Source organism: Pseudonocardia xinjiangensis (assembly GCF_050948425.1).
Lineage (GTDB): Bacteria > Actinomycetota > Actinomycetes > Mycobacteriales > Pseudonocardiaceae > Pseudonocardia > Pseudonocardia xinjiangensis.
In genome coordinates, this window is the sequence record NZ_CP192009.1 from 2,449,630 (window position 1) to 2,503,960 (window position 54,331).

56 protein-coding genes and 1 pseudogene (2 of these 57 running past the window's edge) are annotated in these 54,331 nt (G+C 72.7%); 23 read left to right on the top strand and 34 right to left on the bottom strand.

Annotated elements, in window-relative coordinates:
• The 4 genes in view from ACQPZA_RS11645 to ACQPZA_RS11660 are tightly spaced (at most 57 nt apart) and all read left to right on the top strand, a layout consistent with a single transcriptional unit that may run on beyond the window.
• A protein-coding gene (locus ACQPZA_RS11645; RefSeq protein ID WP_433280402.1) for an MFS transporter crosses the window boundary here: on the top strand, positions 1–1,115 show its 3' portion. It extends 193 nt beyond the left edge of the window; only the last 1,115 of its 1,308 coding nucleotides appear in the window; its start codon lies off the left edge, out of view; the stop codon is at positions 1,113–1,115.
• A gap of 57 nt (positions 1,116–1,172) precedes the next feature.
• Positions 1,173–1,958, top strand: a complete 786-nt coding sequence (locus tag ACQPZA_RS11650; protein ID WP_433280404.1) for an enoyl-CoA hydratase/isomerase family protein — start codon at positions 1,173–1,175, stop codon at positions 1,956–1,958.
• A 40-nt stretch (positions 1,959–1,998) separates the two neighbouring features.
• Positions 1,999–3,180 carry an acyl-CoA dehydrogenase family protein gene (locus ACQPZA_RS11655; RefSeq protein WP_433280406.1) on the top strand — a complete coding sequence of 394 codons (1,182 nt, stop codon included), beginning with the start codon at positions 1,999–2,001 and terminating at the stop codon, positions 3,178–3,180.
• A complete protein-coding gene (locus tag ACQPZA_RS11660; protein WP_433280408.1) occupies positions 3,177–4,610 on the top strand; it encodes a CoA-binding protein in 1,434 nt (477 codons plus the stop codon). Before ACQPZA_RS11655 ends, ACQPZA_RS11660 begins: the two co-directional genes overlap by 4 nt.
• Here the strand turns inward: ACQPZA_RS11660 and ACQPZA_RS11665 are convergent.
• Together ACQPZA_RS11665 and ACQPZA_RS11670 are read right to left on the bottom strand one after the other, a co-directional pair.
• On the bottom strand, positions 4,598–5,065 hold the full coding sequence (locus tag ACQPZA_RS11665) for a group II truncated hemoglobin (protein ID WP_433280409.1): 468 nt from the start codon (positions 5,063–5,065) through the stop codon (positions 4,598–4,600). The genes ACQPZA_RS11660 and ACQPZA_RS11665 overlap by 13 nt on opposite strands.
• A gap of 32 nt (positions 5,066–5,097) precedes the next feature.
• Positions 5,098–5,838 (bottom strand): HpcH/HpaI aldolase family protein, encoded by a 741-nt coding sequence (locus ACQPZA_RS11670; RefSeq protein ID WP_433280411.1) that lies wholly within the window; start codon positions 5,836–5,838, stop codon positions 5,098–5,100.
• A gap of 77 nt (positions 5,839–5,915) precedes the next feature.
• Here ACQPZA_RS11670 and ACQPZA_RS11675 point away from each other — a divergent pair, with 77 nt between their 5' ends.
• Together ACQPZA_RS11675 and ACQPZA_RS11680 are read left to right on the top strand one after the other, a co-directional pair.
• On the top strand, positions 5,916–6,872 hold the full coding sequence (locus ACQPZA_RS11675) for a ring-cleaving dioxygenase (protein WP_433280413.1): 957 nt from the start codon (positions 5,916–5,918) through the stop codon (positions 6,870–6,872).
• Positions 6,869–7,504 (top strand): alpha/beta hydrolase, encoded by a 636-nt coding sequence (locus ACQPZA_RS11680; RefSeq protein WP_433280415.1) that lies wholly within the window; start codon positions 6,869–6,871, stop codon positions 7,502–7,504. The genes ACQPZA_RS11675 and ACQPZA_RS11680 overlap by 4 nt, the downstream gene beginning before the upstream one ends.
• Positions 7,505–7,591: 87 nt before the next feature.
• Here ACQPZA_RS11680 and ACQPZA_RS11685 read toward each other — a convergent pair whose 3' ends face one another.
• Complete coding sequence (locus ACQPZA_RS11685; RefSeq protein ID WP_433280417.1) at positions 7,592–8,935, bottom strand: cation:dicarboxylate symporter family transporter; 1,344 nt, start codon at positions 8,933–8,935, stop codon at positions 7,592–7,594.
• Positions 8,936–8,992: 57 nt separating this feature from the next.
• Positions 8,993–10,162, bottom strand: coding sequence for a mandelate racemase/muconate lactonizing enzyme family protein (locus ACQPZA_RS11690; RefSeq protein WP_433280419.1), 1,170 nt, complete (start codon positions 10,160–10,162; stop codon positions 8,993–8,995).
• 94 nt (positions 10,163–10,256) lie between these two features.
• On the opposite strand from ACQPZA_RS11690, the gene ACQPZA_RS11695 reads away from it, so the two are divergent.
• On the top strand, positions 10,257–10,922 hold the full coding sequence (locus ACQPZA_RS11695; RefSeq protein WP_433280421.1) for a GntR family transcriptional regulator: 666 nt from the start codon (positions 10,257–10,259) through the stop codon (positions 10,920–10,922).
• A gap of 92 nt (positions 10,923–11,014) precedes the next feature.
• On the opposite strand, the gene ACQPZA_RS11700 is transcribed toward ACQPZA_RS11695, so the two are convergent.
• The 5 genes from ACQPZA_RS11700 to ACQPZA_RS11720 are packed head-to-tail and all read right to left on the bottom strand — an operon-like array spanning position 11,015 to position 15,953.
• The gene (locus tag ACQPZA_RS11700) at positions 11,015–12,346 is read right to left on the bottom strand and encodes an ABC transporter substrate-binding protein (protein WP_433280424.1); all 1,332 of its coding nucleotides are present in this window, start codon (positions 12,344–12,346) and stop codon (positions 11,015–11,017) included.
• Positions 12,343–13,491 carry a branched-chain amino acid ABC transporter permease gene (locus tag ACQPZA_RS11705; protein ID WP_433280426.1) on the bottom strand — a complete coding sequence of 383 codons (1,149 nt, stop codon included), beginning with the start codon at positions 13,489–13,491 and terminating at the stop codon, positions 12,343–12,345. The genes ACQPZA_RS11700 and ACQPZA_RS11705 overlap by 4 nt, the downstream gene beginning before the upstream one ends.
• Entirely contained in the window at positions 13,491–14,369 is an 879-nt protein-coding gene (locus tag ACQPZA_RS11710; RefSeq protein ID WP_169399654.1) for a branched-chain amino acid ABC transporter permease, read from the bottom strand. Before ACQPZA_RS11710 ends, ACQPZA_RS11705 begins: the two co-directional genes overlap by 1 nt.
• Before the next feature lie 16 nt (positions 14,370–14,385).
• The gene (locus tag ACQPZA_RS11715) at positions 14,386–15,144 is read right to left on the bottom strand and encodes an ABC transporter ATP-binding protein (RefSeq protein ID WP_433282769.1); all 759 of its coding nucleotides are present in this window, start codon (positions 15,142–15,144) and stop codon (positions 14,386–14,388) included.
• Positions 15,144–15,953, bottom strand: a complete 810-nt coding sequence (locus tag ACQPZA_RS11720; RefSeq protein WP_433282771.1) for an ABC transporter ATP-binding protein — start codon at positions 15,951–15,953, stop codon at positions 15,144–15,146. Before ACQPZA_RS11720 ends, ACQPZA_RS11715 begins: the two co-directional genes overlap by 1 nt.
• Positions 15,954–16,131: 178 nt before the next feature.
• Between ACQPZA_RS11720 and ACQPZA_RS11725 the strand changes: the two genes are divergently transcribed.
• Positions 16,132–17,394, top strand: coding sequence for a PucR family transcriptional regulator (locus ACQPZA_RS11725; protein WP_433280427.1), 1,263 nt, complete (start codon positions 16,132–16,134; stop codon positions 17,392–17,394).
• A 93-nt stretch (positions 17,395–17,487) separates the two neighbouring features.
• On the opposite strand, the gene ACQPZA_RS11730 is transcribed toward ACQPZA_RS11725, so the two are convergent.
• From ACQPZA_RS11730 to ACQPZA_RS11755, 6 genes are all read right to left on the bottom strand, one after another.
• A complete protein-coding gene (locus ACQPZA_RS11730) occupies positions 17,488–18,678 on the bottom strand; it encodes a winged helix DNA-binding domain-containing protein (protein ID WP_433280429.1) in 1,191 nt (396 codons plus the stop codon).
• Between the two features lie 62 nt (positions 18,679–18,740).
• A complete protein-coding gene (locus ACQPZA_RS11735; protein WP_169399659.1) occupies positions 18,741–19,307 on the bottom strand; it encodes a GTP-binding protein in 567 nt (188 codons plus the stop codon).
• A complete protein-coding gene (locus tag ACQPZA_RS11740) occupies positions 19,297–19,779 on the bottom strand; it encodes a DUF742 domain-containing protein (protein ID WP_433280431.1) in 483 nt (160 codons plus the stop codon). Before ACQPZA_RS11740 ends, ACQPZA_RS11735 begins: the two co-directional genes overlap by 11 nt.
• Positions 19,674–20,078 carry a roadblock/LC7 domain-containing protein gene (locus ACQPZA_RS11745; protein WP_433280433.1) on the bottom strand — a complete coding sequence of 135 codons (405 nt, stop codon included), beginning with the start codon at positions 20,076–20,078 and terminating at the stop codon, positions 19,674–19,676. Before ACQPZA_RS11745 ends, ACQPZA_RS11740 begins: the two co-directional genes overlap by 106 nt.
• On the bottom strand, positions 20,075–22,117 hold the full coding sequence (locus tag ACQPZA_RS11750) for an ATP-binding protein (RefSeq protein ID WP_433280435.1): 2,043 nt from the start codon (positions 22,115–22,117) through the stop codon (positions 20,075–20,077). Before ACQPZA_RS11750 ends, ACQPZA_RS11745 begins: the two co-directional genes overlap by 4 nt.
• A 211-nt stretch (positions 22,118–22,328) precedes the next feature.
• Positions 22,329–22,514: a hypothetical protein gene (locus ACQPZA_RS11755; protein WP_433280437.1), complete on the bottom strand. Its 186-nt coding sequence runs from the start codon at positions 22,512–22,514 to the stop codon at positions 22,329–22,331.
• A 45-nt stretch (positions 22,515–22,559) separates the two neighbouring features.
• Here ACQPZA_RS11755 and ACQPZA_RS11760 point away from each other — a divergent pair, with 45 nt between their 5' ends.
• Genes ACQPZA_RS11760 through ACQPZA_RS11770 form a run of 3 tightly spaced genes read left to right on the top strand, consistent with a single transcriptional unit; the run spans position 22,560 to position 24,137 of the window.
• Complete coding sequence (locus ACQPZA_RS11760; RefSeq protein ID WP_433280439.1) at positions 22,560–23,357, top strand: vWA domain-containing protein; 798 nt, start codon at positions 22,560–22,562, stop codon at positions 23,355–23,357.
• A 16-nt stretch (positions 23,358–23,373) separates the two neighbouring features.
• Positions 23,374–23,682 (top strand): hypothetical protein, encoded by a 309-nt coding sequence (locus ACQPZA_RS11765; RefSeq protein WP_433280441.1) that lies wholly within the window; start codon positions 23,374–23,376, stop codon positions 23,680–23,682.
• Positions 23,679–24,137, top strand: a complete 459-nt coding sequence (locus tag ACQPZA_RS11770) for a hypothetical protein (protein ID WP_433280443.1) — start codon at positions 23,679–23,681, stop codon at positions 24,135–24,137. Before ACQPZA_RS11765 ends, ACQPZA_RS11770 begins: the two co-directional genes overlap by 4 nt.
• Before the next feature lie 5 nt (positions 24,138–24,142).
• On the opposite strand, the gene ACQPZA_RS11775 is transcribed toward ACQPZA_RS11770, so the two are convergent.
• The gene (locus tag ACQPZA_RS11775; RefSeq protein ID WP_433280444.1) at positions 24,143–24,487 is read right to left on the bottom strand and encodes a hypothetical protein; all 345 of its coding nucleotides are present in this window, start codon (positions 24,485–24,487) and stop codon (positions 24,143–24,145) included.
• Positions 24,488–24,793: 306 nt separating this feature from the next.
• On the opposite strand from ACQPZA_RS11775, the gene ACQPZA_RS11780 reads away from it, so the two are divergent.
• Complete coding sequence (locus ACQPZA_RS11780; RefSeq protein ID WP_433280446.1) at positions 24,794–26,008, top strand: serine hydrolase domain-containing protein; 1,215 nt, start codon at positions 24,794–24,796, stop codon at positions 26,006–26,008.
• A gap of 41 nt (positions 26,009–26,049) precedes the next feature.
• Here ACQPZA_RS11780 and ACQPZA_RS11785 read toward each other — a convergent pair whose 3' ends face one another.
• The 3 genes from ACQPZA_RS11785 to ACQPZA_RS11795 form a co-directional block, all read right to left on the bottom strand.
• Entirely contained in the window at positions 26,050–27,525 is a 1,476-nt protein-coding gene (locus tag ACQPZA_RS11785) for a DUF222 domain-containing protein (protein WP_433280448.1), read from the bottom strand.
• A 331-nt stretch (positions 27,526–27,856) separates the two neighbouring features.
• Positions 27,857–28,333, bottom strand: coding sequence for a hypothetical protein (locus ACQPZA_RS11790; protein ID WP_433280450.1), 477 nt, complete (start codon positions 28,331–28,333; stop codon positions 27,857–27,859).
• 85 nt (positions 28,334–28,418) lie between these two features.
• Positions 28,419–29,756: an FAD-dependent oxidoreductase gene (locus ACQPZA_RS11795; RefSeq protein WP_433280452.1), complete on the bottom strand. Its 1,338-nt coding sequence runs from the start codon at positions 29,754–29,756 to the stop codon at positions 28,419–28,421.
• Between the two features lie 87 nt (positions 29,757–29,843).
• Here ACQPZA_RS11795 and ACQPZA_RS11800 point away from each other — a divergent pair, with 87 nt between their 5' ends.
• Complete coding sequence (locus ACQPZA_RS11800; RefSeq protein ID WP_433280454.1) at positions 29,844–30,452, top strand: PadR family transcriptional regulator; 609 nt, start codon at positions 29,844–29,846, stop codon at positions 30,450–30,452.
• Positions 30,453–30,536: 84 nt separating this feature from the next.
• On the opposite strand, the gene ACQPZA_RS11805 is transcribed toward ACQPZA_RS11800, so the two are convergent.
• The 5 genes from ACQPZA_RS11805 to ACQPZA_RS11825 are packed head-to-tail and all read right to left on the bottom strand — an operon-like array spanning position 30,537 to position 31,871.
• On the bottom strand, positions 30,537–30,902 hold the full coding sequence (locus ACQPZA_RS11805) for a hypothetical protein (protein WP_433280456.1): 366 nt from the start codon (positions 30,900–30,902) through the stop codon (positions 30,537–30,539).
• A gap of 2 nt (positions 30,903–30,904) precedes the next feature.
• Complete coding sequence (locus ACQPZA_RS11810; RefSeq protein ID WP_433280458.1) at positions 30,905–31,237, bottom strand: hypothetical protein; 333 nt, start codon at positions 31,235–31,237, stop codon at positions 30,905–30,907.
• Positions 31,203–31,487, bottom strand: a complete 285-nt coding sequence (locus tag ACQPZA_RS11815) for a hypothetical protein (protein ID WP_433280460.1) — start codon at positions 31,485–31,487, stop codon at positions 31,203–31,205. The genes ACQPZA_RS11810 and ACQPZA_RS11815 overlap by 35 nt, the downstream gene beginning before the upstream one ends.
• On the bottom strand, positions 31,487–31,729 hold the full coding sequence (locus tag ACQPZA_RS11820; protein WP_433280462.1) for a hypothetical protein: 243 nt from the start codon (positions 31,727–31,729) through the stop codon (positions 31,487–31,489). The genes ACQPZA_RS11815 and ACQPZA_RS11820 overlap by 1 nt, the downstream gene beginning before the upstream one ends.
• Before the next feature lie 13 nt (positions 31,730–31,742).
• Complete coding sequence (locus ACQPZA_RS11825; protein ID WP_433280464.1) at positions 31,743–31,871, bottom strand: hypothetical protein; 129 nt, start codon at positions 31,869–31,871, stop codon at positions 31,743–31,745.
• A gap of 666 nt (positions 31,872–32,537) precedes the next feature.
• Here ACQPZA_RS11825 and ACQPZA_RS11830 point away from each other — a divergent pair.
• Positions 32,538–33,229 (top strand): annotated as a pseudogene (locus ACQPZA_RS11830) (vWA domain-containing protein).
• Between the two features lie 15 nt (positions 33,230–33,244).
• Here the strand turns inward: ACQPZA_RS11830 and ACQPZA_RS11835 are convergent.
• Positions 33,245–34,207: an aldo/keto reductase gene (locus ACQPZA_RS11835; protein WP_433280466.1), complete on the bottom strand. Its 963-nt coding sequence runs from the start codon at positions 34,205–34,207 to the stop codon at positions 33,245–33,247.
• Between the two features lie 64 nt (positions 34,208–34,271).
• Here ACQPZA_RS11835 and dhaK point away from each other — a divergent pair, with 64 nt between their 5' ends.
• The 3 genes from dhaK to ptsP are packed head-to-tail and all read left to right on the top strand — an operon-like array spanning position 34,272 to position 38,539.
• Positions 34,272–35,273 carry a dihydroxyacetone kinase subunit DhaK gene (gene dhaK, locus ACQPZA_RS11840; RefSeq protein ID WP_169400220.1) on the top strand — a complete coding sequence of 334 codons (1,002 nt, stop codon included), beginning with the start codon at positions 34,272–34,274 and terminating at the stop codon, positions 35,271–35,273.
• A gap of 52 nt (positions 35,274–35,325) precedes the next feature.
• Positions 35,326–35,967, top strand: coding sequence for a dihydroxyacetone kinase subunit DhaL (gene dhaL, locus ACQPZA_RS11845; protein WP_433280469.1), 642 nt, complete (start codon positions 35,326–35,328; stop codon positions 35,965–35,967).
• A 31-nt stretch (positions 35,968–35,998) separates the two neighbouring features.
• Positions 35,999–38,539: a phosphoenolpyruvate--protein phosphotransferase gene (ptsP, locus tag ACQPZA_RS11850; RefSeq protein WP_433280472.1), complete on the top strand. Its 2,541-nt coding sequence runs from the start codon at positions 35,999–36,001 to the stop codon at positions 38,537–38,539.
• A 58-nt stretch (positions 38,540–38,597) separates the two neighbouring features.
• Here the strand turns inward: ptsP and ACQPZA_RS11855 are convergent, their stop codons facing one another.
• Positions 38,598–39,815 (bottom strand): FAD-dependent monooxygenase, encoded by a 1,218-nt coding sequence (locus tag ACQPZA_RS11855; protein ID WP_433280474.1) that lies wholly within the window; start codon positions 39,813–39,815, stop codon positions 38,598–38,600.
• A gap of 166 nt (positions 39,816–39,981) precedes the next feature.
• Between ACQPZA_RS11855 and ACQPZA_RS11860 the strand changes: the two genes are divergently transcribed.
• Positions 39,982–40,944: a TetR/AcrR family transcriptional regulator C-terminal domain-containing protein gene (locus tag ACQPZA_RS11860; RefSeq protein WP_433280477.1), complete on the top strand. Its 963-nt coding sequence runs from the start codon at positions 39,982–39,984 to the stop codon at positions 40,942–40,944.
• 26 nt (positions 40,945–40,970) lie between these two features.
• Here the strand turns inward: ACQPZA_RS11860 and ACQPZA_RS11865 are convergent, their stop codons facing one another.
• From ACQPZA_RS11865 to ACQPZA_RS11880, 4 genes are all read right to left on the bottom strand, one after another.
• Positions 40,971–42,395, bottom strand: coding sequence for a hypothetical protein (locus ACQPZA_RS11865; RefSeq protein ID WP_433280479.1), 1,425 nt, complete (start codon positions 42,393–42,395; stop codon positions 40,971–40,973).
• 285 nt (positions 42,396–42,680) lie between these two features.
• Complete coding sequence (locus ACQPZA_RS11870) at positions 42,681–43,232, bottom strand: NAD(P)H-dependent oxidoreductase (RefSeq protein ID WP_433280480.1); 552 nt, start codon at positions 43,230–43,232, stop codon at positions 42,681–42,683.
• Complete coding sequence (locus ACQPZA_RS11875) at positions 43,232–43,735, bottom strand: flavin reductase family protein (RefSeq protein WP_169396451.1); 504 nt, start codon at positions 43,733–43,735, stop codon at positions 43,232–43,234. Before ACQPZA_RS11875 ends, ACQPZA_RS11870 begins: the two co-directional genes overlap by 1 nt.
• Before the next feature lie 338 nt (positions 43,736–44,073).
• Positions 44,074–45,030, bottom strand: coding sequence for an isoaspartyl peptidase/L-asparaginase (locus tag ACQPZA_RS11880; protein ID WP_433280483.1), 957 nt, complete (start codon positions 45,028–45,030; stop codon positions 44,074–44,076).
• Positions 45,031–45,490: 460 nt separating this feature from the next.
• Between ACQPZA_RS11880 and ACQPZA_RS11885 the strand changes: the two genes are divergently transcribed.
• Positions 45,491–47,623, top strand: coding sequence for an amidase family protein (locus ACQPZA_RS11885; protein ID WP_433280485.1), 2,133 nt, complete (start codon positions 45,491–45,493; stop codon positions 47,621–47,623).
• A 68-nt stretch (positions 47,624–47,691) separates the two neighbouring features.
• Here ACQPZA_RS11885 and ACQPZA_RS11890 read toward each other — a convergent pair whose 3' ends face one another.
• Together ACQPZA_RS11890 and ACQPZA_RS11895 are read right to left on the bottom strand one after the other, a co-directional pair.
• Positions 47,692–48,747: a sigma-70 family RNA polymerase sigma factor gene (locus tag ACQPZA_RS11890; protein ID WP_433280487.1), complete on the bottom strand. Its 1,056-nt coding sequence runs from the start codon at positions 48,745–48,747 to the stop codon at positions 47,692–47,694.
• Between the two features lie 144 nt (positions 48,748–48,891).
• On the bottom strand, positions 48,892–50,154 hold the full coding sequence (locus ACQPZA_RS11895) for an alpha/beta fold hydrolase (protein WP_433280489.1): 1,263 nt from the start codon (positions 50,152–50,154) through the stop codon (positions 48,892–48,894).
• A gap of 251 nt (positions 50,155–50,405) precedes the next feature.
• Between ACQPZA_RS11895 and ACQPZA_RS11900 the strand changes: the two genes are divergently transcribed.
• Together ACQPZA_RS11900 and ACQPZA_RS11905 are read left to right on the top strand one after the other, a co-directional pair.
• Positions 50,406–50,858: a helix-turn-helix domain-containing protein gene (locus tag ACQPZA_RS11900; RefSeq protein WP_433280491.1), complete on the top strand. Its 453-nt coding sequence runs from the start codon at positions 50,406–50,408 to the stop codon at positions 50,856–50,858.
• A gap of 97 nt (positions 50,859–50,955) precedes the next feature.
• A complete protein-coding gene (locus ACQPZA_RS11905; protein ID WP_433280493.1) occupies positions 50,956–51,354 on the top strand; it encodes a hypothetical protein in 399 nt (132 codons plus the stop codon).
• A gap of 159 nt (positions 51,355–51,513) precedes the next feature.
• Here ACQPZA_RS11905 and dtd read toward each other — a convergent pair whose 3' ends face one another.
• Both dtd and ACQPZA_RS11915 read right to left on the bottom strand, forming a co-directional pair.
• Positions 51,514–51,939 carry a D-aminoacyl-tRNA deacylase gene (gene dtd, locus ACQPZA_RS11910; protein WP_169396446.1) on the bottom strand — a complete coding sequence of 142 codons (426 nt, stop codon included), beginning with the start codon at positions 51,937–51,939 and terminating at the stop codon, positions 51,514–51,516.
• Complete coding sequence (locus ACQPZA_RS11915; RefSeq protein WP_433280495.1) at positions 51,936–53,489, bottom strand: DUF7059 domain-containing protein; 1,554 nt, start codon at positions 53,487–53,489, stop codon at positions 51,936–51,938. Before ACQPZA_RS11915 ends, dtd begins: the two co-directional genes overlap by 4 nt.
• A gap of 57 nt (positions 53,490–53,546) precedes the next feature.
• Between ACQPZA_RS11915 and ACQPZA_RS11920 the strand changes: the two genes are divergently transcribed.
• Both ACQPZA_RS11920 and ACQPZA_RS11925 read left to right on the top strand, forming a co-directional pair.
• On the top strand, positions 53,547–54,146 hold the full coding sequence (locus ACQPZA_RS11920) for an HhH-GPD-type base excision DNA repair protein (protein ID WP_433280497.1): 600 nt from the start codon (positions 53,547–53,549) through the stop codon (positions 54,144–54,146).
• Between the two features lie 51 nt (positions 54,147–54,197).
• Positions 54,198–54,331: the start of an ArsR/SmtB family transcription factor gene (locus ACQPZA_RS11925; protein WP_433280498.1), read on the top strand. Its footprint extends 295 nt past the window's final position; the window shows 134 of its 429 coding nt (coding positions 1–134); its start codon is at positions 54,198–54,200; its stop codon lies off the right edge, out of view.

Genomic DNA, 54,331 nt, shown 5'->3' on the forward strand with positions numbered 1-54,331 from the left:
CCACGATGGAGTACCTGGTCGGGATCTTCGCGTTCGTGACGTTCGCGGCACCGGTACTGGCAGGACGGTTCATCGACCGGCTGGGCCGGCGCTGGAGCTTCCAGGTGTCGCTGCTGGGCACCGGCATCTTCGGCGGCCTGACCGCCGCGGTCGGCGGGGCCTGGCAGTTCGTCGTGGTCCGGTTGGTCGCGGCGACGTCGTACGGCCTCACGGAGCCGGTGGTCAACACGATGGTCGCCGAGGAGGCACCGGCCCATCGCCGCGGTCTGATCATGGGGTTCGTGCAGGCCGGCTACCCGCTCGGCGCCGCGATCGCCGGCACGCTCGCCGCGGTGCTCCTGCCGACGTCGGGCTGGCGGCCGCTGTTCCTCATCGCCTTCGCGCCGGTGATCGTCGTGCTGATCTCGGCCCGCTTCCTCCGGGAGTCCCGCAGCTTCACGGCGGTGCGGGCCGAGACCGAGCGGCGCCATCTCGAGTACCGCCCGGGGTGGCGCAGCCTGTTCACCCCGCAGCTGCGCAGGCAGACCATCGTCACCAGCCTGTTCGGGTTCTGCATCAACGGCGGCATCGGCCTGATCATCGGCGTGGTCACCACCTACCTGGTGCACGTCGACGGGATCTCCATCGGGGACGCCGCGTTCCTGTTCGGGCTGAGCAACTGGGTCGCGCTGGCCAGCCAGGTGTTCGTCGGGTTCCTCGCCGACCATCTGCCGGCCAAGTGGCTCATGACGGGCTACTCGGTGCTCGCGGCAGCCGCACTGGCCCTGCTCGTCGTGCCGCACCTGACCTACTCGCTGGCGTTGGTCAGCCTCGTCGCGTTCGGGTTCTTCGGCAACGGCACCTTCGGCTGCTACACCCGCTACACCGCCGAGTCCTTCCCCGCCGAGCTGCGGGGCACCGGCACCTCGTTCTCGCTCGGCTTCTCGTTCCTCACCCTGTCGTTCATGCCGATCATCGGCGGCGCGCTGATCGAGTCGAGCGTGCCCGCCGTGATCCCGGCGATCTCCGCGGTCCTGGTGCTGCTCGGCGCCGTCGTCATGGCCTGCGGGCGCAACCTGCCGCCCCGCCGCGAGCTCGACCAGCTCACGCCGTCGCGGCTGCTGGCCCCCGAGTGATCAGTACCGAGTGATCAGTTCCGAGTGATCAGTTCCGACCGAGAGGAGGGGTGTCGCATGGCGGACCTCGAGTACACCGTGGCCGACGGCATCGGCACGATCCTGCTGAACCGGCCCCACCGCAAGAACGCCTTCACCCTGGACATGATCGACGTCTGGGCGCAGGCGCTGCGCGACGCACGTACCGACCCGGACGTGCGGGTCGTGGTGCTGACCGGCGCGGGTGACGCGTTCTGCTCCGGTGTGGACCTCGACCGCAGCGACGCCGCCGGGCCGCCGACGCCGCTGCAGCGCAAGGAGCACCTCACCGAGCGGATCCACCGGATCGCCTATGCCATGGAGGATCTCGACAAGCCGGTGATCGCCGGGATCAACGGCGTGGCCGTCGGCGCGGGCATGGACATGGCCCTCATGTGCGACATGCGGATCATGGCCCGCTCGGCCCGGCTGTCCGAGGGCTACGTCCGGGTGGGGCTCGTCCCCGGTGACGGCGGCTGTTACTACCTGCCGCGACTGGTCGGCCCGGCGAAGGCCCTGGAGCTGCTGCTCACCGGCGACTTCATCGACGCCGAGGAGGCCGGCCGGCTGGGGATCGCCAACCACGTCGTCGACGACGCGGACTTCGCCGGCGCCGTCACGACGCTGGCCCGCAAGATCGCCGACGGCCCGCCGGTGGCGATCCGCACGATCAAGCGTGCGGTCTACCAGTCGGCTCGCAGCGACCTGCGCACCGCTCTCGACCTCATCTCCTCGCACATGGCGGTGGTCACCTCCACCGACGACTCGGCCGAGGCACTGGCCGCCTTCCGCGAGAAGCGCCCCGGCCGGTTCGTCGGGCACTGACCAACAGCGGGCCCTGCGAGGGCCCGGACAGGAGGCACGCATGACGTTCGCAGGATTCGACCTGCCCGATGACCTGCGGTTGCTCCGGGACACGGTCGCGGAGTTCGTGCGGGAGGAGATCGTGCCCGTCGAGGCGGGACTGCACGGCGACGCCCGCGGCCTGCCGGACGGCGAGCTCAGGGCGCTGCAGAAGAAGGCACGCGATGCCGGGTTCTGGTGCCTGGAGGCGCCGGAGGAGTACGGCGGCGGTGGTCTCGGGGTGTTCGAGGGAGTGGTGCTGGCCGAGCAGATGGCCAAGCACCGCTACAGCTTCCCGCGGCCGGGAGCGGGCGTCTTCGGCTCCGAGCCGCCCGTCGTGCTCTACAAGGGCAGCCCGCGCCAGATCGAGGAGTACGTGCGCCCGACGATCGAGAACGCCTGGACGGCGTTCAGTGCGATCAGCGAGCCGACCGGCGGCTCCGACCCGGCCAGGGCGATCCGCAGCACCGCCACCCGCGACGGCGACGGCTACCGGATCAACGGGCACAAGATGTGGACCAGCGGCGCGGACACCGCGCGGTACGGCATCGTCTACGCCCGCACCGACCGCGCCGCGGGACGGAGCGGGATCAGCGCGTTCATCGTCGACTCCGGCACGCCCGGCATGACGATCACCCCGGTGCCGGTGCTGCGCGACCACTGGACCACCGAGGTCGTCTTCACCGACGTCGTGGTGCCTGCCGGGAACCTGGTCGGCGAGGAAGGCCAGGGCTTCGGGCTGGCGCAGGAGTGGCTGGTCCGGGGCCGGCTGCGCTACGCAGCGCAGGCCGTCGGCGTCGCCGAGGAGGCGGTGCGCATCGCGCTCGACTGGGCGAAGACCCGGGAGACGTTCGGTGCGCTGCTCGCGACCCGGCAGGCCGTCCAGTTCCCGCTGGCCGACGCGCGGATGCAGATCGCGGCGGCGCGACACCTGACGTGGGAGGCCGCCTGGGAGGCCGACCAGGGCAAGGATGCGCGCACCAAGGCGTCGATCGCGAAGGTCTACGCGACGGAGGCCGGCTACGCCGTGGTCGACGCGATGATGCAGATCCTCGGGGGCATGGGGATGACCAGGGAGATGCCGCTCGAGCACTGGTTCCGCGGGCTGCGGGTGGCCCGGGTGGTGGAGGGCCCGAGCGAGATCCACCGTTTCCTGGTGGCCCGGGACATGCTGGGCGGCGCGGCGCTCGGGCGGGCGTCGTGACGACGAGGGCGGGCGGCCCGGCGGGACCGACGAGCCCGGTCGCCCGAGGCCCGCTCGACATCGAGCGGCTGCTGCGTCCGGCATCCGTCGCGATCATCGGTGCATCGGCCGACGAGGCGGTCATCAGCGGCATCCCGCAGCGTGTGCTCGCCCAGCACGGCTACTTCGGCGCGGTGTATCCGGTGAACCCGCGTTACGCCGAGATCGACGGGGTGACGTGCTACCCGGACATCACGGCCGTGCCCGGCCCGGTGGACGTCGTGCTCGTCGTGGTGAACGCGAGCCGGGTGGTGGACGTGCTGGAGGCCTGCGGGCAGTCCGGGGTGCGGTTCGCCGTGGTCATCAGCTCGGGGTTCGCCGAGCAGTCCGACGGCGCCGAGCGGCAGCGGGAGCTCGCCGAGGTCTGCGCGCGCCATCCCGGGATGCGGGTGCTCGGACCCAACGCCGAGGGCCTGATCAACGTCGTCGACGACGTGCCGCTCGGGTTCAGCCCCACCACCGACTACCGGCGCGGGCTGGTCCGGCTGCGCCGCGGCGACGTCGCGGTGGTGTCGCAGAGCGGCGGGCTGGGGTTCGCGCTGTTCAACGACGGGCTCAGCCGCGGGCTCGGGTTCAGCCACGTGATCAGCACGGGCAACGAGATCGACGTGGACCTGACGGACCTCGCCGAGGCACTGCTCGCCGACCCGGCGACGCGGGTGCTGCTGCTGTTCGTGGAGGGGGTGGCCGACCCGGCGCGGCTCGGGGCGCTGGGCGAGCGGGCCGGGGCGGCGGGGAAGACGGTGGTGGTCGCGAAGGTCGGGAGCAGCGGGGCGGGTCGCCGGGCCGCGCTCGCCCACACGGCGCACGACGCCGGTGAGGAGGCGCTCTACCGGCGGGTCCTGGACCACCCCGGCGTCCTGTGGGCCCACGACCAGGAGCACATGATCGACCTGGCCCTCGCGCTGTCGCGCACCCGCCGGCCCGCCGGCCGCCGGGTGGGGATCGTGACGGTGTCCGGCGGCGCCGGCACCTGGCTCGCCGACGACCTCGTGGCGGCGGGGCTGGAGGTGCCGCTGCTCTCGCCGCAGGTCCAGGCCTCGCTGCGGGAGCGGATCCCGCCGTACGGGAGCCCGGCCAACCCCGTGGACGCCACGGCACAGGTGCTCGGCCTCGGCGGAGTCAGCCCGGTCGTGCGGATCCTCGCCGACAGCGGGGAGGTCGACGCCGTGGTGCTGGTGGCCACGCTCGCGGACCAGAAGCAGCTCGAGCGCGAGCGGGAGTACCTCGCGACGCTGGCTGCGTCGGTGCCGCTGGTGATCTACAGCTACACGCGCCCCGGGCAGGCCAGCATCGACCTGCTCGAGGAGCTCGGGATCGCCTTCTTCACCAGCACCACCCGTACGGCCGGGGCGCTGGCGGCGCTGGCTCCCCGCGATCAGCCGCGGTAGGGCGGGGCCTCACCCCAGCCCCACCGCGGGGTGGGCGCGTTCTGCATGGGGGTGGCGTCCGGCGCCGCGTTGGCCCGGGCGATGCGCGTGCCCCACTCCACGTAGGCGACGAAGGCGGAGCGGAACTCGGGGTCATCGGGGAGCCCCGCCTCGTCGGCGCTCGACGCGATGAGGGTTGCCCACCGCACCCGCTGCTCCTCCGTGATACCGAGGCCGATGTGGTGACGCAGCATCGCGGGGTAGCCGCCGAGCTCGTCGGTGTAGTCGGTGGGTCCGCCGAACACCTCCCCGAGCCAGCGGGCCACGTGGTCGCGGTGCTCCGGTCCCATGTGCCGGAACACGGGTTCGAGCACCGGGTCGGCGAGCACCCGGTCGTAGAAGACCTCCGTGAGGCGGTGCAGAGCAGCGGAACCGCCGCACCAGTCGTAGAGCGTGGGGACGGGAGTGGCGGTCACTCAGGCGCTCCTTGATTACGTCGTTACAGCCATCATCGACCCGCCGCATCCTGCCGCGAGTCGGCCAGATGCGCCAGTGCCGCGCCGCGGAGCATCGCCGCCTCCGACATCAGCGCGAAGAAGGTGAAGCCCAGCGCGCGGAAGCGGTGCACGTGCGCCGGCGAGGCGCAGTAGATGCCGACCGGGAGGTTCCGCGCCCGGCAGGCGGAGACGACGTCGCGCAGCAGGCGCTCGTAACCCGGGTCGTCCACCTGGGCGCTCGGCGGCAGGCCGGCGCTGAACGCCAGGTCCGACGGTCCGACGAACACCGCGTCCAGGCCCTCGACCGCCGCGATGTCGGGTAGCGCCTCGACCGCCGCGAGGGTCTCCGCCATGACGATGCACAGCGGGTCCGGCCGGCCGGGCGACCAGGCCGCTCGCGTCGGGCCGTAGCTGCGTCCGCCTCGGGGCGGGTAGTGGCAGGCCGCGACGGCCCGGGCCGCATCGGCCGCGGTGTCGACCATCGGCACGATGACGGCCGCGGCACCCCGGTCCAGTGCCCGGCCGATGGCGCCTGCCTCGTTCCCGGTGACCCGCACGACCACCGGCGTGCCGGTCGAGTCCAGCGCCTGGGCCATCGGGAGCAGTGCGTCGTCGCCGATCAGGCCGTGCTGCTGGTCGATGCACACGAACCCGAAGCCCACCGAGCCGATGAGCTCGGCGGAGGCGGATCCGGGAAGCTGCAGCCAGCCGCCCACGACGTCGGCGGTCAGGTCGAGAGGGAGAGCGTTCACCCGTCGCACTCTAGGGAACAGTTGTACATCTGATTGCGTTCGCAACTACTATCACCGTCGATGAAGGGGAGAACGAGATGAGCACTATCGCTCCGCACGGCCTGCACCACGTCACGGCGATCGCGTCGGACCCGCAGCGCAACGTCGACTTCTACACGCGGGTGCTGGGACTGCGGCTGGTCAAGCAGACCGTGAACTTCGACGCGCCCGACACCTACCACCTGTACTACGGCGACGCGCGAGGTGCGCCGTCCACGCTCCTGACCTTCTTCCCGTGGCGGGGCGTCCCCGCCGGGCGCCAGGGCAGCGGGCTGGCCACCGCCACCGCGTTCAGCGTGCCGCCGGAGTCGATGGGCTGGTGGCAGCGCCACCTCACCGGTGCCGGGCTCGTGCTCGACGGCCCCCGCACCCGTGACGGCGAGGAGGTGCTGACCCTGCGCGACCCCGACGGCATGGTGATCGACATCGTCGCGGCTCCCGGCGACACCCGCTCGGGCTGGGACGGCGTGGCCGGCGTACCGGCCGAGCACGCCGTGCGCGGCCTGCACTCGGTGACGATGTCCGAGCGCCTGCCCGACGCCACCGCGGAGATGCTCCTGGGCGTGCTCGGGATGCACCTGCAGGGCGAGGACGGCGACCGCGCCCGCTTCGCCATGGCCGGGGGTGGCGCAGGGGCCGTCGTCGACGTGGCCGCCGACGCGCGGCCGCGGGGGCTGCAGGCCGGTGGCACCGTGCACCACATCGCCTTCCGCGCACCGGACCAGGAGACCCAGGCCCGGTGGCGCCGGGAGCTCGTCGAGGCCGGCCTGCGGGTCACCGGGATCGTCGACCGGCAGTACTTCACCTCCATCTACTTCCACGAGCCCGGGGGAGTGCTGCTGGAGATCGCGACCGACCAGCCCGGCTTCGCCATCGACGAGCCGCTGCTGGAGCTGGGCCGGTCCCTGAAGCTGCCGCCGTGGCTGGAGCCCAGCCGCGAGCAGATCGCGCGGGCGCTCCCGCCGCTGCACGTCGACGCCCCGGCGACGCCGTGACCGCCGCGCAGGGCCGCCCAGCCGTGGTCCGTCCGCACGTGTGGGTCCCGGGCAGCGCCGCCCCGCCGCTGCTGCTCCTGCACGGCACCGGCGGCGACGAGCACGACCTGCTGCCCCTGCGCGAGCACCTCGCGCCGGACGCCCCCGTGCTCTCGCCCCGGGGCACGGTGCTGGAGAACGGCATGCCGCGGTTCTTCCGCAGGCTCCAGGAGGGCGTCTTCGACGAGGACGACCTGCGCGCGCGGGTGGACGAGCTGGCGGCGTTCCTCGTCGCGGCGGAGGCCGAGCACGACGTCGCGGCCGGGTCGTGGGTGGCGGCCGGGTTCTCCAACGGCGCGAACATGGCGTCCGCGCTGCTGTTCCGCCGCCCGGAGACGCTGGCCGGCGCGGTGCTGCTGGCGGCGATGGTGCCGTTCCGCGACGGGCCGGACCCCGATCTCGACCTCACGGGCAAGCGCGTGGCCGTGTCCAACGGCCGCCGCGACCCGATGGCGACCGCCGCCCACACCCGCACCCTGGTCGCGCAGCTGCGCGACCACGGCGCGGAGGTGGTGGAGTTCCCGCACGACGGCGGCCACGGCATCGACCCGCGGACCCTCCCGGCCCTGCGCGCCTTCGTGGCGGGGCGCTAGTCGCCGAGGTTCAGGAAAGCCACTTTCCTGCCCTGTGCGGGCCTGAAAGTGGCTTTCCTGAACGTGGGGCCGGCGCCACGAGCTGGGTCAGGTACCCGTTCCGACGGAGCTTGCGGGCGACCGGTCGCCGCCGGCCGTCGCCGGCCGCATCCGCAGAACGGCCCGGGCCCGGGTGACGTCGAAGTCCTTCTCCCATTTCCCCACCACGATCGCCGCGACGGCGTTGCCGAGCACGTTGATGAAGACCCGGCCCTCGTTGAGCAGGCGGTCGACACCGACGATCAACGCAAGGGCGGCGAGCGGCACGTGCCCGATCGCGGTGATGCTGCTGGCCAGCACGATGAATGCGCCACCCGCGATCCCGGCGGTGCCCTTGCTCGTCAGCATCATGATCCCGACCATCGTCAGCTGCTGCTGCCACGACAGGTCGATCCCGACGGCCTGTGCGAGGAAGAGCGACGCCATCGTCAGGTAGATCGCCGAACCGTCGAGGTTGAACGAGAACCCCGCGGGGATCGTGATGCCCACGACGGGACGGCCGACGCCGAGGGCCTCCAGCTTCTGCACCACCTGCGGGAGCACCGCCTCGCTCGAGCAGGTGCTCAGTGCAACCAGCAGCTCCGCCCGCAGGAAGCGCATGAGCCCGAACAGGCTCAGCCGGCACGCCCGCATGATCGTCCCGAGCACCACGAGGATGTAGACGACGCACGTCGCGGTGAACAGGACGACCAGGTAGCCGAGCTGTTGCAGGCTGGCAGCGCCGTAGGTGCTGACCACAGTGGCCAGCGCTCCGAATGTCCCGATGGGCGCGAGTCGCATCACCCAGGAGACGATCCTGAACACGACCTCCGCCAGCGCCCCGATGCCCTGGGTGAGGATCTGTGCCCGCTCACCCGAGACGTTGAGGGCCACCCCGAACAGGATCGACACCAGCAGCGCCGAGAGGATGTTGTCCCCGGTGAGTGCGCCGAACAATGACTCCGGGATCAGGCTCGACACGAAGTCGGTGAAGCTCGCGTGTCCGCCTCCGCTCACGCCGGGGATGTGCCCCGCGTCGAGGGTGGCCGGGTTGATGTTCATCCCCGCTCCGGGATGGAACAGGTTGGCCACCACGAGGCCGATCACCATCGAGACCAGCGAGAAGACGATGAAGTAGCCGATCGCCTTGATCCCGATCCGCCCGGCCTTGCGCAGGTCGTCCATCGCGGCGATTCCCGTGGTGACGACGCAGAAGACCACCGGGATGACGATCATCGTGACCAGCGCGATGAACCAGTCGTTGAGAGGTTTCATCGCTGCACCGAAGCCGGGGAAGAGAACGCCGACGGCGATTCCGAGCACGGCGCCCACGACCACCTGGAACCACAGCTCGCGCAGCAGCCGGACCGGGCGGGACCGAGGCGGCGGGTCGGCGACGTTCGACGGGGACATACCGAACTCCTTGCACAGCAGTGTGTGTGGGGTGTCAGCAGGCGGAACCGAGGCGCGTCAGCTGTGCAGCTCGCGCAGCACCGGGTAGAACTCGGCCTTCGCCTCGAGTCCGATCCCCGGCAGGTCCGTGAGGCCGACGTACCCGTCGCGCACCTCGGCGCCGTCGGCGAAGCCCCCGGCAGGCTTGAACTCCCCGGGATACGACTCGTTGCCACCGAGCTTCAGCGCGGCGGCGATGTGCAGGGAGAACTGGTGGCCGCCGTGCGGGATGCACCGGCGGGAGTCCCAGCCGTGCTGCCGCAGCATGTCCTGGATGCGCAGGTACTCGACCAGTCCGTAGCTCAGGGCCGGGTCGACCTGGATGGTGTCGCGGTCGGGCCGCATCCCCGCGTACCGCACGAGGTTGCGGGCGTCCGGCAGCGAGAACAGGTTCTCGCCGGTGGCCAGCGGGCCCTGGTAGTGCTCGGCGAGGGTGGCGTGCAGGTGGTAGTCGAGCGGGTCGCCCGGCTCCTCGTACCAGAACAGGCCGTAGGGCTCGATCGCTCGGCCGTAGTCCAGGGCGGTCTCCAGGTCGAAACGGCCGTTGACGTCCACCGCCAGCCGGGACCCGTCGCCGTCGAGGACGTCGAGGACGGCCTCGATCCGGCGCAGGTCCTCGGCCAGCTCGGCACCGCCGATCTTCATCTTGACCACGCGGTAGCCGAGGTCGAGGAAGCCCTTCATCTCGTCCTGCAGCTCGCGCAGGCCCTTGCCGGGGGCGTAGTAGCCGCCTGCGGCGTAGACGAAGACCGACTCGTCGGGCCGGCCGTCGCCGTAGCGCTCGGACAGGAAGCGGTGGAGCGGCTGCTCGTTGATCTTCGCGGCCAGGTCGAACAGCGCCATGTCGACGGCGCCGACCGCGACCGAGCGTTCACCGTGGCCGCCCGGCTTCTCGTTCCGCATCATCACGTCCCACGCCTTCGCCGGGTCGACGAAGGTGCCGTCGTCGGCGAGGAGATCGTCCGGCGATGCCTGCAGCAGCCGCGGCAGCAGCCGCCGCCGCAGGATCTCCCCCGCGCTGTAGCGGCCGTTCGAGGTGAACCCGTACCCCACGACGGGTTCACCAGCGCGGACCACGTCGCTGACGACCGCGACGATCGAGCAGTCCATCGAGCTGAAGTCGATCAACGCATTGCGGATCGACGAGCTGATCGGCACGACACCCTCGTGCACGGAGACGATCTTCATGACGCTCCTCGTAACTTATAAGATGTTCGGGACGCTAGGCTCCCAGCGAGTCCGAGCGCAAGCCGACGTGGTCCCGACAAGAAGTGGTGGACCGATGACCAGCACGAATGTCTTCTCGAGCAAGAGCGAGGTCGCGTACGCCGAGATCCGCGACCGCATCCTCTCGGGAGCGCTCGCCCCCGGTTCCCGCCTGGCGCAGTACGAGCTCGCCGAGTCCCTGCACATGAGCATCACGCCGCTGCGCGAGGCCATCAGACGGCTCAGCAGCGAAGGCCTGATCGACCTCGACACGCACCGGGACGCGCGCGTCGCCCGCATGGACGCCGCGGAGGCCCGACAGCTGTTCGAGGTGCGCCTGTCGCTGGACCCCTCAGCGGTCGAGCTGGCGGCCGCCCGCCGTACCGAAGCCGACATCACCGCGATGCGGGCCGCCGTCGAACGGCTGTTGCCCGTGACCAGGCAGTGGGGCGAGGAAGCGCTCACCGCGCACCGGGACTTCCACCGGACGCTGTACCGGGCGTCCCACAACGACGTCATGGTCCGGCTGCTCGACGACCTGTGGGACAAGTCGGACCGTTACCGGCGCATCGGTCTCGTGCTGCCGCCGGGCGACGGTCCGCGCACCCGCGACCTCGACGAACATCGTCAGATGATGGAGCTCGTCATCAGTGGTGACGGCGAGCGCGCGGCCGCGCTGATGCGCAACCACATCCGGCTGAGCCTCACGGCGTCGGCGATCGAGGTGCTCGAAGCACGCTGAGGCGGATCAGCACTCACCGCCGAGGTTCAGGAAAGCCACTTTCCTGCCCTGTGCGGGCCTGAAAGTGGCTTTCCTGAACTCGGGGCCGGCGCTCAGCCCGCAGGGGGCGCTGCTGGGATGCCGTTCGCCGGGGGAGCCGCCGGTTCGCCGGTGGCCTCCGTGATGGGGGCGTCACCGTTGTCCGTCACGAGTACGGGGGTCAGGCTCTCCGTGGTGCCGCCCGTGATCCGGGCGACCTCCACCCCGGAGACGCCGGCGTGCCGGTCGGCCGAGTACCGGAACGGCGCCACCCACGGGCCCTGGAACTGCGCGCCCGACCGCTCGACGGCCGCCACGATGCTCTCGCGCGTGGGGTCGGCCCCGGCCGCCTGCAGCGCCTGCACGAACGTGTAGGCCTGGGACATGCCGTAGATGCGGTAGTTGGTCAGCTCGCCGTCGCCGCCGTGCTCGTCCCACACGCGCTGGAACAGCTGGGTCCACGGGTCGTCCGGCGCGTCGACACCGGGCAGGTACTCGGTGGTGATCACGCCGTCGAGCAGCCCCGCGTCGGTGACGGCGCCCTCGGAGAAGCGGGCCAGCAGGGAGCCGACGAGCCCGGGGTCGGAGCCGACGTTGGAGTAGATCCACTGCGGCTTGTAGTTCAGCCGCAGCGACTGCAGCTGCGAGAGCGCCGTGTAGGACGGCACGTTGAAGCCGATCACGAGGTCGGCGCCCGCCGCCTGCAGCGCCGCGATCTGCGGGGCCACGTCGGTGTTGCCGGGCGTGTACCGCTCGGCGGCGACGATCTGCTTGTCGAGGAACCGGCGGGCGCCGAGCTCGCCGTCGCGGCCGAAGTCGTCGTCCTGCAGGAACAGGCCGACCTTGGCCTGCGGGAAGTTCTGCGCCACGTACTGCCCGACGATCTTCCCCTCGATCTCGTAGTCGGGCTGCCAGCCGAAGGTCTGCGGGTTCTTGGCCGGCTGGTCCCACAGCAGCGAGCCCGAGGAGACGAACAGGTCCGGCACGCCCTCGCTGTTGAGGTAGTCGAGCACGGCCGAGTGCGTGGGGGTGCCCAGGCCGCCCAGCAGCGCGAACACCTGGTCCTGGAGGACGAGCTCGTTGACCACCTGGCTGGTCTGCGTCGGGTTGTAGGCGTCGTCGCGGAAGACGTAGTCGATCGTCCGCCCGTTGATCCCGCCTGCGGCGTTGACGAAGTCGAAGTAGGCCTTCGCGCCGGTCGGGATCTCGCTGTAGCCGGGCGCCGCGACGCCGGTGAGCGGGAAGTGCGCCCCGATCTTCACCGACGTGTCGGTGATGCCGACGGCGGGGGCGGCGTCGGCCCCGGACCCGCCGTCAGGGCGCCCGCCCGCACCGCACGCGCTGAGAACCAGCGCCGCCGCGACCGCCGCCGCCGCGAGCGCTGAGCGCCTGCTCGTCCTGGTCATCCTGTCCTCCTCGTCGAGGGTCCCCGGCGGTTGGTCCTGCTCCGGTTCCACAGCTTCTTCACCACGCCGACGGCTCCCGACGGCGCGAGCAGCATCACGAGCACGAGCACCACGCCGTAGACGAACGGCGCGAGCTGCGCGGCCTGCGTCCCGTCCAGCCCGGCGCCGATGCCGAGGTTGGTGACAGCAGGCGGCAGGAACACCAGCAGCGCGCTGCCGAGCAGCGCACCCACCAGGCTGCCGAGGCCGCCGACGACCACCGCGGTGAGCAACCCGAGCGAGAGCACGATCGTGAACCCGCTGGGCGCGGCCAGCCGCACCACCACGCCGAGCACCGAGCCCGCCAGCCCGGCGCAGACCGCGCTGACCACGAACGCGAGCACCCGCACCCGGCCCAGCCGGATCCCGGCCAGCTCCGCGGCGACCTCGTCGTCGCGCACGGCTCGCCAGACCCGACCGATGCGCCCGGCCATCAGGTTGGCCAGCAGCAGGAGCACCACCAGCAGCGTGCCCCAGCCGAGATAGGCGAGGTACTTGGCGGTGGGCGTCTCGTTGGCGGAGAGGAAGTAGACGGCGTCGGCGAACCAGTCGGGCACGTCGGGCGAGGCGACCGGGAGTCCCTGCTCCCCGCCGAGGGTGTGGTCGAAGTAGATCGCCAGCCCCGGCACCGCGACGGCCAGCGCGAGGGTGGCGCCCGCCAGGTAGGGCCCGTGCAGCCGGGCGGCGGCCGCCCCCACCACGGCGCCGACCAGCGCGGTGACGGCGGCCGCGATGACCATGACGAGCAGCAGCGGGAGGCCCGTGCCGTCGTCCCCGAGCAGCAGCCCGGTGGTGTAGGCGCCCACCGCCATCAGCGCGCCGTGGCCGAGCGAGATCTGCCCGTTGAGACCCGTGAGCACGGTGAGCCCCGCCGCGGCGATCGCGTAGTAGGACATGGTGGCGAACTGCGAGTTGCGGAACGGGCTGGTCAGCTCCAGCACGAGCACCACGGCCACGAGTGCGAGGAGCACCACCAGCGCGTGCCTGCCGAAGGTGGAGCGCGGCAGCCTGCGGCGTACGGCAGCCAGGGGGCCGGGCCTCGGAGCTCCGGTGGCGACGGGGGAGGACGCCTGCGCGGCGGCAGGCTCGTCGGTCTGCTGGGACATCAGACCCTCCGCGCTGCGGTCCGGGCGAACAGTCCCTGCGGCCGCACCAGCAGCACCGCCACCAGGATCGCGAGCGCGGCCAGCGCCACCAGTTCGCTGCCGAGGTAGCCGCTGACGTAGGACAGCAGCAGTCCGATCGTCAGCCCGCCGACCACGGCCCCGGCCGGCGAGTCGAGCCCGCCGAGCACGGCGGCGACGAACCCGTAGACGATCACGGCGTCCATGTAGGCGGGGAACACCAGGCTGCCGCCCGCGATCAGCAGTCCGGACAGCGACCCGACGCCCGCGGCCAGCGCCCAGCCGAGCGTGAGCATCCGCCCGACGGGCACGCCGAGCAGCCTCGACACCTCCTGGCTGAACGCGGCGGCGCGCATCTTCAGGCCGAGGTCGGTGAAGCGGAAGAGCGCGACGAGGGCGAGCATCACCACCACGACGGCGACGATGATGTAGATGCTGTTCGGGGTGAACGCGATGTTGACCCCGCCCACGGTGAACCCGCGCAGGTCGAACGGCGCGGGGAACGACCGGAACGTGGAGCCGAACAGGATCGCGGCCAGCGCCTGCAGCGCCACGAACAGCCCGAGCGTCACGATCACGGCGTTGAGCTCCGGGCCGCCCTCGACCGGGCGGATCACCAGCCGCTCGATCACGGCACCCAGCACCAGCCCGGCGACCAGCGCGACGACGAGACCGACCCAGTACGACTGGCCGCCCTCGATCACGGTGAGCGCCAGGTAGGTGGTGAACATGGCCATGGCGCCCTGCGCGAAGTTGACGACCCGGGTGGAGCGCCAGATCAGCACCAGGGCCAGTGCGAAGGCGGCGTAGACGGCTCCCTGACCGAGACCGGTCAGCGTGACGTTGAGGAACTGCTGCACTGCTCTCCTCTCCTGATCAGAAGCCGAGGTAGGCGTGGCGGAGACCGTCGTCCGCGGCGAGCGCGGCGGCGTCGTCGCGGGCCACCACGCGCCCCAGGTTGAGCACGACGCCGACGTCGGCGATCGAGAGGGCGCTGCGCGCGTTCTGCTCGACGAGCAGCACGGTGACCCCGTCGCTGTCGACGAGGTCGCGCAGCAGCCCGAAGATCTGCGCGACGATCCGGGGCGCCAGTCCCAGCGACGGTTCGTCGAGCAGCAGGACGTCCGGGCCGGACAGCAGGGCCCGGCCGATCACGAGCATCTGCCGCTCCCCACCGGAGAGCACGTGCGCGTCGTGGCGGCGGCGCTGCGCCAGCGGCGGGAACATCTCGTACACCTGGGCCAGCCCGCGCTCGGTGCGCCGGCGGGACGCGCCGAGCATCGCCCCGAGGCGCAGGTTCTCCTCCACCGTGAGCTCGGTGATCACCCCGCGGCCCTCGGGGACGTGCGCGATCCCGGCGCGCGCGATCGCCTCGGCGGGGGCGTGGGTGAGGTCGGTGCCGTCGAGCAGCACCTGTCCCGCCGCGGGCCGGACCAGGCCGGAGATCGTGCGCAGCAACGTCGACTTGCCTGCCCCGTTGGCGCCGAGCACGGCGGTGACCTGGCCCCGCTCCGCGCTGATGTCGACGGCGTCGAGCGCCGTGACCGGGCCGTAGGACGTGGTGAGGCCGGAGATCTCCAGCGTTCCGGTACTCGGTGCCGACGATGGTGCTGACGTCGAGCCTGCACGCTCCATCACGAGTGCGTGGCCTCCTCGCCCAGGTAGGCGTCGATCACCGCGGGGTCGTCGCGGACCTCGTCGGGGGTGCCGTCGGCCACGACCTTGCCGAAGTCGAGCACCGTGATCCGGTCGCAGACCGCCATCACCAGGTCCATGTGGTGCTCGACCAGCACCACCGACATGCGGTCGGTCAAGGTCCGGATCAGCTCGCCCAGCTCGGTCATCTCGTCGCTGCCCAGGCCGCTCGCGGGCTCGTCGAGCAGCAGCAGGTCGGGTTCTCCTGCGAGCGCGCGGGCCAGGGCCACCCGTTTCTGCACCGGGTAAGGGAGGCTCCCGGGCAGTCGGTCGGCGTAGCCGTCGGCGCCGAGCTCGGTGAGGGCGGCCATCGCACGCTCGCGCAGCGCCCGCTCGTCGCGGTCGGAGCGGGCCAGGGCGAACAGGGTGGCGGCGAAGCCGGCGCGCCGGTGCCGGTCGGCGCCGACCATCACGTTCTCCACCACGGTCAGCCCGCGGAAGAGCCCGACCCCCTGCAGCGTGCGGGCGATGCCCATCCCCGCGAGCCGGTGCGGACGCAGGTCGCGCACCGGCCGCCCGTGGCGCAGCACGGTGCCCGTGTCGGGGCGGACGAAGCCGCAGCAGACGTTGAAGAGCGTGGTCTTGCCCGCACCGTTCGGCCCGATCACACCGTGCACCTGACCCGGCCCGACGGCCAGGGAGACGTCGTCGAGCGCGACGAGGCCGCCGAACCGGACCCCGACGCCGCTGACGGCGAAGACGGCCGAGACGTCCGGGGACGCCGTCGGCCCGGTGGGTGATGTCGACACTGACACGTGGGCGTCTCCCGGGGTGCGGGCGGCGGTGACCGCGATCACTGGGTAGCCCCACTTTGGGCGCAGCGCCCAGCGCGCACCATGTGCACATCGCCCAGGATCGGGGCCGCGGAACTGGGCAGCGCGCCCGTATGGGTGGACGGCGCTGTGCGGGCTGCTGCACAGTGCGGGGATGCTGCCCACCCGGCGGGGCGCCGGTGAGAACCGCCCCGACACCGGAACCCGCTCCGGCACCGGGGGCCGGCCGCTGCCGCCCGAGTCCGCGGACGCGCTGCGGGTGCTCGGCGGCGTCCTGATCGACGAGGTCGACGGGCTCGCCGACCGGTTGACGGTGATGGTGCTGCACCGCGAGCCGACCTACGCCGAGCTGGACATGGTGGAGGAGCTGCGCGGTGCCTGCCGGGCCAACATGGAGCGCGGGGTGCAGACGCTCGCCGAGCAGGTGCCGGGCGGGGTGGACCCGGAGGACACCTCGCGGCAGACCGGCAGGCGCCGCGCCCGTCAGGGCGTGCCGCTCGAGGTGGTGCTGCGCGCCTACCGGCTCGGCGGGCGCGTCATGTGGGAAGCGCTGCTGAGCACCTCCCGCGGCCGGTTCTCCGGGCGGTACGACACCGCGCTGCTGGACGCCGCGAGCTACGTCTGGCGCGTCAACGACCGCAGTGCCACCGCGCTCGTGGAGGCCTACCGGCTGGAGGAGCTGCGTTTGCAGAGCCACGACCTGAGCAGGCGCCACGCCGTGCTGGACGGTCTCATCGAGGGCCGCGGGGGCGACCCGGCGTTCCTGCGGGACGCGGCGACGGTGCTCGGGCTGCCCGAGCGCGGCCCGATGCTGTGCGTGGTGACGCCGGTGGAACCGTCGGGGGAGGACTCGCTGCGGTCGCCGCAGGAGGCGCTGGCGCCGCTGGGCATCGTCTCGTCCTGGTTCCTGCGTCCCCGCGACGAGGTGGGGGTGGTGGCGCTCGGGTCCCGGCCGCCCGAGGTGGTGGCCGACGCGCTGCGCCCGTGCGTGGCGGGCCGGGTGGGTGTCTCCCCCGTGGTGGACGGGCTGGGCGCGATCGACGCGGGCTACCGGATGGCGCACACCGCCGCCCGCACGCTCGTGGGACCGGGCCTGGCGGTGCTCGACGAGCGGCTGCCCGAAGCGCTGCTGGTGGACAGCCCGGAGCTGGTGCCACGCGTCGTGCGCACCGCACTCGGCGGGCTGCTCGACCTGCCCCCCGCCGACCGCGACACGCTGCTGGAGACGCTGCGGGAACTGCTGGCGAACGGCGGCTCCCCGACCCATGCGGCGGCGGCGCTGTTCTGCCACCGCAACACGGTGATCTACCGGGTGCGCCGGATCGAGGCGGCCACCGGCCGCTCCATCGCCGACCCGAGGGACCGCCTCCTGCTCACCCTCGGCGTGCTGGCCGCGCAGTCGAGCGGCCTCCCCTGACCGGTGGGCCTCGCGGTACCCCTAGGTTCAGGAAAGCCACTTTCCTGCCCTCTGCGGGCCTGAAAGTGGCTTTCCTGAACTTCCGGGGTCCCGTCAGGGGAGGGTGGTGAGCTCGCGTTCCAGGGGGGTGCGGAAGCGGGGGGTCACCCGGACGTCGCCGATCCGGGCCGAGAGCCGCTCGGCCGTCGCGTGGACGGCCGTGGTCGCCTCGGTGCCGATGTCCTCCAGCAGCCGCAGCGCGACCGTCCCGTCGGCGCGTTGCGCCCAGCCGCCCACGATCCGCCCGTCGCTCCAGACGGTCGGACCGATGTTGCCGCTGCGGTCGAACAGGGCCGCCTTGTGGGGGCCGAGGTACCAGCCGCGGTCCTGCCAGCCCATCGCCGTCGGGTCCAGCCCGGGCAGCAGCGCCACCCACGGCTCGGGCTGCGCGACGGGCTCGACGTCGTCGGGCAGCACCACGCCGGGGACGCCGTCGAGGTCCACCGCGACGGCGCCGACCGCGGTGAGCGCGGCGCGGGTGCGGGCCATGGTCCAGCCCGTCCACCACTTCAGGTCGGCCACCGGGGCGGGGCCGAACGCGGTGAGCCAGCGGCGCGCGAGCTCCGCGTGGGCGGCGGCCGGGTCCAGCTCAGGCATCCCGCCCGGCCACCACGCCGACGTCGGTGACCAGCGGTACTGCGTGGACGTCCACCCGCCGAGGGGACGGCCGCGGGCGATGTGGCCGTCCGCGGCGAGTACCAGCAGCGCCCGGCTCGTCATGTTCTGCGGGGTGTCATCGGGGGGCACGACGATCCGGGTGCGCAGGCGCGGCTCGTCGGTCACCAGTTCGACCGCGGTGGCCTCACCCCGCGCGACCAGCGCCCGCAACGCCGACGCCTCGACGTCGGCGAGCCACACCGCCGGGTCCTCGGCCACCCCGGCACGCTCGAGGTGCTGCACGAGCTTGCGGCGTTGCACCGCGGCCACGTCGAGCGTGCACGCGGCCTGCAGGACCGGTGCGACGTCGAGCGCCGTCACCCAGACCGTGCGCCGCATCGACAGCATCCGCACCAGCGCGCGCTCGTCGTGCAGGGCCCGCTCGACCGTGGGAGCAGCGGCGTCGGACCGGGCGAGCACCGCCAGCACGACGGACGCGGGGTCCGTGGCGTGCAGCGCGACGAGTGCGTCGGCCACGCCCACCACCCCGGCCACCGAGTCCGGGGCGGCGTGGCCGGGAGCGAGCCGGTGCCGCCGCCCGAGCCGGGCCCGCCGCTGCGCCGTGCCGATCCGCAGTTCTCCCGTCACCCGGGGATCATGACGCACCCGGGTAGCCGCGCAGGTGGGTGCCCGGCGCCGCAGCGGCGCCGTCAGCCGGCGACCGTGGTGCGCTCCAGTGCGTGCTCGACCAGCGCGATGATCGTCGCGAGACACGAGCCGTCGCTGCGGGCGTCCATCCGCACTACCGGCACGTCGGGTGCCAGCGCGAGTGCCTCCCGCACGGTCTCCGCGGAGAATCCGGTGGTGCCGGGGAAGTCGTTCAACGCCACGACGAACGGCAGCTGCCGGTTCTCGCAGTAGTCGACCGCGGGGAAGCAGTCCTCGACCCGGCGCAGGTCGACGAGCACGACGGCGCCGACGGAGCCGCGGGCGAGCTCGTCCCACATGAACCAGAAGCGGTCCTGCCCCGGCGTGCCGAACAGGTAGAGGATCAGCGCGTCGTCGACGGTGATCCGGCCGAAGTCCATCGCGACCGTGGTGGTGTTCTTGCCCGGGACCGCCGCGATGTCGTCGACCCCCACCGACGCCGCGGTCAGCGGCTCCTCCGTCAGCAGCGGCGGGATCTCCGACAGCGCCCGCACGAGCGTGGTCTTGCCCACCCCGAAGCCGCCGGCCACGACGACCTTCAGCGGGATCGGCCCGTTGTCATCGCGCACGGAGACCCGCCAGCAACCGGTTCAGCACCTCCGCGGCGGGGCGCCCGCCGACGCCTGCCGGTGCCGGGGCGTGCACCACGAGGTAGCCGGAGTCGGCCAGGTCGCTCACGAGCACCCGGGCCACCCCGACCGGGACGCGCAGCGCCGCTCCGACCTCCATGAGCGACACCGGTCGTCCTGCCAGCTCGATGATCATCCGATGCTCTTTCTGCAGGTCACCGGCCCAACGGTCGGTCGCGAGGACGAGGGACTCGACCGGCAGGTCACGTCCTGAGGATCGGGTGCGGCCTCCGGTCACGGCGTACACGGGCACGACCCGGTCGTCGCGGCGCCCCGAGTCGGTATGTCGTGCCGGTTCGTCCGGGGTCACTGCGGGGAGCCTCCGGCGTCGGCCCTGGTCGCCGGGGTCAGCGCGTGCCCCACCCGGGAGGCCAGCATGGTCATCTCGTAGCCGACCATCCCCATGTCGCACCGCCGCCCGGCGTGCACGGCGAGGGTGGCGCCGTGGCTGATCGCCGTGACGAACAGGTAGCCGTCGTCCATCTCGAGGATCGTCTGGGTCACCGGGCCCGCGCGCAGCAGGAGTGCCGTGCCCTTGGCCAGGCTGACCAGTCCGGACGCCGCAGCGGAGAGCTGGTCGGCCAGGCCATCGGCCATCCCCGGGGAGGTCGCGAGCCGCAGGCCGTCGCCCGAGACGACCAACGCCTGCACGACCCCCGGTGTCTCCCGAGCGAACTCCACGAGCAGCCAGTCGAGCGGCCTGCCGATCACGACCGCCCCGCGTTCTCGGTGGCGGCGAGCGCGGCGAGCCGGCTGGCCTGGTACCGCGACAGAGCCCCGACTGCCTCGGCGCGGCGCGGGGGGACGGCCACCTCGGGCTCGGGTCCGAGGGGTTCGCGCAGCTCCGGCGCGAGGCTGGCCTGCGGGACCCGCCGGCGCAGGACACGCTCGCCGGAGTCGGGGGGCGGCGCGCCCCGGGGCGCCGGGACCGGGCGGGGCGGATCGGCGCGAGGTGGGGCCGCTGACGGCGCGGGGCGTGGGGCCGGGACAGCGGCGGGGCGCGGGGTGCGCTCGGTCGCTCCAGGCGGCGGGGACGGGGGCGGGGCGGCTCGCTGCGGGACGGGGTCGGTTGCCGGTGGGGGTGGGGTCGGCACCGGCGCTGCGGGGCGGGAGGCTGGGCTTCCGGTAGCCGGGGGTGGGGTGGGGACCGGAGCGGTTCGCTGCGGGGCAGGGTCGTTCGCCGGAGGCTGCGGGGCGGGGTCCGTCGCCGGAGGCTGGGGATCGGGCCCGGTGCCGGCCGCTTGCGGCACCGGCTCCGTGACCGGGACAGTGCCGGCCGGGCGCGGGCCGGGGATGGTCGCAGCCGCGTGCAGGCCCGGGGCCGTCGCAACCGGCCGCGGGGCCGGGACCATCACGGCCAGCAGAGCGGGCTCCGTCCTGGCCTCGGCGTTCTGGTCCCACCAGCCTTCCCAGGTCCCCTCGTGCCCGACGGGATCGGGTTCGGCACGCCGGGGCGGCGGGGCGAGCATCGGGACGAGCCGCGGCGACTCCATCACCCCGGCGGGCAGCGCGATCACGGCGGTGACACCGGACCCGGGGCTGGCGGTGAGCGAGACGCGGATGCGGTGCCGGACGGCGAGCCGGGCGACGACGTGGAACCCCAGACGCTGTGCGACCGAGACGTCGACCTCGGGCGGGTCGGCGAGCAGCGCGTTCGCCGACGCCAGCTCGTCCCGGGGCATCCCGACACCCCAGTCCTCCACCGTGACCAGCTGCCCGCCGCGGCCGCCGCGGTCGGGGCAGGTGCGGATGGTCACGACGGTGTCGGGCGGGGAGAACCGCACGGCGTTCTCGGTGAGCTCGGCGATCAGGTGCGTCAGGTCGGTGACGGTCTGCCCGGACACCGCCGGCTGCTCGTCGACGACCAGCACGACACGATCCAGGTGCTCGGTCTCCGCCACCGCCGCCCGCAGCACGTCGCGCAGCGGCACGGGCTCGCTCCACGTGCGGGACGGCTTCTCGCCCGAGAGCACCAGCAGGCTCTCGACGTTGCGCCGGACGCGGGTGGCGAGGTGGTCGAGCTCGAACAGCTCGGCCAGCGCGTCGGGGTCGCGCTCGGACTCCTCGAGCTGGTTGAGGATGTCGAGCTGGCGGTAGAGCATGCTCTGGTTGCGCCGCGCGAGGTTCACCAGCAGGTCGGAGGTGAACTGGCGGCGGCTGATCTCCACGTTCGCGAGCCGGCGGGACAGGATGTCCTTCTCCCGCTGTGACTCCTCCGTGATCCGCCAGAACAACATCATTCCCGCGCAGGCGAACAGAACGGCGATGCCGTGGATCGCCGACCAGAGCCACGGATTCCCCTGCCCGGCCGGGTGGTTGAAGATCAGGTTCTGGTGCCAGCCGGAGCCGATCCCGTGGCTGACCACCGTGAAGACGATGTTGAAAAGGAAAGGCGCCCAGTCCTGGTAGAGGGCGATGAACCCGATGATGATGAAGAAATGGAAGTGGGCCTCGATGGCGCCGCCGGACAGTCCCACCAGTGCGGCCGAGGAGTAGACGAGCCCCGCCGTCACCAGCACCGACGCCGCCCGCCGACGCTGCCGTAGCCGGGAGCCGAGCAGAAGGCAGACCAGCGGCGTGACCAGCACGTACAGCACCGTGAGCGGTGAATGTCCGATGAGCACGCCGAACAGCCCGAGGCCTGGGACGTGCGCGGCGAGCACTGCCAGCAGGAGCCGGTGGCGGCGTTGCCAGTCCCGTTCACCGATGTTGTAACCGCGGGGGAGCGTATCGAGGACTGATCTCCACATCGTGCGTTGCACCGTTTCTGAGACCTCGTCACTGGGGAGTCGCCCGGGGGAGCGGCGGACGAGCGGCGAGGCTACAACCATCTGACGCCACGTGAGCAACCGCTCACGGAATGCACGCGAAATTGCACGCGGCCGGCCCATCGTGCGCACCCTGGATGCAGTAGTGCGACTAGGTGGAACGGGGGAGATGGGGGCCGCGGATCCGGCCCGGTCAGCTCCAGATGGTGACGTACACCGGCGGCCGGAACCGCGACGGCGGCACGCCCGCACCGGGGGAGCGCAGCAGCTTCATCGCCTCCGGGGTGAGGAAGTGCCGCAGGGACGCGGCGGCCACCGAGCGCCGGTCGACGGGCGGCGTGGTGGCATGCCAGCACAGCTCCATCGGGGTTCCCGGCATGTCCACGACCTGCAGCTCGCGTCTGCGCAGCTGGTGGACGGCGAGGTGGGCGATCCCCGGGGCGACGCCGGCCCCGCGCGCCGCGGCGTCCCACGCCGCAAGTCGTTCGCCGCCTGCACTCCCGACGAGCTCGCCGCGCTGCGGCGGATCATGGAGCAGGTGCGGCTCACGCCGCCGCGGCGCCGCACCCGCCGCACCCGCCCGTCGTCGCGGGGTCGCCGTCCCGACCTGCGCCGGACCGTGCGGGAGTCGCTGCGGATGCACGGGGAGCCGGTCCACCTGCGATGGCAGCGGCGACAGGTCAAGCTCCGGCCGCTGGTACTCGTCCTCGACGTCTCGGGTTCGATGGCCGACTACTCGCGCGCGCTCCTGCAGTTCGCCCACTCGGCGCGGCGGGCGGCGCAGCGGGTCGAGGTGTTCTGCTTCGGCACCCGGCTGACCAGGATCACCGTGCCGTTGCAGCGGCGCAGCCCCGACCAGGCGTTGGCGGATGCCGCTGACCTGGTCGTCGACTGGGAGGGCGGCACCCGCATCGGCGACTGCATCGACGAGTTCGTGCGGGGCTGGGGCCGGCGCGGCGTGTGCCGCGGGGGAGTGGTCGTGATCTGCTCCGACGGGCTGGACCGCGGTGCTCCCGACACGCTGGCCACCGCCATGGAACGGCTGGGGCGGCTGTGCCACCACATCGTCTGGATGAACCCGCACAAGGGCGACGACTCGGGCTACCGGCCGCAGACGGTCGGCATGATGGTCGCCGAGCCGCACATCGACGTCCTGTTGTCCGGGCACGACCTGAGCAGCCTCACCGAGCTCGCGGTGCTGCTGCCGAAGCTGGCGCGGTGAGAGGGGAAGCGCGGACATGGTGAGGTGGAGCGTCGGCATCGAGGCCGAGGGCGACCGCGTGATGGAGCTCGAGGAGGTCGTCGAGCTGGCCGACGCCGTCGCCCCGAGCGGTGGCATCGCCACCGGGATCGGCACCACGCGCTACGGCGCCCAGCTCGTGGTGCTGGCCGACACCCGCGACGAGGCCGTCGAGAAGGGCCGCGCGGAGTTCGCGGCGGCGGTGGCGAAGGCGGGGCTGCCCGGCTACCCGGTGGTCCGGGTGGAGGCGGTGAGCGAGGACGAGGACATGGACGCCGACCCCGATCTTGGCGCTGCGGGCGGATGATCCGCCTCGGCTCCCTCGCGGGATACGCGTTCTCCGGGCCCCGCGTGCTGGGCGGCTGGACGCCTCCCGCGCGGCCGGGGGTATATGCCGTCCTCTACAAGCCCGATCCCGAGACGAAGCCCGAGAAGTACGCGGTGATCTACGTCGGGCACGCGGACGACCCCGCGGCGGAGGGCTTCCCGTTCCGGCACCGGCGGGCCCACTGCTGGACGCAGCGGGCCGGTTCGAAGTGGAAGGTGCACATCGCTTTCCTGGAGGTGCCCGGTGGCAACCGTTCCCACCGGGAGATGATCACCAACGAACTGGTGGCGGTGTACCACCCGTTCTGCAACGAGCAGCAGTACGACAACTCCTGGCGCGACGAATGGATCGGCGAGTACTCCGACGCCCCCAACACGGCCCCGCTGCCCCCGCACCGAACCGGAGATCAGGCCGGCCGGGGTGATCCTGCGTAGCGGGCTCAGCCCTCCGCGTCGGAGAACTTCTCCGCGAGATCGCGGTGCCTGGCTGCGACCGGCTCCGCCTGGTCGGTGCTGACGATCGATCCAGGCATGCGGCTCAGCCGCTCGACATCCTCCGCGAAGCGCAGGTGCGCCAGCCGCGCGTGCTCACGGCAGGCGAGACACGTGACCCGATCCGGACGCGGAGAGGTCATCGCGTACGGCACCCGTAGCCCGCACCCGGTAGTGACGATGGTCGGCAGGTCAGCGGCCAGGCCGAACGTGGAGGTGATCACGTTGCGGACAGCGCCGTGGTCGTGGACCACCGTCGACTCGACATGGATGTGCGGATCGTTCCCGTCCATCTGTCCTCCTCACTCGCCGACCGGAGTGTTCCAGCCGGCCACGGAACGGGAGAACGGCACCGCCATGCGCGGTAACGTTCGTGGTCGGACTGACGAGACTTCGTGCACTGCGCCACCCAGGAAAAGGTCGAGCGGTACGGGCGAGAGGTGCCGAATCGCCCCTCGTCATGGCGGCGGCGCGCCGACCGCAGTGGACGGGAGACGGCCATGGACGCCCCACGCGTCCCGGTGCCTCCGCCGCGAGGCATACAGGTTCCACGGGCGATTCTCGCACTTCTCTGTCTCGCCGGAATCTGCACGGCGTGTATGTCACCGATCGCCTCCTCGCCGTCCTCGGCGCCGGGTTCGACGGATATCGCGAGTGCCGGACCGAACCCACCGTCGTCGACCGATCCGGCTGCCGCTGCCATGGTGATGAAGGTCGTCGCGGAAACGATGGCGAGCGATCACCTGAAAGCGGCGATCGTCAGCGTCACGGTGGACGGCAGGGAGATCGTCACCCAGGCCGTCGGTGAATCCATGACCGGCGTACCTGCGGCCACGAACATGCACTTCCGCAACGGTGCGGTCGCCATCTCCTACGTCTCCACGCTGCTGCTGCAACTCGTCGACGAGAAGAAGGTGAGCCTCGACGACAAGGTGGCGACGTGGCTGCCCGAGATCCCGTACACCGACAGGGTGACGCTGGGGCAGCTGGCCCAGATGACCTCGGGTTACGTGGACTACGTGAGCACCGCCGAACTGACCGACGCGCAGTACGCGGACCCGTTCCGCAGCGTCACCCCGCAGCAGCTCATCGCGATCAGCACGAAATACCCGCTCCTCTACGAGCCCGGAACGAACTGGAACTACTCGCACACGAACTACGTCATCCTCGGGCTGGCCCTGGAGAAGATCACCGGGAAGACCATGTCCGCGCTGATGCAGGACAAGGTGCTGGGCCCTCTCGGGCTCGACAACACGACCGATCCGGGAACGCCGGCGATCACCCAGCCTGCGTTGCACGCCTTCACCTCGGAGCGCCGGCAGGCTCTCAAGGTTCCCGCAGGGACGCCCTTCTACGAGGAGTCGACCTTCTGGAACCCGTCGTGGACCATCACCCACGGCGCCATCCAGACCACGGACATCCGTGATCTGCACACCACCGCCGTCGCCATCGGAACCGGGCAGCTCCTGTCGCCCGAGTCCTACCAGAAGATGGTGACGAAGGATCTGGTCGGCAGGACGACGACGCTGGACGGATGCACCACCTGCTTCCCCCAGTCCGCCGGCTACACCTACGGGCTCGGAATCGTCTCGTCCGGTAACTGGCTGATGCAGAACCCCCTTTTCAGCGGAGAAGCCGGAGCATTCGCCTACCTGCCCTCGCAGAAGGTGGCCATCGCCGTGGCCGTGACCTTCGACGAGGATGCTTTCGACCCGGTCACCGGTGCGTACAGCAACTCCGGCGATCTTCTGTGGCGGAGGATCGGAGCGGCGCTGGTTCCCGACGACGCCCCACCGATGCCGGCGGGCGGGTAGCGGCGCGAGCATCGACCGGCCTCGCCGTGGTGTCGGCCGGCTCAGAACGGTGGCTCCTCGTCATCGGTGGCTGTGGCCTTCTTCGGGACGCGGGGTTCGGTGAGTGGTGGTGGGTCGACGCGGTAGGTGTGGCCGCTGGGTGTGGTCCAGAGGATCGTGCCGTCGGGGTACTGGCTGACGCTCCAGCCCGGCATGCCCTTCAACCGGTGATGCGGCCGGCATTTTGGGCCGAGGTTCGCGGCCGATGTCGGGCCCTGGTCGGTGTCCGGGTCGAAGGGGATGTTGTGGTCGAGGTCGCACCGGTCCGCGGGTACGCGGCAGCCGGGGCCTTGGCAGTACCGGTGCCGGGCGATGAGGTGTTCGGTCAGGTGCGGGGGTGGGCGGTAGCGGGTGGTGCCGTAATCCAGTAACGCGCCGCTGAGGGGGTCGGTGACCAGCCGCCTCCAGACACTGTTCGGGTCGGCGGCGAGTTCGCGGGCGTGCTCGGCGGGGATGGGGCCGTATCCGGCGAGCTCACCAGGTTCGTTGGAGGTGCCGCGGAGGGTGTCGAGGGGGACGGTGACCCGGATCTGTATCGAGACCTTGTTGGTGACGGTGGGGACCCCACCCTCGGGCGCCAGCCCAGGCAGCCGCTCGGACCCAGATAGGGGTGGCGCCGGGCTGTCGGACCTGGTGGGGCTGTCGGTCGAGCAAGTGGTTGCCACCTCCGCAGCGGCGGCCTGTTGTCCCGCGGTGCTGCAGAACCCGGTCTCGCGCAACACCAGATCCACCAGCGCATCGGCCCGCCGGGCCGCCATCGGGCGTTCATCGGCGCTGCCGCAGCCGCGGGCGTGCTGATCGAGCACCGCGAACACCCCGACCGCCTCCGCCGCCGGCAACGTCGCAGACAGCGTGGCCATCCCATCGCGCTCCGGATACAACACCACAGCACGCTCGCGCCGCTTGCGCTCGCGACGCCGGGCGGCGGCGTCACCGTCGGCGCGCAGTACCGCCCGCCGCAGCGCGGCCCGCAGTTGCCCGGTGGTCTGCTGCGGCGCCCGCGCCAACACCTTCTGTTCCACCGCCGCAGCGGCCACAGGGTCGAGGTCGGTACAGGCCTCGGCGATGATCCGCGCCTTGGGCAGGGTGATCGCCCCGGCTTCCAGGGCGGCGAAGACGCCCGGGAACTCCTCCGCCAACTGCCGGGCTTCCCCGACCCGCCACGCGGTACCGCCGGGGGAGAGCCGCAGCATCATCCCGACCTCGGCCTGCGCGGACTCCACCGCCTGCGCCGCGGTCAGACCCGCAGCCGGAGCAGCCTCAGCGGCCGCGACGAGCTGGGCGATCTCGGCGTACTGGCGGGCCTGCGCCCAGGCGATGACCTTCTCCCAGGCCCCGATCCGCTCCAACTGCTCGAACCCGTCCACGGGTGGTCCGGCCTGATCGAGGATCAGCACCGCCATGCCGTCGGGAGCGACCTCGGTCCACGCCAGTGGCGCGGACCGCGGCACCAGCCGGTGAGTGTCGATCTCGAACATACGTTCGATTATACGGCCCGCCACCGACAGTTCCGCTCCTCGTCCTAGCGGGCCGCCTGGGGAAGTTCTCCACGGGCGCGGCGCCGGACGGACCTGCGGCGAGCGCATCCGGATTGTCGCTCGGTGGGCCCCGGCGTATGTGGCCAAAGCTTCGCTCGGCACTGCCTCGCGAAGAGGATGTAGTCAAAGGAAGTTCCACGCGTGAGCCGGCGCAGTCGATGCGCGGGCACTTCGCGAGCAGCCTGCTCGACGTGGGTGCGGAACGCCCCACCGCCAAGCCGATCCGGCGCTGCTGAGGGGGCGAGGAGCCCGATCACGCAACTCCGGAAGGTTACGAAGTCCGATTGAGGTGCTCGGTATCGGAGCTCCACAACTGAAGGAGCCACTCTTCTGGATCTCTGTCTGGTTCGTCCTCATCCCCTCCGGCGAGTACGGGTCCGCGCCGATAGGCTCGAACGACGTATGTCCCAGCCTCGGGCAGCTCGATCCTCAGCTCGTCAGGAGTTGCCGTGACGCCATCCAGGGTGAGAGACGTCTGGGTTGCCTCCAGCGCTCCTTCGAACGAATCGTCATAGCCGGGAACGTGCTCGGGGGCCGCGCTCCAGAGTTCCACGTGAACGCGGCAGTGACGATTCCCGCGGCCACAATACAGCTGGATCATGCCGATTCCTGGAGTGGCAATGTCATCGGTGCCGATCGCTCGTCGGCCATCGGCCCTGTCGGGGTGCTCGTAATCGCAGAGGACCATATGATGAAACTCGCAGGTCAGAGTCCCGTCGACCTCTAGGTACTTCTGTGCTTCGGCCATCAGGGCTCCGGGGATGGGTGGCCGGCGCTCGGCCTGGGTCGCAGCAGCCATGCTCTCCGACCCGTTCGTCCCGTCACCTCCGCCGTCACCCCTCCTGCCGACCATGCCCCCGATCCGCGCCCTGCGCCGCGGCCATCCGCCGCTTGACGGCCGGGAGGTGGTTCACCACCCGCATGCCGGTGCGTATCCCGGCCAGCGCGAGGCGGCCGACCACGGGCTTGTAGAGGGCGGCGTCGCCGTCGAAGCGTTCCAGGGACTTCGCCACGAGTGGCCAGGCGTAGTCGTGCATCTGCCGTTCGTAGGCGGCGACCGCGTCGAGCACCGGGGTGCCGTCCCGGTCGGCTGTGGTGAGGGCGTCGGCCAGGATCCGGGCGTCGCGCAACGCGGTGTTGGCGCCCACGCCGAGCCCCGGGGTCATCGTGTGGATCGCGTCGCCGATCAGGGTGACCGAGCTGGATGGCCACGGCTCCACCGGCTCCGAGGTGCGGACGTTGACGGGGAAGCAGGTCGAGGGATCGGTGAGCCGGAACAGTTCGCGGAGGTCGGGGTGCCAGGTGGTCGTGGCGTCGAGCACGATGCGGTGCAGTGCGGCTCCGTCGAGGCGCATGAAGTCGGCCGGCAGGCGGCGGCGGTGGGCGCTGAAGCCCCAGCTGATGTAGTCGCGGGTGTTGTCGAAGGCCAGCCCGGGCCACGCGCGCAGCAGTTCGGCGTCGTTGCCGCCGATGCCGTGCTTCACCGTCCCGTCGTGGTCCCAGGGGAACTCCATCACGTGCAGGATGGCGCCGTTGCCGTGCGGTGCGTACACCATCGAGACGCCGCGCAGCACCCTCGGCGGTAGCAGCGCGCGGGTCTCGTCGGTCAGCGGGAGTTTGCCGGTGACGGCGAAGAGGCCGGTCTCCACGAGCCGGGCCTGCGGGAGGTGCTGGCGGCGCACCGCCGACGACGTGCCGTCGGCCCCCACGAGCAGATCGCCGGTCGCGTGGCTGCCGTCGGCGAAGAACGCGGTGACCGTGCCGTTGTCGTGCTGCTCGTACCGGACGAACTTCCGGTCGAACGACACGACGTCCTCGAGTCCGGTGAGCAGCACCTGGCGCAGGGTGATCCGGCTGACCGAGCACTCGTCGTCGGCGCTGGCGCCGAAGTCGCCGGTGCTCATGCCGAGCAGCTCCCTCATCCGCTCGTCGTACATCGTGAAGTAGGTGGGCGTGATGGCGACGGTCGCCCGGAACGTGTCGTACAGCGGCCCGGGCAGGCAGGCACGCAGGGCGCCTGCGCCGTCCGGGGAGATCCCCACCCGGTGGCCGAAGAGGCCGTCGGTCCTGGTCCGGTCGCGTTCGAAGACCTCCACCTCGACCCCCGCCCGGCGCAGTGCCTGGGCCAGGCACAGCCCTCCGGTGCCGGCGCCGACGACGAGTACCCGCATGTCGTTGCTCCCTGCTGTTCGACCATCACGACGCGGTTATAGTCGCATCAACACTAGTGTTAAAGCAACTAGTGTTAGCGTGACCGCATGGCGTCGACGTTCCGCCGCTCCCCGCTCGCGCTGGCCGTCCTCGGGCTGCTCGAAGCCGGTCCGCTGCACCCGTACGGCATCCAGCAGCTCGTCCGGCAGTGGGGCAAGGACCAGGTCATCAACGTCGGGCAGCGGGCGACGCTCTACAAGATGATCACCAGGCTCCGCGACGCGGGACTGATCGAGGTGCAGGGCACGGGGCGCGACGAGCAGTACCCGGAGCGCACGATCTACCAGGTCACGCCGGAGGGACGGGCGGTCGGCCGGGAGTGGCTCGCCGAGATCCTCTCGACGCCGCGCAACGAGTTCCCCGAGTTCCCGGCCGCGTTGTCGTTCCTCCCGATGCTCACCCCCGACGAGGCCGCCGAGCTGCTCGAACAGCGCCGCGAACGGCTGGTGCAGCGGCTCGCGGAGCTGGACGCGGGGATCGCCGTGGCGACCGACGCCGGCCTGCCCCGCGTCACCGTGGTGGAGGGGGAGTACGTCCGCGCCGTCACCGTCGCCGAGCTGCGCTGGGTGGGCGAGTACCTCGACGACCTGCGCGACGGGTCGGCGCGCTGGACCCGTGACGAGCTCGCGGCCTGGGCGGACGCCCCGCAGCCCTGACCAGGCCGCCCCGCACACGGGAACGCCACGTTCACACCCCTCGTGACGTGAACGTGGCGTTCCGGCGGGCCCGCGAAGCCCTCCTCAGTGCCGGGCCGGACCCCCGAACCCGACGGCCTCGAGCAGGCGGGAGCGACGCTGCCCGGTGGCGGGCGTGGCCACCCTCGGACGCTCGGGGTTGGGCGAGACCTTCGCGATGATCTGTTCGGCGAAGCCGTAGAGCAGGGGGAGTGCGCCCGCCACGACACCGCCCGAGCGGTTGATGTGCTTCAGTCCGGGCCGGATCACCGAGGCGTCCTCGACGATCTTCTGCACCAGTTCGTCACCGGCTTCGAGGGTGGTGGCGATCCGGGCCAGCAGCGAGCCCGTCCAGTACAGGAAGAACGCCAGCCCGGCGATCAGCACGACGATCTCGACGACGGTCAGGACGATCAGCGTCGACTCCGACATGACTAGACGCTCCCTTCGGGGCCGGCGGCACTTCCGGCCGGGGTGGGGATGGTGCCGACCGCGCGCCCGAGGAACAGGTGGTGCTGCAGACCCTCCGCGAGCACGAGGTCGAGCCCGTCCCCGGTGGTGGGGATCAGCGTGGTGTCCGCCGTGTTGGCGGTGATCGCGGTGAGGGTGCCGCCGATCGCGGTGGTGTGGCGGTCGATCCGCTTGACGAACGCGATGAGCATGCTGAGCAGCACGACCACCGCGACGATGACGACCAGGCCGATCACCAGGATCACCGTCCAGTACGTGATCTCACCGGAGGAGAGCGGCCCAGGAGAAGTGGACACGGTCAGCCTCCCAGCCGCGCGCGGCCGCGCGCTGCAGGCCACCGATGATCGCGGTGGCGTGGTCGATGGTCTGGTGCAGGCCGGCGAGGCCCGCCGTGTGGACGCGGGCCCGGTTCAGCTCCACGTCGAGCTCCTGGGCCTGCGTGCCGATCTCGTGGGCGAGCACCAGGATCGGCGTCACCAGCGCGACGACGACCACGACCACCACCAGCCCGATGACCAGGCCGAGGGTCCATCCGAAGGGAACCATCACAACTCGCTCCTCACACCGTCTCGGTCCAGGCCCGCACGGGGGCGAGGTTCGCGTTCACCGACGGCACCACCCTCGGGCACCGTGCGGGTGCGGTCGGCGACCGTGCGCACGCCGCCGAGCAGGGCGCCGAGCGTGGTGTGCATGTGGCGCAGGTGCAGGATCACCCGCAGCAGGCCGACCGCCGTGACGGCGATGATCAACGCGGCGATCACGATCGTGACCCAGGCGACCACAGGCATGGTCTCGTCCCCCCTACTTCGCCGGGGGCAGCGCCGCGACGCTGCCCGCGTACCTCGTGGCGCCGACGGCGATCTGCTCGACCGTGGCGTCGGTCGTGGCGAGCAGTTCGGGCACGCCCTCCACCTCGCCGACCAGCTCCACGCCGTGGACGAGGAGGTCGTCGGCCGCCGTACGACGAGGACGCCCGGCTGGCCCGCGCGACTGGCCTCGGCTCGCTGGTGTCCGGTGCCTGACGGGCCGGGCGGCTGCGCTGCAACCCGGTGGGGCCCCGGGCGGCGCCGGGTGACCCGCGGCGATCTCCCCGCGCTCGTGGCCCGGTTCACCGCGGTCTGCCACGACGCCGGGCTGCCCGTCGGGCCGGACCGGGCGGCGCGGTTCGCCCGTGCCGTCGTCGAGGTCGCGCCGACCACGACGCGGCGGCTGCGACACTGCGCCGTGGCCACCCTCGTCTCCCACCCGGAGCAGCTCCCGCTGCTCGACCGCGTGTTCGCGGCGGTCTTCGAGGGCGTGGCCGACGACGCCGGACCGCGCGGGGACCCGAACGCCCCGCCCCTCGCCGCGGCACCGGCGACCGCGCCCTCCGGGGGTGACCCGCAGGGTGACCAGGCCACGGGCGGGGGCATGCCGCGTGCGGCGGCTCCGACCGGCGAACGGGCGCAGCGGGAGGCGCCCCTCCGGGCCTCGGCGGCGGCTACGGAACGTCTCGCCGGGCGGGAGTTCGAGGCGCTCTCGGCGCCGGAGCTCGCCCGCCTGACCGGCGCGATGCGGGCGCTGCGCTTGGCCACGCCGGTCCGCCGGAGCCGCCGCATGCGCCGGGCCTCCCACGGGGAGCGCATCGACCTGCGCTCCACACTGCGCGAGGCCGGGCGCACCGGGGGCGACCCGGTGCGCCTCGCCCGCCGTCGCGCCCGCGCCCGCCCGCGGCGGCTGGTGGTGCTCTGCGACATCTCCGGCTCGATGGAGCCCTACGCCCGCGCCCTGATCCAGCTGCTCTACTGCGCCGCGGGCGCGCAGCGCGCCGTGGTGTTCACCTTCGCCACCCGGCTGACCAGGCTGACCAAGGCGCTGGCCCGCTCCACCCCGGCCGTCGCGCTGCGCCGGGCGGCGCTGTTGGCCCCCGACTGGTCCGGCGGCACCCGCATCGGCGAGGCATTGGCCGGTTCAACGACGAGTACGGGCGCCGCGGGATGGCCCGCGGCGCGGTGGTGCTCATCCTGTCCGACGGGTGGGAGACCGGTGACCCCGAGCAGCTGCGCCGGGAGATGGCCCGCCTGCGGCAGGTCGCGTACCGGATCGTCTGGGCCAACCCGCGAACCCGCCACCCGGACTACCGGCCGCTCGCCGGCGGCATGGCGGCCGCGTGGCCGTACTGCGACGAGGTGGTCAGCGCCCACAGCCTCGACGCACTCGGCCCCCTCGTGACGGCGCTGGCCGGCCCACGCGGAAGTTCAGGAAAGCCACTTTCAGGCCCCCACAGGGCAGGAACGTGGCTTTCCTGAACCTCGGGGGGGGCTTCAGCTCCAGGCGCGGGATGCGCGCGCTGACCAGTAGGTCTTCGGGTCCTCCGCCAGCTCGCCCAGCTCGGCCAGCACGTCCTCGGGCAGCTGCACCGCGGCGGCCGCCGCGTTGCTCTCCACCTGCGCGGGGGTGACCCCACCGGAGAGCACGGACCACGCCCATGGCTGGGCCAGTGCGGCGCCGAGCGCGAGCTGGTCGAGGGGGACGCCGAGCCGCTCGGCGATCTCCACGACGCGGGGCGGGGTGTCCGACGCGCCCGGGGTGAGCCGCCCGTTCGCGACCCCCTCCTTGACGATCACCAGAGCGCCCCGGGCGGCGGCCTCGGCCAGCGCGGGGCCGACGGACTGCTCCAACAGGTTCCAGGTGGCCTGGATCGAGGTGAACAGCGGGGCGCCGTCCACCTCCACATCCAGGGCCTTGAGCACCGCCTCCGGCTGGCCCGGGCCCGACGTGGACACGCCCACCCGCACCCCGCGGTCGCGCAGCGCGGCCAGCGCCCGGTGCAGCGCGGTGTCGTCCAGGACGCCGGTGTCGAGCGTGGCGGAGTGCACGTGATAGATGGCCAAGCGCGGCCCGAGCAGCGCCGCGGTCTCGGCCAGCTGCTCGGTGAAGGCGGCGAGCGAGTGGTCCTTCACCTCGTGGACGGGCACGTCGAGCTGCCATCCGCCGACGTACCGGTAGCCCCATTTCGACCCGATCACCACATCGTCGATCTCGGGGTGGGCGGCGAGCCAGCCGGCGAGGAACTCCTCGGCGCGCCCGTAGGAACGCGCAGCGTCGAGATAGCGCACGCCTGCGGCGTACGCGGTGTCGAGCACCGCCGTGGTGCGGGCCCGTAGCTCCTCGATGCTCCGATGTCCGCCGAGGTCCAAGGCGCGCCCGGAGGTGATGTACGCGGGGCGGGCGACAGCGGCCAAGCCGATGCCCACGCCGATCGGAGCGGTAGTGCCTGCACCCACAGCGGCGTAGCTTACGCCGGAGGTAGTTCGACTTTCACTGATGATCTGTCGAAGAGGGACCGCTGTGAAAAAGCTGATCAACGACCCGGCCGACGTCGTCTCGGAAGCTCTGCTCGGGATGGCCGCGGCGCATCCCGAGCTGCGGATCGACCACGAGAACAAGATCATCTACCGGGCCGACGCACCGGTCCAGGGGAAGGTCGCGCTGGTGTCCGGCGGCGGCTCGGGCCACGAACCCCTGCACGGTGGTTTCGTCGGTCCCGGCATGCTCGACGCCGCCTGCGCGGGTGAGATCTTCACCTCGCCCGTGCCCGAACAGGTGATGGCGGCCACCCGCGGCGTGGACGGCGGTGCCGGGGTGCTGCACATCGTCAAGAACTACACCGGCGACGTGATGAACTTCGACATGGCGGCCGAGCTCGCCGCCGCCGAGTCCGGCGTCGAGGTGGTGGCCGTGGTCACCGACGACGACGTCGCGGTGCAGGACAGCCTGTACACGGCCGGTCGGCGGGGCGTCGGGGTCACCGTGCTGGTCGAGAAGATCGCCGGAGCGGCCGCGGCCGAGGGACGGGACCTGGCCGCGGTGGCCGACGTCGCCCGCCGGGTCGACGCCGCGGGACGCAGCATGGGCATGGCGCTCACGTCGTGCACCGTGCCCGCCGCCGGGCGCCCCACGTTCGACCTGCCCGACGACGAGATCGAGATCGGCATCGGGATCCACGGCGAGCCCGGGCGCCGCCGGGTGCCCACCGCGCCCGCCCGCGAGGTGGCCGAGATGCTCGTCGAGCCGATCCTGAGCGACCTGGACTTCACCGGTGGTGACGGCGTGCTCGCGTTCGTCAACGGGATGGGCGGCACCCCCCTCCTGGAGCTCTACCTCATGTACAACGAAGTGGCGACGATCCTGGCGAAGTCCGGGGTGACCGTCGTCCGGTCGCTGGTGGGGCCCTACATCACGAGCCTGGAGATGGCGGGCTGCTCGGTGACCTTGCTGAAGCTGGACGAGGACATGCTGCGGCTCTGGGACGCGCCGGTGCGCACGCCGGGGCTGCGCTGGGGCGTGTAAATGCCCCATGGCGAGCGAGAGGACAGGGACGTCTGATGGGCTGGAGAGCGTGATGGCCGACTCGACCGCGACGATCGACGCCGCCGGGATCGATCGCTGGATCCGGGCGTTCGCCACCGCGGTGGCCGAGAACGAGGGGATGCTCACCCGGCTCGACTCGGCGATCGGCGACGCCGACCACGGGTCCAACCTCGCCCGCGGGCTGAAGGCCGTGCTCGCGAAGCTCGACGGGAGCCCGCCGGAGGGTCCCGCCGCGCTGCTGAAGCAGACCGGCATGACGCTCGTGAGCTCCGTCGGGGGTGCCAGCGGCGCGCTCTACGGCACGTTCTTCCTGCGGATGGCCACCGCTGCCGGGGCCACCGATGCGCTCGACCAGGCCGGGTTCGCGGCCGCGCTCCGCGCCGGGGTGGACGGGATCGTCGCGCGGGGCAAGGCGGAGGCGGGCGACAAGACGATGTACGACGCCCTCGCGCCCGCTGTCGACGCGCTCGACGCGGCGCTGGGCGGGGAGGACTTCGCGGGTGCGCTGCGGGCCGCGGCCGCCGCGGCGGCCGCCGGGCGCGACGCCACCACTCCGTTGCAGGCCCGCAAGGGCCGGGCCAGCTACCTCGGCGAGCGGAGCATCGGCCACCAGGATCCGGGCGCCACGTCGGCCGCCATGCTGATCGCCGCGGCGGCGGACACGCTGGGATGAGCACGTCCGGGCCGCGGCGGCGGGAGGGCCGGTGACGCCTCCGGTCGGGCTCGTGGTCGTCTCGCACAGCAGGGCGCTGGCCGACGCGGCCGTCGAGCTGGCCAGGGAGATGGCGCCGGGCGGCCTGCCGATCGAGGTGGCCGCCGGGGTGGACGACGGCGCGCTCGGCACTGACGCGGTGGCCATCGCCGCGGCCATCGGGACGGCCGACACCGGGTCCGGCGTGGTCGTGCTGATGGACCTCGGCAGCGCCGTGCTCTCCGCCGAGCTGGCACTGGAACTGCTCGACGACCCGGACGCGCGCGACCGTGTGCTGCTGTGCCCCGCCCCGCTGGTGGAGGGCCTCGTCGTGGCCGCGGTGGCCGCGGCGGGCGGCGCCGACCGGGCGGAGGTGGCGGCGGAGGCCGCCGGGGCGCTGAGCGGGAAGCTCGCGCAGCTGGCGCCGGTCGAGCCGGGCGCGACACCCGAGCCGGAGGCGCCCGAGCCGGCGGCGCAGCCGGAGATCGTCGAGAGCTTCACCGTGTCCACCCCGCACGGCCTGCACGCCCGCCCCGCGGCCCGCCTGGTCGCGCTCGTCCGTGAGCTGGACGGCGCCCGGGTGCGGCTGCGCAACGCCACCACCGACTCGGCGTGGGCGCCCGCGTCGAGCCTCGCCCGGGTGGCCACCCTGGCGGCCCTGCACGGGCACCGCATCGAGGTCGCCGCCTCGGGGGAGGAGGCGCGCGCCGCGGTGGACGCGGTGCTCGCCCTCGCCGCCCGCGGCTTCGACGAGACACCCACCCCCGCGAGTCGCCCGGTTTCGGCGCCCGAGTCGCTCCCCGCCGCACCCCCCACCCCCGCGAGTCGCCCGCTTTCCGCACCCGAGTTGCCCGGATCGGGCGCCCCGCTCCCGGCGTCGCCCGGGATCGCGGTCGGGCCAGCCCGGTCCGACGCGGCCGCGCCCGTGGTGGTGCCCGACGCGCCCGCAGGCGATCCGGCCGACGAGCGGGCGCGCCTCGACGCCGCCATCGCCACGGTCACGTCCGAGATCCGGGCCGGCCGCGCCGCCGCCGCCGCGGAGCTGGGCCCCGCCGAGGCGGCGATCTTCGACGCCCACCTGCTGCTGCTCGACGACGCCGAGCTGGTGGAGGACGCCGGCGCGGGCATCGGGGACGGGGCGGCGGCCGAGCGGGCCTGGTCCGACGCCGCGGAACGCGCCGCGGCCGCCTTCGACGCCCTGCCCGACCCGTACCTCGCGGCCCGCGCCGCAGACGTCCGGGCCGTCGCGGACCAGGTGCTCCGCGCCCTCGTCGGGGGTGCTGCCGACACCCCGGACGACCACGCGGACGGCCGCGCCGACGGGCCGCCCGCCGTACTCGTCGCCGCCGACCTCACCCCGGCCCGCGCCGCGGCGCTGGACCCGGCGCGCGTGGCGGGTGTGGTGCTCGGGGGCGGGAGCCCCACCGCACACAGCGCGATCCTGCTCCGGGCCCGCGGCGTGCCGGCGGTCCTCGGGGCCGGTGCGCAGGTGCTGGAGGTGCCCGACGGCACGCTGATCGCGCTGGACGGGACCACGGGCGAGCTCGTCGTCGACCCCGCGCCCGACACCGTCGCGGTGTTCCGGGAGCGCGCCGCCGCGCAGGCTGTCCGGGACCGGGAGGCCCGCGAACTGTCCGCCGCCCCGGCGGTGACGCGGGACGGCGTCACCGTGCTCGTCGGGGCGAACGTCGGCTCGCCCGCCGAGGCGACGGCGGCCGTGGCCGGCGGTGCCGACCTGGTCGGGCTGGTGCGCACCGAGTTCCTCTTCCTCGGGCGCGCGGCCGCCCCGGACGTCGACGAGCAGGAGGCGGCCTACCGCGCCGTCGCCATCGCGCTTGGCGGGAAGCGGATCACCCTGCGCACCCTCGACGTCGGTGGCGACAAGCCGCTGCCCTACCTGCCGCTGCCCGCCGAGGCCAACCCGTTCCTCGGCCTGCGCGGGATCCGGCTGGCCACGGCGTTCCCGGACCTGCTCGCCGACCAGCTGCTGGCCGCGGTGCGGGTGGCCCACGACGCGCCGGTGAGCCTGATGTTCCCGATGGTCACCACGCTCGACGAGCTGGTTGTCGCCCGCCGCGCGCTGGACGCGGCGATCACCCGGGAGGGCCGGGGCACACCGCCCGGGCTGGAGGTGGGGATCATGGTCGAGGTTCCGGCGGCGGCGCTGAAGGCGGCGGCGTTCGTGCCGCACGTCGACTTCTTCAGCATCGGCACCAACGACCTCACCCAGTACGCGCTCGCCGCCGAGCGGGGCAACCCGGCGGTCGCCGCGCTGGCCGACCCCCTCGACCCCGGCGTGCTCCGCCTCGTCGACGCCGTGTGCCGGGCGGCGGGGGAACGGGTACTGGTGGCCGTCTGCGGCGAGGCGGCGGCCGATCCGCTCGCCGCCGAACTGCTGGTCGGGCTCGGGGTGCGGGAGTTGAGCGTGGCACCGCCCGCGGTGGCCGGGGTGAAGCAGACCGTGCGGGACGTGGACGCGGCACGGGCCGCCGCCCGCGCCACCGCAGCCCTGACCGCGAGCGGCCCGGCCGACGTGCGCGGCACAGGCGCTTGATCGTTGCGAGATCCTGCTCGTTGCCCTCCGACGGGCCGGAACCCGGATCTCGCGGCGATCACGAGACCCGCGGTTCGACCCGCTGCCCGTAGTCCGGCAGCGCGATGTTGCCGGCCTTGGCGAACTGCGCGGCGATCAAGGGCCGCAACGGCCAGCGCGTCATCCAGTTCATCGAGGCCGTCCGCATGCGGATCTCGAACCGGCCCTGCGGCGCGTACCCGCTCACGCCGCCGGGCGGCAGCTTCTGGCCTTCGGTGACGTAGGGCCGCATCACCTGCTCGTAGCGCGCGAACGCGGTGCGGTGGTCGCCGTCGGCGGCGGCGAGCTCGCCCGCGAGCACGTGGGCGCCGACGAGGGCGAGGCTCGTGCCCAGTCCGGTCAGCGGGCTCGGGCAGTAGCCCGCGTCGCCGAGCAGCACGACCCGGCCCGCCGACCACCGGTCGAGGTGCACCTGGCCCATGGAGTCGAACGCGAAGTCGGGCGCCTCCCGCATGGCCGCGAGGAGTCGCGGGGTCTCCCACCCGACGCCGGCGAGGCGCCGGGCCACGATGTCGCGCTGCTGGGCGATGTCCCGGCGGTCGTACGCGATCGGCTCCGAGCGGAAGCTGAGACCGGCCTTGATCTCGTGGGGGAGCCGGCCCGGCCGGGCCGAGGCGACGAGACCGCCGGGGGCGTTGTGCATGAGGTACCAGCCGTCGAGATCGATGTCGGCCGGCGCGGTGAACCAGGCGGTGTAGCAGCCGATCGGGCGGACCGAGTCCGACTCTGGGCCGAACGCGAGGCCCCGGACGGCCGAGTGCAGCCCGTCGGCGCCGATGACGAGCCCGAAGCGGCGGGGCGCGGCCTTCTCGAAGGTCACCGTGACGCCGTCGTCGTCCTGGTCGATCCCGGTGATCGTGTCGTCGAACAGGTACTCGGTGCCCGGAAGGCTCGCGCGGTGGAGTACCTCGGCGAGGTCGCCGCGCAGGACCTCGATCTCGGAGACGATGCCTTCGCCGCCGAACGCGTCGGCCCCGAGCCGGGCCTTGATGTGGCCGGCGTCGTCGACGTAGGCGAGACCGCGCTGGTCGAGGGCGACGGCCCGCACGTCGTCCATCAGGCCCATGCGCTCGACGACCGTGCGGCCCGCGCCGCGCAGGTCGACGGCCTGGCCGCCGGGCCGTAGTGCGGGCGCCCGCTCGACGACGGTGGGGGTGAAGCCATTTCTGCGTAGCCAGTACGCCAGTGCGGGCCCGGCGATGCTCGCCCCGGAGATGAGGATGTTCGTGTTCTTCATGCGCGTTAGCGTACGACGTACAAACAGTTCGAATCAAGCCATCTAGCTGCATAAATGCTAAGACAGGGTGCACTAGTGCGGGCATTCTGGGGTCGACCTGCCTCGACGGGTCGACGCGGAGTCGCTAGTCTCGTCCGCGGCCGAAGTGCACTAGTACGGAGGGATCGTGGAGAGCAGTCCGCCGTATGCGCGGATCGTCGCCGAGCTGCGCCGGCGGATCGAGACGGGTGATCTCGCGCCCGGTGACCGGGTGCCTTCCACGCGGGAGATCACCCGGCACTGGGGCGTCGCCATGGCCACCGCCACCAAGGTGCTGGGCGTGCTGCGCCAGGAGGGGCTGGTACGCGCTGTGCCCGGTTCGGGCACCGTGGTGGAGACGCGCCCGGGGACGACGCCGCCCCGGCCGGTCGTGCCTCCGGCAGCATCGGAACCGGCGCTCGATCAGGCGCGGCCCCGCGTCCGCCCCGCACCCGACGCCGTCCTGACCCCCGAGCGGATCGTGGCCGTCGCCATCGCCATCGCCGACGCCGAAGGGCTCGACGGCCTGTCGATGCGACGGGTGGCCGCCGAGCTCGGAGCGGCCACCATGGCCCTTTACCGGCACGTCGTCGACAAGGACGACCTCGTGCTGCGGATGTTGGACGCCGCTCTGAGCGAGTGGCGACCGCCTGCGGACGCTCCGGACGGGTGGCGGCCCCGGCTCGAGATCGTGGGCCGCACGCTGTGGGCGTTGTTCCGCCGCCACCCCTGGCTCGCCCCGGTGGTGTCGATGACGCGGCCGCAGGCCGTCGCCGGAGGGCTGGCCCTGTTCGAGTGGACGCTGGCTTCGTTCGAGGGTTGCGGCGCCGACCACGCGACAGTCATGACCACCTACCTCACGCTCGTCAACTATGTGCGTGGGACGGCGGTGAACCTCGAACCCGAGGCCGAGGCCGAGGCGGCCACCGGACTCAACCCCGACGAGTGGATGGACACGCAGGAAGCAGCCATGCGCTCGGTCCTCGGCGACGGCCGCTTCCCGACGTTCGAACGGGTGCTCTCCACCCCGTACGACTTCGACCTGGACGCGCTCTTCGAGTTCGGCCTGCAGCGACTGCTCGACGGCCTGGCCGTGGTGCTGCCCTCGTAGGCCTGCGCGTGACCGCGGCGGAGCGGCTACCCGAACGGGCGGCCCGGGTAGCCCCCGTAGGGGTACGGCATCTGCGGCGCGGGGTAGGGGACCTGAGGGCCCGGGTACGGCACCTGTGGCCCGGCAGGTGGCATCTGCGTTCCGTAGAACCCCGACAGGTCCTGCGCAGGCCGCTGGACCGCGACCGTGACCGGGTTGATCACCGAGTTGGCGGCGCCGCCCCCGTACACCTGCTCGTGGAAGCTCTGACCCGGTTCGCCGCCGTACATCCGGAAGTACCAGCGCTCGTGCTTGATCGCGTCGTCGACCAGGCGCAGGTACTCCTTCTCCCCGTCGCCGCCCACCCGGGCGGCCTCCTTGTCGATCAGCTTCCGTACGGCCTCCATGGCAGGACCCACGGGGGCGAACGGGTCCGTGTAGCGGCCGGGGTGGCGCAGTTCCTGCCACCGCTGGATCAGCGGGTTCGTCCGTTGCCGGTAGCGCTGGATCAGCACCGTGTGGAGTTCGGCGACCGCGGTCACCGCCGAGCGGGTGTAGTTCTCCATGGTGACCCGGTCGTTCCCCGACCTGGCCACCACCCCTCCGAAGTGGAAGTTCCAGGGCGGGTCGTCGGGCGACCGGGTACCGCCGGGCGCCGCGAAGTCCGGCCCGTCGCTGCCCAGCGAGGTGATCGCGAAGGACTGCCCGACGCCCGGATTGGCGTACTGGTTGAGGCCCATCTCCTGCGCGCCCACCAGGGTCCCCGCGCGATGGGCCGCCCCGTAGGCCTCGACGGCCGCGCGCTCGTCGAACGTGCCGTCGCCGGACGCAGGACGTCCGGGGCCGGCCGGGGTCATCCGGTGGCCGAGCTCGAGGGCACGCTGCTCGGAGTACTGCCTGCCGTCGTCTCCGATGATCTCCCCGCGCCGCCGGCGCCGGGGAATGCCCATCAGCAGCCCGGCGACCTCGATGCACTCGTCCTCGGTGCGCTGTCCGAAGCGTCGAGCCGACGACGGCGCGGGAGCTGCCACCACGCGGTTCAGGGTTCTCCGGCGGCCGTCCGAACCCGCGACCCTGATGGTCTCGGGCCGCTGTTTCAGCCGGTAGAAACTGCCGGTGGCCCGCAGCGCGGCCACGGACTCCTCCAACACCGATGAGCTGCTGTAGAACTCCTTCGGCTCGAGGTTCGGAGCATCGTGCACGGCGAGGTCCGCCTTCGCCGAGACCCGGACGGGAACCGGATTCTCCGCCGACGGGCTGAGCGACGGGGCGTCGTGGCTGAGCGCCCAGGGCAGCTGCCCGGCGGGCGTCTCGGCTGCGGGCCGCGTCCGCAGCCACGTGTGGGGGGTCTGCGAGACGAAGTTCGGCCCCGGTCCGGTTCCGCTGCTCACCTGCTGCTGGCCGAAACGTTGCACCGGAACGGCCCGCTGGATCAGCTGGGTGACCGCGGCGTTGCCGACGGTGCCCTGCATCCGGAGCAACGAAACGCGGGGGTCGCGTTCGTCAGCGGCCTTCGCGGACGCGTGGCGTGCCGGTGAGCGGTCCGGTCGGGGCCGGTCGCGCGTTCCGTCGGATACCCTCATCTCACGCCTTCCCCGTCCGTTCCCGCCCGCTGGTGCTCCCTGGTCCGGGCATGAGCGACCCACGTTCCAGGCTAGGGCGCTCGTTCCGCCCGCATCACGGTCGAGCGGTCGGTCACGGGGGAAGGGCGGTTGCCCGTTCGTACCGGCCCTTCGGGCACCGGGGCGCGGCGACCCCTAGACCTGCGGCGTGATCGCGCTGAGCGCCTTCGACGAGCGGATCGCGGCGGTCAGGTCCACCAGCGCGGCGCCGTGCGCGGCAGCCAGGGCGGCGCTGTCCTCGGTGAGCGTGGTGCGGTCGACGTAGCCGCCGTGGTCGAAGTAGAGCCCGGGGGACAGCACCTGCACCGCGAAGAAGCTCGCCAGCACGTTGCGCAGGTCGCCGAGCGCGAGGAAGTGGTGGCCGCTCGCCCCGGTGAGGACGATGGCCGCGGCCTTGCCCTGCAGCGGTGCGGTGCTCTCGCCCCACTTGCCGCGCTCGGTGCCCTCGAGCAGCCCCTTGAGCAGGGCGCTGTAGGTGGCGCGGTAGACGGGGCTGCCGAGCACCACGGCATCGGCGGCGTCGATCGCGGCGACCACCTCGGGGAGCTCGGTGGAGCCCAGCTCCACCAGCGTGGTGGCGGCGCCCGCGGCGGCGGCACCGGCGAGGACCCCGGCGATCGCGGTGCTGGTGCGCCCGCCCGCATCCGGCCCACCCGCGATCCCCAGCACGGACAACGACTCGGTCATCAGCTCTCCTCCGGATCGGCCGTCACGCCGTAGCGGCCGCGGTAGTACAGCAGGGGCAGGCGAGCTGGGTCGGCACCGAGGTCGCGCACACGGCCGATGGCGACCGTGTGGTCACCGCCGTCGTACTCGTTCCACAGCGAGCAGTCGATCCACGCGCTGACGCCGTCGAGGATCGGCGCGCCGGACGGCGCCGGGCGCCACGGCACCCCGGCGAACTTGTCGACCCCGGAACGGGCGAACCCGGCGCTGAGCTCCTGGTGGTCGGCGGCGAGGACGTTGACGCAGAACGCGCCGACGTCACGGATCCGGGGCCACGTCGACGACGACCGCGCCGGCGCGAAGGTGATCAGCGGGGGATCGAGCGACAGGGAGGCGAAGGACTGGCAGGTGAAGCCGATCGGCCCGTCCTGGCCCGTGGCGGTGACCACCACGATGCCGGAGACGAAGTGACCCAGCACCTCCCGCATGACGGCCGGCGAGACCGGACCGGGTGGTGCGCTCATACTCCGAGCGTAGGACGGCGGAGGCGCCCGCGGTGGCCTCGACGTGAGGCAGCCCACACCGCTGGTGGACGGGGATGTCGGCCACTCGTCGAGCTGGGGGGCGAGTCGCCGCAGATCGTGTTCCCGGACACGGCCCGCACCGAGGGCGCCACGATCGCCAACGGCGGTGCCGCCGACGAAGGGCTGGGAGGGCTGTTCGTCCGGCCGACGGCCGCCCGGCTGCGGGCAGGCACCGTCTGGATCAACGCCTACCGCGTGGTGGCGCCGGGCCGGGCTCGACGAATACCTCGAGAGCAAGTCGGTGTGGGTCGAGCTCACCGGCGGTACCCGCGACCCGTTCACGCTGGGCCGACCGCCCGCCTCGGGAGGAACCGGACCTCCTGGTCGGCCGCGGTCATCACCGAGTAGGTCGAGCCCGCCTGGCCCGCGGCGCCGCCGTGGCGCCCGTCGGGGGTGAGAGCGAGCGTGCGCAGCTCCGCCCGGAAGGTGTCGGGCAGGGTGGCCGCGTCGGCCAGCATGGCGGCGCACGCCGTCTCCGGGTCGTCGCCGGCGGCGAGCCGGTCCACGACGACCCGGGCACCGGTGGCGCGGATGCTCAGCTCGCCGCGCCCGGTGCACGCCGCGCCGCCGTGGCGCAGGTCGCAGTAGTTGCCCGCCCCGGCGATCGCGGAGTCCCCGACCCGGCCGGGGTACTTCCACGGGTAACCGCTGGTGGACACGCCCACCACCAGCTCGCCGCTCTCGTCGAGGGCCAGGACGTTGATCGTGCCCCACGGTCCCTCGTGCGGGGCCAGCCGCTTCACCAGCTCCAGCGCCGCGAGCCGGTAGGCGATGTCGCCCGAGCCCGCCCGGGTGTTCTCGCCCTCCACCGACTCCTCGGTGACCGACAGGGCGTCGTGCCAGGCCTTGCGGGCCTCCTCGGTGAGGAGCTCGGCTGTGGTGAAGCCGCACTCGGCGGCGAACAGCTCGGCCCCCTCACCCACCAGCAACGCGTGCTGGGGGAGGCGTTCCATGACGGCCCGGGCCACCGAGATCGGGTGCGGGTAGCCGCGCACCGCGGCCACCGCCCCGAAGGCCCGGGTGGAGCCGACCATCACCGACGCGTCCAGCTCCACCTCGCCGCGGGCGTTGGGCAGCCCTCCGGTGCCGACGTAGTGGTCGGCCAGGTTGTCCTCGCACAGCAGCAGGGCCGCCTCCACCGCGTCGAGCGCGCTCCCACCGGCGCGCAGCACGGCCATTCCGGCGGGCAGGCCCGCCTCGCTGCGCTCACTGCCGATGATCACCGGGTCGGTCACGGGTGACGTCCTTTCGCGGGGGCCGGTCGTTCGGTGGCGTGCCGGCACGTGGCCGGGCCCCTCACCCTTCATGACGTGCGCGGTGAACGGCAACCGGGTGTTCTGGCCGTAGCCGGAAACGGTCGCCATGAACAGTGGGCCGACCGCAGTTCCATTGCCGAAGAGTGCGGCCTTCGCCGGTGTTCTGCGGTCGATCGCAGAGGGGATCGCGGCACACGTGCGCATCTTCGGATGCGTCAGCGAAATGTATTTCGCGCGCGGACCGGCCCGTCCGGAACAGCCCGCGAGCTGGGCGAACATGGAGAACGCCGGGATCTCGTCAGCCCGCGCGAGGGCAGGCAAATGTCGCGGAGGGTCGGGCGAGGGAGTGTCCGTCCGCCTGCTCGAACTGGCCAGGATGTGCTGTATACAGTTGCGGGGAATGTATGTGCTGGGCCGGACCGGACAAGCAGGAGCTCGCATGAAATTCACTGTTCTCGGTTCCGGTGCCATCGGTGGCACGGTCGGCGCCCATTTGTCCCGATCCGGGCACGACGTCCTCTTCTGTGATGCGGACCCGGCACACGTCGCCGCGATCGAGGCCGACGGGCTGCGGATCACCGGGCCCGTCGACGAGTTCACGGTGTGGGCGCCCGCGGTGCTTCCCGCCGGTCTCCCGGAGCTGGTCGACGGCGTGGTGCTCGTGGCCGTGAAGGGGCACCACACCGCAGCGGCCGCCGAGGTGCTGCGCGGCAGGCTGGCCCCCGGCGCCGTCGTCGTGTCGATGCAGAACGGCCTGACCGCGGACCTGCTGTCCGGCGTGGTCGGCCGCGACCGGCTGCTCGCCTGCTTCGTCAACTTCGGGGCCGACGTGGTGGGACCCGGCGTCGTGATGCAGGCCAACGTCGCGACGTTCCGGATCGGCGAGCTGGACGGCCGGATGACCGACCGGCTGCGCGAGCTCGCCGGCGTCCTGCCCTACGCCGAGCCGACCGGCGACATCCTCGGCTACCTCTGGGCCAAGCAGGCCTACGGCGCACTGCTGTTCACCGGTGCCGTCTCGGACCTGTCGATCGCCGACTCCCTGGAGGACCCGCAGTTCCGGCCGTTGATGCTCGCGGTCGCGCGCGAGGTGCTCGCCCAGTCGCCGGTCATCCCGATGCCCTTCGACGGGTTCGACCCGGCGGACCTGCCGGGGTCGCTGCGCAGGCTCGTCGCCGTCAACCGGGGCAGCGCGAAGAGCCACAGCGGGATCTACCGGGATCTCGCAGTGCGCAACCGCCGAACCGAGGTCGACGTCCAGCTGGTGCCCCTCACCGGCCCGCTCACCGGGTACGTCGCGGAGCTGATCCGGGCGATCGAACGGGGCGAGCGCGTGTGCGAGGTGGCCAACCTCGAACTGCTCGCCGCCTACGAGCGGCTGGAACGGCTCGGCCGTCCGTTGCACGCCGTGGTGGCCGCGCTCCCCGCGCCGCTGCGGGCGAAGGCGGGGCCTCTGCACGGCACGCCGATCGCGGTGAAGGACATCATCGACGTCGCGGGGAGCCCGCGCGGCAACGGCAACCCGCACGACATGGCGGGCGCACCTGCCGCGTCGGACGCGCCGGTGGTGGCCGCGCTGCGGGCGGCGGGCGCCGACGTCTTCGCGCTGGCCTCGTTGCTCGAGTACGCGGCGGGTGCACCCCACCCGGACCTGCCGGAGGCGAGGAACCCGGTGCGTCCGGACCGGACCGCCGGTGGGTCGAGCGGCGGGTCGGCCGCACTGGTCGCCGCGGGCGTGTGCCCGGCCGCGCTGGGCACCGACACCGGCGGGTCGATCCGCATCCCGGCGGCCTACTGCGGGGTCGTCGGCCTGAAACCGACCGCCGGCCTGATGAGCACCGAGGGTGTCACCCCGCTCTCGCCCACGCTGGACCACGTCGGGGTGCTGGCTGCCTCCGTGGCGGATGCCGCCGCCGTGCTGGCGGCGCTCACCGGAATCGGCGCGGCACCGGAGGAGACCCCCGCGCGGCCCGTCCGGCTCGGGGTGGTTGCCGACCAGCTGGCCGACCCGCGGCTCGATCCCGAGCTCGCGGCGATCACCCGGATGGCGCTGGACCGGCTCCTCGTCGCCGGCATGGCGCTGGCCGACCGCGACGGCACGGTGCTCAGCGAGCTGGAAGCGTGCCTGGCGGACATCCTGCTGGTCGAGGCCTGGCAGGTGCACGGGCAGGCGATCACCGGGCACGGCGCCGAGCCCGACCGCTTCGGAGCCACGACCCTGCGCCTGCTTCGCACCGCCGCCGAGGTCGAGCCGCGGCGCCGTGACGCCGCACTGGCCCGCCGGGCCGAGCTGCGTCCCGCGGCCGACCGGCTCCTCGACGGGGTGGACGTCCTGGTCGGACCGGCCACCCCCTACGCGGCGCCCGAGCGGACCCCGCCGATCGACACCCCGGAAGGGCGGATCGAGGGGATCTTCAGCGCTCCCTACAACGTCTCCGGGCAGCCGGCGATCGTCGTGCCGTGCGGCCTCACCGCCGGCGGCCTACCGGTCGGCCTGCAGCTGGCAGCGCGCCACGGCGACGACGCCGGGCTGCTGCGGGTCGCGGCGGCCGTCGAGGTGGCGCTCGCCTGACTCCCCGTGATCGCTGCGAGCCGCACGTCACAGCCCTCGGGAGGGCGCTCTCGTACGGCTCGCGCCGATCAGCTCGCGTAGGCGCGCAGGCGGTCGGCCCGCTCACCGATGCGCAGCTTGGCCATCACCTCGCGCTCGATCTGCCGGACACGCTCCCGGGAGAGCCCGAAGCGGCGGCCGATCTGGTCGAGCGTGCACGGCTGACCGTCGTCGAGGCCGTAGCGCATCCGGATGACCTGCTGCTCGCGGTCGTCCAGCGTGGCCAGCACCCGGCGCAGGTCGTCGTGCAGCAGGTGGGAGATCACCGTCGTCTCGGCGTCGGTGGCCTCGCCGTCCTCGATGAAGTCGCCGAGCGGCGCCTCCTCCTCGGACCCCACCGGCATGTCCAGGCTCACCGGGTCGCGTGCGTGGTCGAGCAGGTCGGCGATCTTCTCCTCGGCGATACCGGACTCGGTGGCCAGCTCCTCGTGGGTGGCGTCGCGTCCGAGCTTCTGGTGCAGATCGCGCTTGATGCGGGCCAGCTTGTTGACCTGCTCCACGAGGTGCACGGGCAGCCGGATCGTGCGGGCCTGGTCGGCCATGCCGCGCGTGATCGCCTGCCGGATCCACCAGGTGGCGTAGGTGGAGAACTTGAAGCCCTTGGCGTAGTCGAACTTCTCGACCGCCCGGATCAGACCCAGGTTGCCCTCCTGGATCAGGTCCAGCAGCGGCATCCCGCGGCCCGTGTAGCGCTTGGCGAGCGACACCACGAGCCGGAGGTTGGCCTCCAGCAGGTGGTTGCGCGCCCGCATGCCGTCGCGGACGACTGCCCGCAGATCGGCCGCGTACCGCCGCTCCAGCTCCGTGCCCTCTTCGACGGCCGCATCGAGCACGTGCTGGGCGAAGACGCCCGCCTCGATCCGCTTCGCCAGCTCGACCTCCTGCGCCGCGGAGAGCAGCGCGGTCTTACCGATGCCGTTGAGGTACACGCGCACCAGGTCCGCCGCAGGGCTCTGCGCGTCGAGGTCCTCGGCGGACAGCTCCGGACGCTCGGAGGTGGCCTCCGAGTGGTCAAAGTCTGTACGCTGTGTCGGGATGCCAGGACCGGCCGCGTTCGTCGGCCCGTTCATGGTGGGCGCTGTCATCTTTCCTCCCCTGCCGCAACCCGGCGGGGCGGTGTCGGAGCGCCGCCGCCGGGGTTCTCATGGGGTTGAACGCCTGCATGCGGCAGAACGTTCCCGCAGGAATGTGGTCGGCGCTTCATTCTCAGCGGGCCCTCAGACCGGGCATCAGGGCGCGGGCACCTCCGGCGTACCGCCTGGATCAGCAACAACGTCCCGCGCGTTCCGTCCGTGATCGTCCCCGCCTGCCGCGTCCGGCCGGGGCACCGAGAGCGCGTGGACGGCTGCCATCAACGGCGGCCAGTCCGTCCGCAACGCCTCCCGCCCCATGAACAGACCGAGGTGGCCGCCGTTCGCGGTGCGCCGGTGGATCCGGTCCTGCGGGGTGCCGACGGCCTCGGCCGCGGCGAAGAGCTGCGGTGGCGGAGTGATGTGGTCGGTCGACCCGGCGAGGAGGAACAGCGGGCAGGTGATGTTCGCCAGATCGGCCCGGCGACCGTCGACGACGAGCTCTCCGGAGATCAGCTCGTTGCGCCAGAACAGGTGCTCCACGAGCCAGAGGTAGAACGCACCGGGGATGTCCTGCGTGTGTTTGAACCAGTCCTCGAACACGCGGTAGCGCTCGACGTGTGCCCGGTCGTCGATGTTCTCGAGCAGCTGCAGTTGGCGGGAGATCTCCGACTGCGGCTGGATCGCGATGAAGTTGGTGAGCACCGCCCGGCCCGGCATGTTGCCGCCGCCCAGCGCGACGAGCGCACGGTAGGGGGCGAGACCGAATGCGCTGGTCAGAGTCCGTGTGGAGGACGCGATCACCGACTCTCCGGCGTGGAAGTCGATCGGTGCTCCCGCCAGCGTCAGGGTGTGGACGCGCTCGGGGTGCAGTGCGGCGTAGATCGCCGCGAGCCAGCCGCCCTGGCAGTCCCCGACGAGGTTGGCCCGCCCACCCATCCGCTCGATGGACCGGTCGATGACGTCGAGGTAGTCGGTGATGGTGACGCCTGCGGTCCGGGGGGTCGCGGCGCGCCACTCGAGCACGAAGAGCCGGGTGAGTCCCGCCGCCCTGATCACGGCCAGCTGGCTCTGTGTCGGCGAGAAGTCGACCACGCTCGAGGAGTGGCCGGCCTGGGGCGGGAGCACCAGCGTCGGCACGACCTCGGCCGCCCGGTCGGCCGGCTCGGTGAAGTCGCGCAGGTGCGCGAACGGCGTACTGAGCACGATCTCGCTGGGTAGGTGCCAGCTCGGCTCGCTGCGCCTGCGCATCTCCCGCCACCACCGCAGCCCGCGGTCCGCCATGCCGAGCGGGGTGGTGCTGCGGGAGATCGCGTCCGCCCACACGGCCCCGCTCGCCCTGGTCAGTTCGGCCAGGCTGTTGGCGGCCGCTGCGGTGTTGTAGCCGGCGAGATGGGCCAGCGCGGCTGCCATGTCGGGCATCCGGGGTGGGGAGGCGTTCGTGCCTCGCGTGGTCGACATCACAGGGTTGGAGGGCACGGATTGCGACGCCGCAGTCAAGTCGGACTCCCATCGGCAGTGACGGTTCCCGACTGTCGGTTGATCGGACAATCGGTTACCCGACGGTAGCTCCCGCTTGTCATCCCCGGCAACACGCATGTCCGGTCTGGTAAACCAAGCGGCGGATCGGGCGATTCTCGCCCGGGGTGGCGGCACGCGCGATGATGGACGCCATGAGCGCAGCGCGGCCCACGTCCCATGAGTCCACGGGTGACGGCCCTTCGGGCGACGGCCCTCCCACCACGGCGTGGACGGCCCAGATGAACATGCTGGGCGACTTCATCCGGGCGCAACGTCAGCTCGCCAACCTGTCGCTGCGGGAGATGGCGTCGATGACGAGCGTGTCCAACGCGTACCTGAGCCAGGTGGAGCGCGGGCTGCACCAGCCGTCGCTGAAGGTGCTGCGCTCGATCGCCGATGCACTGCAGCTGTCCACCGAGCAGTTGCTCTCGCAGGCCGGGTGGGCCACCACGACGGGGTCCGCCGCCGGATCCGCAGGGGGCTCCTCCGCCGGGGAGGCGACCGGCACCGAGGACGCGATCCGCAAGGACCCCCGGCTGTCTCCGGAGCAGCGGACCGCGCTGCTGGGGGTGTACCGCAGCTTCGTCGGGGGCGCCACGGAGTGAGAGGGCGGGATCACACTCGGTCTGCTTGACATACTTAACGGTGTTGCGCAGTCTAGGTAGCACAGGCACGCAACGACCCGTAGGAGAGAGGCCGAACATGAGCGCCCCGACCGACCAGTTCCTCGAGATCGCCACCCGTACGCAGGACGCCCTCACCAGCGCCGTCCGCACGTGGGCCGACACCGTCACCACCTTCACCGGCAGCGTCACCGGCTCGCGCCCCGCGCTGCCCGACGCCCAGGTCGCCGTCGACCGGTACTTCGACTTCGCCGAGCAGGTGCTCGAGAACCAGCGCCGCCTCGCCAAGACCGTCCTGACCGCCGGCGCCCAGGCCGCCGAGACCGTCACGGAGCAGGCCGCCCGCACCGCCGAGTCCGTGGCCGCGCGCACCGTGAACGCCACGGAGACCGCGGTGAACAAGGCCGCCGACGTCACCAAGGCCGCAGGCGAGCAGACCGCCGCCAACGCCCGCGCCGCGAAGGTCGCCGGCAAGTGATGTGAGCCCACTACGGGCCCACAGCAGTACCGTCGACAGAACATCCCGGCACCGCCACGACCCGATCGGGTCGCAGCGGCCCGGCGACGAAGAAGCCCCGCCCGGTACCGCCGGCCGGGGCTTCTGCCGTTCCCGGCGCCGGGCGGTTTCTGAGCGCGCTCAGACCTCCACGAGCACGGTGAACGGGCCGTCGTTCACCGACTCCACGGCCATCTCGGCCCCGAACACGCCGGTGGCGACCTCGGCGCCGCGGTCGCGCAGCGCGCCCACGACGGCCTCGACCAGCGGCTCGGCGTGCCCGGGCGGAGCCGCGGCCGACCAGGAGGGCCGCCTGCCCTTGCGCGTGTCGCCGTACAGGGTGAACTGGCTGATCACCAGCAGCGGCGCCCCCAGCTCGGCGCTGGACCGCTCGCCCTGAAGGATGCGCAGCTCGTGCAGCTTGCGGGCCATCACGGGCGCGGCGTCCGGACCGTCGTCACGGCCCACCCCGAGCAGCACCAGCAGCCCCGGCCCGTCGATCCGGCCGACGACCTCGCCGTCCACCCGCACCGCCGCCCGGCTCACCCGCGCGACCACCGCCCTCACCGGCCGAGCTCCGGCGCGGGCAGCAGCACGCCGTGGCGGACGAACTCCCGCACCGCGGGCAGCGCCGCCGTGACCAGCTCGTCGGTGGGGCGGTCGTGGGCGAAGGCCAGCAGCTCCACCAGCTCGCCGAGCGGCAGGGCGCCCTGGCATCCGGCCAGCAGCGCGGCGGCCGGGCCGTCCACCTCGTGGCGCCAGCGCGGACCGTCCAGCCGCGCCACCGCGGACCCGACCTCCGTCCAGCCCTCGGTGCCCGGTTCGGCGTAGGTCTCCAGCACCACCGACGGCGCCACCGCGAGGCGTGCGCCCAGCAGCGCCCGGTCGTCGGCGTGGGCGTGCAGCCAGTCCACCCGGTCCAGCCAGCCCTCGACCTCCGGGCCCAGCGGATCCTCGACGTCGCCGGGCAGGTCCTCGAACACCACCGTCGACTCGCCGTCCCGGCGCGCCCCACCCGGTCGGCGCAGGGTCACGAACCCGAAGCCCACGGCCTCCACCCGCGCGCGCTCCATCCAGTCGAGCCAGGCCGCGGCCTGCTCGCGGGCTGCCGGCGAGGTGAGATCGAGCCCGGCGTCGCGCTGCCAGGTACCGACGTGCAGCGCGGGATCGGCCACCTCCCGTTGCACGACCCAGGCGTCCACGCCGGCGGGCAGCCACGACCGCACCCGGTCGGGCCAGTCCTCCCCGCGCACGTGCAGCCACGAGCCGAGCAGCTGGGCCACGCCGCCCCGTTCGAGGTGCTCGGGCAGTGCCCGCAGGAGCGCGGCGAGCGCGGCGTCCCCGTCCTGGCCGGAGTCGCGGTAGACGTAGTCCACCCGCGCGGGGCCCGGCACGAACGGCGGGTTCGACACGATCTGGTCGAACCGGCGCCCCGCAACGGGCTCCAGCCACGGCCCCTCCAGCAGCTCGATGTCGAGACCGTTCAGGGCGAACGTGGCGCGGGCCATCGCGAGGGCGCGCGGCGCGAGGTCCGTGCCGGTGACGGCACGCGCGTGCCGGGTGGCGTGCAGGGCCTGCACACCGCAGCCGGTGCCCAGATCCAGCAGGGACCCGACCGCGCGGCGCGGCGTCGCGGCCGCCAGGGTCAGTGACGCCGCACCGACGCCCGTGACGTGGTCGCGTTCCTGGCGCCGCTGGTCGAGGTCGGAGAGGACCCACCAGTCGGCGCCCCCGTCCGCGGCGCCACCGGAGGGGTCGCCGCCGGAGATGTCGGCATCGGAGGTGTCGCCGTAGGGGCGCAGGTCGAGGGCGGCCGCCCAGCCGCCGGGCACGGCGCGGAGCAGACCGGCCGCGGCCGCGTCGGCGGGGGCGAGCGGGGCGAGAGCCGCGGCCACCGCGGCGTCCGGCTCGACGGCGCCGAGCAGCAGCAGCCGCACCAGCACGCCGAGCTCCCCGCCGTCCCGGCTCGAACGGAAGGCAGGCTCCACCTCGCCGCGCCCGAGCGCGGCGTGTGCCGACTGCCCGAGCAGCGCCCGGACGCCGTCGGTGGTGTAGCCGGCCCGGAGCAGGGCGGTGCGCAGCGCGTCGGCGGTGGCGGGGGAGAGGTGGGGCAGCACGGCGCCGATCCTCCCAAGAGGCCCGTCGGCCGCTGCCGCGGCGCTACCCTTTCCGGCGTGCCCCTCTGTCTGAGCCAGGACGCCGACGCCGACGCGCTGCTCGACCGCGACCCGTTCGCGCTGCTGGTCGGGATGCTGCTCGACCAGCAGTTCCCGATGGAGCGGGCCTTCGCCGGGCCCGCGCTGCTCGCGCAGCGCCTCGGCCGCACCGAGCTCGACCCCCGCGAGCTCGCGTCCTACGACCCCGAGGCGTTGGTCCAGATCTTCCGCGGGCCGCCAGCCATCCACCGCTACCCCGGCTCGATGGCCGCGCGCGTCCAGGCGCTGGCCGTCGCCGTCGTGGAGCAGTACGACGGCGACACCGGGCTCATCTGGCGCGATGTCGAGGACGGTCGTGAGCTGTTCCGCAGGCTCGCCGCGCTGCCCGGCTTCGGCACGCAGAAGGCGCAGATCTTCACCGCGCTGCTCGGCAAGCAGCGCGGGGTGACGCCCACGGGCTGGCGCGAGGCCGCGGGCGGCTACGGCGAGGACGGCTCCTTCCGGTCGGTCGCCGACGTCGTCGACGCCCCGTCGCTCGTGCGGGTCCGGGAGTACAAGCAGGCCAGGAAGGCCGAAGCGAAAGCGGGCAAGCCCACCGCGGGCGCACCGAAGGGCTGAGCCCGGCCGCGTCCCACGGCGCCCACGCCCCAGGGCACTAGCATCGACCTCGTGCACCAGGTGCCTCCCGCGCGTCGTGGCGTCCGCGTCGTCGACCCCGACCAGGTGTGCGACGCCACCGCCGTCCTCGCCGACGGTGAGCAGCTCCGGCACGCAGCGGCCGTGCTCGACGCGCTCGGCGACGT

Coding starts and splice junctions, on each gene's coding strand:
- ACQPZA_RS11650 (WP_433280404.1), top strand. CDS start 1,173: ATGGCGGACCTCGAGTACACCGTGGCCGACGGCATCGGCACGATCCTG.
- ACQPZA_RS11655 (WP_433280406.1), top strand. CDS start 1,999: ATGACGTTCGCAGGATTCGACCTGCCCGATGACCTGCGGTTGCTCCGG.
- ACQPZA_RS11675 (WP_433280413.1), top strand. CDS start 5,916: ATGAGCACTATCGCTCCGCACGGCCTGCACCACGTCACGGCGATCGCG.
- ACQPZA_RS11685 (WP_433280417.1), bottom strand. CDS start 8,935: ATGTCCCCGTCGAACGTCGCCGACCCGCCGCCTCGGTCCCGCCCGGTC.
- ACQPZA_RS11690 (WP_433280419.1), bottom strand. CDS start 10,162: ATGAAGATCGTCTCCGTGCACGAGGGTGTCGTGCCGATCAGCTCGTCG.
- ACQPZA_RS11695 (WP_433280421.1), top strand. CDS start 10,257: ATGACCAGCACGAATGTCTTCTCGAGCAAGAGCGAGGTCGCGTACGCC.
- ACQPZA_RS11700 (WP_433280424.1), bottom strand. CDS start 12,346: ATGACCAGGACGAGCAGGCGCTCAGCGCTCGCGGCGGCGGCGGTCGCG.
- ACQPZA_RS11705 (WP_433280426.1), bottom strand. CDS start 13,491: ATGTCCCAGCAGACCGACGAGCCTGCCGCCGCGCAGGCGTCCTCCCCC.
- ACQPZA_RS11715 (WP_433282769.1), bottom strand. CDS start 15,144: ATGGAGCGTGCAGGCTCGACGTCAGCACCATCGTCGGCACCGAGTACC.
- ACQPZA_RS11725 (WP_433280427.1), top strand. CDS start 16,132: ATGCTGCCCACCCGGCGGGGCGCCGGTGAGAACCGCCCCGACACCGGA.
- ACQPZA_RS11750 (WP_433280435.1), bottom strand. CDS start 22,117: ATGTGGAGATCAGTCCTCGATACGCTCCCCCGCGGTTACAACATCGGT.
- ACQPZA_RS11755 (WP_433280437.1), bottom strand. CDS start 22,514: ATGCCGGGAACCCCGATGGAGCTGTGCTGGCATGCCACCACGCCGCCC.
- ACQPZA_RS11765 (WP_433280441.1), top strand. CDS start 23,374: ATGGTGAGGTGGAGCGTCGGCATCGAGGCCGAGGGCGACCGCGTGATG.
- ACQPZA_RS11770 (WP_433280443.1), top strand. CDS start 23,679: ATGATCCGCCTCGGCTCCCTCGCGGGATACGCGTTCTCCGGGCCCCGC.
- ACQPZA_RS11775 (WP_433280444.1), bottom strand. CDS start 24,487: ATGGACGGGAACGATCCGCACATCCATGTCGAGTCGACGGTGGTCCAC.
- ACQPZA_RS11780 (WP_433280446.1), top strand. CDS start 24,794: ATGTCACCGATCGCCTCCTCGCCGTCCTCGGCGCCGGGTTCGACGGAT.
- ACQPZA_RS11785 (WP_433280448.1), bottom strand. CDS start 27,525: ATGTTCGAGATCGACACTCACCGGCTGGTGCCGCGGTCCGCGCCACTG.
- ACQPZA_RS11790 (WP_433280450.1), bottom strand. CDS start 28,333: ATGGCCGAAGCACAGAAGTACCTAGAGGTCGACGGGACTCTGACCTGC.
- ACQPZA_RS11795 (WP_433280452.1), bottom strand. CDS start 29,756: ATGCGGGTACTCGTCGTCGGCGCCGGCACCGGAGGGCTGTGCCTGGCC.
- ACQPZA_RS11800 (WP_433280454.1), top strand. CDS start 29,844: ATGGCGTCGACGTTCCGCCGCTCCCCGCTCGCGCTGGCCGTCCTCGGG.
- ACQPZA_RS11805 (WP_433280456.1), bottom strand. CDS start 30,902: ATGTCGGAGTCGACGCTGATCGTCCTGACCGTCGTCGAGATCGTCGTG.
- ACQPZA_RS11815 (WP_433280460.1), bottom strand. CDS start 31,487: ATGGTTCCCTTCGGATGGACCCTCGGCCTGGTCATCGGGCTGGTGGTG.
- ACQPZA_RS11820 (WP_433280462.1), bottom strand. CDS start 31,729: ATGCCTGTGGTCGCCTGGGTCACGATCGTGATCGCCGCGTTGATCATC.
- dhaL (WP_433280469.1), top strand. CDS start 35,326: ATGGCCGACTCGACCGCGACGATCGACGCCGCCGGGATCGATCGCTGG.
- ACQPZA_RS11855 (WP_433280474.1), bottom strand. CDS start 39,815: ATGAAGAACACGAACATCCTCATCTCCGGGGCGAGCATCGCCGGGCCC.
- ACQPZA_RS11865 (WP_433280479.1), bottom strand. CDS start 42,395: ATGCAGGGCACCGTCGGCAACGCCGCGGTCACCCAGCTGATCCAGCGG.
- ACQPZA_RS11870 (WP_433280480.1), bottom strand. CDS start 43,232: ATGACCGAGTCGTTGTCCGTGCTGGGGATCGCGGGTGGGCCGGATGCG.
- ACQPZA_RS11875 (WP_169396451.1), bottom strand. CDS start 43,735: ATGAGCGCACCACCCGGTCCGGTCTCGCCGGCCGTCATGCGGGAGGTG.
- ACQPZA_RS11885 (WP_433280485.1), top strand. CDS start 45,491: ATGAAATTCACTGTTCTCGGTTCCGGTGCCATCGGTGGCACGGTCGGC.
- ACQPZA_RS11890 (WP_433280487.1), bottom strand. CDS start 48,747: ATGACAGCGCCCACCATGAACGGGCCGACGAACGCGGCCGGTCCTGGC.
- ACQPZA_RS11895 (WP_433280489.1), bottom strand. CDS start 50,154: ATGCCCGACATGGCAGCCGCGCTGGCCCATCTCGCCGGCTACAACACC.
- ACQPZA_RS11900 (WP_433280491.1), top strand. CDS start 50,406: ATGAGCGCAGCGCGGCCCACGTCCCATGAGTCCACGGGTGACGGCCCT.
- ACQPZA_RS11905 (WP_433280493.1), top strand. CDS start 50,956: ATGAGCGCCCCGACCGACCAGTTCCTCGAGATCGCCACCCGTACGCAG.